At 63.4% G+C, this 57,053-nt stretch carries 53 protein-coding genes and 2 pseudogenes (1 of these 55 running past the window's edge); 22 read left to right on the forward strand and 33 right to left on the reverse strand.

From position 1 onward, the window contains the following. Positions 1–189 precede the first annotated feature (189 nt). The 9 genes from NKG99_RS26825 to NKG99_RS26865 form a co-directional block, all read right to left on the reverse strand. Positions 190–504 (reverse strand): hypothetical protein, encoded by a 315-nt coding sequence (locus tag NKG99_RS26825; protein WP_352872010.1) that lies wholly within the window; start codon positions 502–504, stop codon positions 190–192. A 136-nt stretch (positions 505–640) separates the two neighbouring features. Then, entirely contained in the window at positions 641–1,003 is a 363-nt protein-coding gene (locus NKG99_RS26830; protein ID WP_352872012.1) for a nuclear transport factor 2 family protein, read from the reverse strand. A gap of 83 nt (positions 1,004–1,086) precedes the next feature. Further along, positions 1,087–2,061, reverse strand: coding sequence for an alpha/beta fold hydrolase (locus tag NKG99_RS26835; RefSeq protein ID WP_352872014.1), 975 nt, complete (start codon positions 2,059–2,061; stop codon positions 1,087–1,089). A gap of 111 nt (positions 2,062–2,172) precedes the next feature. After that, entirely contained in the window at positions 2,173–2,484 is a 312-nt protein-coding gene (locus NKG99_RS26840; RefSeq protein ID WP_352872016.1) for a formate dehydrogenase subunit delta, read from the reverse strand. Next, positions 2,474–3,304, reverse strand: a complete 831-nt coding sequence (gene fdhD, locus NKG99_RS26845) for a formate dehydrogenase accessory sulfurtransferase FdhD (RefSeq protein WP_352872017.1) — start codon at positions 3,302–3,304, stop codon at positions 2,474–2,476. Before fdhD ends, NKG99_RS26840 begins: the two co-directional genes overlap by 11 nt. Before the next feature lie 2 nt (positions 3,305–3,306). Then, a complete protein-coding gene (gene fdhF, locus NKG99_RS26850) occupies positions 3,307–6,219 on the reverse strand; it encodes a formate dehydrogenase subunit alpha (protein ID WP_352872018.1) in 2,913 nt (970 codons plus the stop codon). Positions 6,220–6,229: 10 nt separating this feature from the next. Beyond that, positions 6,230–7,786 carry a formate dehydrogenase beta subunit gene (locus NKG99_RS26855; RefSeq protein ID WP_352872019.1) on the reverse strand — a complete coding sequence of 519 codons (1,557 nt, stop codon included), beginning with the start codon at positions 7,784–7,786 and terminating at the stop codon, positions 6,230–6,232. Then, the gene (locus NKG99_RS26860; protein ID WP_502911017.1) at positions 7,783–8,256 is read right to left on the reverse strand and encodes a formate dehydrogenase subunit gamma; all 474 of its coding nucleotides are present in this window, start codon (positions 8,254–8,256) and stop codon (positions 7,783–7,785) included. The genes NKG99_RS26855 and NKG99_RS26860 overlap by 4 nt, the downstream gene beginning before the upstream one ends. Positions 8,257–8,397: 141 nt before the next feature. Then, a complete protein-coding gene (locus NKG99_RS26865) occupies positions 8,398–9,297 on the reverse strand; it encodes a LysR family transcriptional regulator (protein WP_352872069.1) in 900 nt (299 codons plus the stop codon). A gap of 152 nt (positions 9,298–9,449) precedes the next feature. On the opposite strand from NKG99_RS26865, the gene NKG99_RS26870 reads away from it, so the two are divergent. Together NKG99_RS26870 and NKG99_RS26875 are read left to right on the forward strand one after the other, a co-directional pair. After that, a complete protein-coding gene (locus NKG99_RS26870) occupies positions 9,450–10,091 on the forward strand; it encodes a DUF47 family protein (RefSeq protein ID WP_352872022.1) in 642 nt (213 codons plus the stop codon). Positions 10,092–10,094: 3 nt separating this feature from the next. Continuing rightward, positions 10,095–11,099 carry an inorganic phosphate transporter gene (locus tag NKG99_RS26875; protein ID WP_352872070.1) on the forward strand — a complete coding sequence of 335 codons (1,005 nt, stop codon included), beginning with the start codon at positions 10,095–10,097 and terminating at the stop codon, positions 11,097–11,099. A gap of 11 nt (positions 11,100–11,110) precedes the next feature. Here NKG99_RS26875 and NKG99_RS26880 read toward each other — a convergent pair whose 3' ends face one another. Then, positions 11,111–11,488, reverse strand: coding sequence for a VOC family protein (locus NKG99_RS26880; RefSeq protein WP_352872023.1), 378 nt, complete (start codon positions 11,486–11,488; stop codon positions 11,111–11,113). 247 nt (positions 11,489–11,735) lie between these two features. On the opposite strand from NKG99_RS26880, the gene NKG99_RS26885 reads away from it, so the two are divergent. Beyond that, a complete protein-coding gene (locus tag NKG99_RS26885) occupies positions 11,736–12,923 on the forward strand; it encodes an Mrp/NBP35 family ATP-binding protein (protein ID WP_352872024.1) in 1,188 nt (395 codons plus the stop codon). 61 nt (positions 12,924–12,984) lie between these two features. On the opposite strand, the gene NKG99_RS26890 is transcribed toward NKG99_RS26885, so the two are convergent. Further along, the gene (locus NKG99_RS26890; protein WP_352872025.1) at positions 12,985–13,437 is read right to left on the reverse strand and encodes an SRPBCC family protein; all 453 of its coding nucleotides are present in this window, start codon (positions 13,435–13,437) and stop codon (positions 12,985–12,987) included. Positions 13,438–13,584: 147 nt separating this feature from the next. On the opposite strand from NKG99_RS26890, the gene NKG99_RS26895 reads away from it, so the two are divergent. The 4 genes from NKG99_RS26895 to NKG99_RS26910 all read left to right on the forward strand — a co-directional run bounded on the left by NKG99_RS26895 (position 13,585) and on the right by NKG99_RS26910 (position 18,319). Beyond that, on the forward strand, positions 13,585–15,390 hold the full coding sequence (locus tag NKG99_RS26895) for an IlvD/Edd family dehydratase (protein ID WP_352872027.1): 1,806 nt from the start codon (positions 13,585–13,587) through the stop codon (positions 15,388–15,390). A gap of 255 nt (positions 15,391–15,645) precedes the next feature. After that, complete coding sequence (locus NKG99_RS26900) at positions 15,646–16,470, forward strand: chromate resistance protein ChrB domain-containing protein (protein ID WP_352872071.1); 825 nt, start codon at positions 15,646–15,648, stop codon at positions 16,468–16,470. Beyond that, complete coding sequence (chrA, locus tag NKG99_RS26905) at positions 16,467–17,858, forward strand: chromate efflux transporter (protein ID WP_352872028.1); 1,392 nt, start codon at positions 16,467–16,469, stop codon at positions 17,856–17,858. The genes NKG99_RS26900 and chrA overlap by 4 nt, the downstream gene beginning before the upstream one ends. Positions 17,859–17,920: 62 nt before the next feature. Further along, positions 17,921–18,319 carry a hypothetical protein gene (locus NKG99_RS26910; protein ID WP_352872030.1) on the forward strand — a complete coding sequence of 133 codons (399 nt, stop codon included), beginning with the start codon at positions 17,921–17,923 and terminating at the stop codon, positions 18,317–18,319. A 19-nt stretch (positions 18,320–18,338) separates the two neighbouring features. On the opposite strand, the gene NKG99_RS26915 is transcribed toward NKG99_RS26910, so the two are convergent. Then, positions 18,339–19,925: a trimethylamine methyltransferase family protein gene (locus NKG99_RS26915; RefSeq protein WP_352872031.1), complete on the reverse strand. Its 1,587-nt coding sequence runs from the start codon at positions 19,923–19,925 to the stop codon at positions 18,339–18,341. Between the two features lie 187 nt (positions 19,926–20,112). Continuing rightward, complete coding sequence (pdxR, locus tag NKG99_RS26920) at positions 20,113–21,606, reverse strand: MocR-like pyridoxine biosynthesis transcription factor PdxR (RefSeq protein WP_352872033.1); 1,494 nt, start codon at positions 21,604–21,606, stop codon at positions 20,113–20,115. Between the two features lie 275 nt (positions 21,607–21,881). On the opposite strand from pdxR, the gene pgi reads away from it, so the two are divergent. Continuing rightward, complete coding sequence (gene pgi / locus NKG99_RS26925; protein ID WP_352872073.1) at positions 21,882–23,552, forward strand: glucose-6-phosphate isomerase; 1,671 nt, start codon at positions 21,882–21,884, stop codon at positions 23,550–23,552. A 5-nt stretch (positions 23,553–23,557) separates the two neighbouring features. Beyond that, positions 23,558–24,280, forward strand: coding sequence for an HAD family hydrolase (locus NKG99_RS26930; RefSeq protein WP_352872034.1), 723 nt, complete (start codon positions 23,558–23,560; stop codon positions 24,278–24,280). A 141-nt stretch (positions 24,281–24,421) separates the two neighbouring features. Here the strand turns inward: NKG99_RS26930 and NKG99_RS26935 are convergent, their stop codons facing one another. Beyond that, positions 24,422–25,069 carry a TetR/AcrR family transcriptional regulator gene (locus NKG99_RS26935; RefSeq protein WP_352872035.1) on the reverse strand — a complete coding sequence of 216 codons (648 nt, stop codon included), beginning with the start codon at positions 25,067–25,069 and terminating at the stop codon, positions 24,422–24,424. 32 nt (positions 25,070–25,101) lie between these two features. On the opposite strand from NKG99_RS26935, the gene NKG99_RS26940 reads away from it, so the two are divergent. Both NKG99_RS26940 and NKG99_RS26945 read left to right on the forward strand, forming a co-directional pair. Continuing rightward, entirely contained in the window at positions 25,102–25,365 is a 264-nt protein-coding gene (locus NKG99_RS26940) for a hypothetical protein (protein ID WP_352872036.1), read from the forward strand. Beyond that, positions 25,358–26,251, forward strand: a complete 894-nt coding sequence (locus NKG99_RS26945) for an NAD(P)/FAD-dependent oxidoreductase (RefSeq protein ID WP_352872037.1) — start codon at positions 25,358–25,360, stop codon at positions 26,249–26,251. The genes NKG99_RS26940 and NKG99_RS26945 overlap by 8 nt, the downstream gene beginning before the upstream one ends. Before the next feature lie 390 nt (positions 26,252–26,641). Here the strand turns inward: NKG99_RS26945 and NKG99_RS26950 are convergent, their stop codons facing one another. Continuing rightward, positions 26,642–27,385: a class I SAM-dependent methyltransferase gene (locus tag NKG99_RS26950; protein ID WP_352872038.1), complete on the reverse strand. Its 744-nt coding sequence runs from the start codon at positions 27,383–27,385 to the stop codon at positions 26,642–26,644. After that, on the reverse strand, positions 27,382–29,391 hold the full coding sequence (locus NKG99_RS26955) for a long-chain fatty acid--CoA ligase (RefSeq protein WP_352872040.1): 2,010 nt from the start codon (positions 29,389–29,391) through the stop codon (positions 27,382–27,384). Before NKG99_RS26955 ends, NKG99_RS26950 begins: the two co-directional genes overlap by 4 nt. A 467-nt stretch (positions 29,392–29,858) precedes the next feature. Here NKG99_RS26955 and NKG99_RS26960 point away from each other — a divergent pair, with 467 nt between their 5' ends. The 5 genes from NKG99_RS26960 (at position 29,859) to NKG99_RS26980 (ending at position 35,121) form a co-directional block, all read left to right on the forward strand. Further along, positions 29,859–31,451: an ABC transporter substrate-binding protein gene (locus NKG99_RS26960; RefSeq protein WP_352872041.1), complete on the forward strand. Its 1,593-nt coding sequence runs from the start codon at positions 29,859–29,861 to the stop codon at positions 31,449–31,451. A gap of 50 nt (positions 31,452–31,501) precedes the next feature. After that, on the forward strand, positions 31,502–32,509 hold the full coding sequence (locus NKG99_RS26965; RefSeq protein WP_352872042.1) for an ABC transporter permease subunit: 1,008 nt from the start codon (positions 31,502–31,504) through the stop codon (positions 32,507–32,509). 70 nt (positions 32,510–32,579) lie between these two features. Beyond that, complete coding sequence (locus tag NKG99_RS26970; RefSeq protein WP_352629965.1) at positions 32,580–33,434, forward strand: ABC transporter permease subunit; 855 nt, start codon at positions 32,580–32,582, stop codon at positions 33,432–33,434. A gap of 2 nt (positions 33,435–33,436) precedes the next feature. Then, complete coding sequence (locus NKG99_RS26975) at positions 33,437–34,294, forward strand: ABC transporter ATP-binding protein (RefSeq protein ID WP_352872075.1); 858 nt, start codon at positions 33,437–33,439, stop codon at positions 34,292–34,294. After that, positions 34,291–35,121 (forward strand): dipeptide ABC transporter ATP-binding protein, encoded by an 831-nt coding sequence (locus tag NKG99_RS26980; RefSeq protein ID WP_352872043.1) that lies wholly within the window; start codon positions 34,291–34,293, stop codon positions 35,119–35,121. Before NKG99_RS26975 ends, NKG99_RS26980 begins: the two co-directional genes overlap by 4 nt. Before the next feature lie 70 nt (positions 35,122–35,191). On the opposite strand, the gene NKG99_RS26985 is transcribed toward NKG99_RS26980, so the two are convergent. The 4 genes from NKG99_RS26985 to NKG99_RS27000 form a co-directional block, all read right to left on the reverse strand. Then, the gene (locus tag NKG99_RS26985; RefSeq protein WP_352872044.1) at positions 35,192–36,466 is read right to left on the reverse strand and encodes a cysteine desulfurase-like protein; all 1,275 of its coding nucleotides are present in this window, start codon (positions 36,464–36,466) and stop codon (positions 35,192–35,194) included. A 43-nt stretch (positions 36,467–36,509) separates the two neighbouring features. After that, the gene (locus NKG99_RS26990; protein WP_126067529.1) at positions 36,510–37,184 is read right to left on the reverse strand and encodes an amino acid ABC transporter permease; all 675 of its coding nucleotides are present in this window, start codon (positions 37,182–37,184) and stop codon (positions 36,510–36,512) included. Between the two features lie 151 nt (positions 37,185–37,335). Then, entirely contained in the window at positions 37,336–38,133 is a 798-nt protein-coding gene (locus NKG99_RS26995) for an ABC transporter substrate-binding protein (RefSeq protein WP_352872045.1), read from the reverse strand. A gap of 73 nt (positions 38,134–38,206) precedes the next feature. After that, positions 38,207–38,386 (reverse strand): hypothetical protein, encoded by a 180-nt coding sequence (locus NKG99_RS27000; RefSeq protein ID WP_352872046.1) that lies wholly within the window; start codon positions 38,384–38,386, stop codon positions 38,207–38,209. 23 nt (positions 38,387–38,409) lie between these two features. Between NKG99_RS27000 and NKG99_RS27005 the strand changes: the two genes are divergently transcribed. Continuing rightward, a complete protein-coding gene (locus NKG99_RS27005; protein ID WP_352872047.1) occupies positions 38,410–38,691 on the forward strand; it encodes a hypothetical protein in 282 nt (93 codons plus the stop codon). A 49-nt stretch (positions 38,692–38,740) separates the two neighbouring features. Continuing rightward, the gene (locus tag NKG99_RS27010) at positions 38,741–39,832 is read left to right on the forward strand and encodes an LLM class flavin-dependent oxidoreductase (protein WP_352872048.1); all 1,092 of its coding nucleotides are present in this window, start codon (positions 38,741–38,743) and stop codon (positions 39,830–39,832) included. A 163-nt stretch (positions 39,833–39,995) separates the two neighbouring features. Here NKG99_RS27010 and NKG99_RS27015 read toward each other — a convergent pair whose 3' ends face one another. From NKG99_RS27015 to NKG99_RS27075, 13 genes and pseudogenes are all read right to left on the reverse strand, one after another. Beyond that, a complete protein-coding gene (locus tag NKG99_RS27015; protein ID WP_352872049.1) occupies positions 39,996–40,391 on the reverse strand; it encodes a RidA family protein in 396 nt (131 codons plus the stop codon). Between the two features lie 58 nt (positions 40,392–40,449). Further along, a complete protein-coding gene (locus NKG99_RS27020) occupies positions 40,450–41,598 on the reverse strand; it encodes an acyl-CoA dehydrogenase family protein (RefSeq protein WP_352872050.1) in 1,149 nt (382 codons plus the stop codon). A gap of 212 nt (positions 41,599–41,810) precedes the next feature. Next, complete coding sequence (locus NKG99_RS27025) at positions 41,811–42,623, reverse strand: enoyl-CoA hydratase family protein (protein ID WP_352872051.1); 813 nt, start codon at positions 42,621–42,623, stop codon at positions 41,811–41,813. After that, the gene (locus NKG99_RS27030; RefSeq protein ID WP_352661046.1) at positions 42,620–43,090 is read right to left on the reverse strand and encodes a MarR family winged helix-turn-helix transcriptional regulator; all 471 of its coding nucleotides are present in this window, start codon (positions 43,088–43,090) and stop codon (positions 42,620–42,622) included. Before NKG99_RS27030 ends, NKG99_RS27025 begins: the two co-directional genes overlap by 4 nt. After that, the gene (locus NKG99_RS27035; RefSeq protein ID WP_352872052.1) at positions 43,084–43,842 is read right to left on the reverse strand and encodes an SDR family NAD(P)-dependent oxidoreductase; all 759 of its coding nucleotides are present in this window, start codon (positions 43,840–43,842) and stop codon (positions 43,084–43,086) included. Before NKG99_RS27035 ends, NKG99_RS27030 begins: the two co-directional genes overlap by 7 nt. Before the next feature lie 193 nt (positions 43,843–44,035). Beyond that, positions 44,036–46,324 (reverse strand): bifunctional salicylyl-CoA 5-hydroxylase/oxidoreductase, encoded by a 2,289-nt coding sequence (locus NKG99_RS27040; protein ID WP_352872054.1) that lies wholly within the window; start codon positions 46,322–46,324, stop codon positions 44,036–44,038. Positions 46,325–46,420: 96 nt separating this feature from the next. Then, positions 46,421–46,652 (reverse strand): annotated as a pseudogene (locus NKG99_RS27045) (VOC family protein); the annotation flags it as partial. A gap of 43 nt (positions 46,653–46,695) precedes the next feature. Continuing rightward, positions 46,696–47,532 carry an ATP-binding cassette domain-containing protein gene (locus NKG99_RS27050; RefSeq protein WP_352872055.1) on the reverse strand — a complete coding sequence of 279 codons (837 nt, stop codon included), beginning with the start codon at positions 47,530–47,532 and terminating at the stop codon, positions 46,696–46,698. Next, positions 47,525–48,403, reverse strand: coding sequence for an ABC transporter ATP-binding protein (locus tag NKG99_RS27055; protein WP_352872056.1), 879 nt, complete (start codon positions 48,401–48,403; stop codon positions 47,525–47,527). The genes NKG99_RS27050 and NKG99_RS27055 overlap by 8 nt, the downstream gene beginning before the upstream one ends. Then, entirely contained in the window at positions 48,400–49,248 is an 849-nt protein-coding gene (locus NKG99_RS27060) for an ABC transporter permease (RefSeq protein ID WP_352872058.1), read from the reverse strand. Before NKG99_RS27060 ends, NKG99_RS27055 begins: the two co-directional genes overlap by 4 nt. Next, positions 49,241–50,248, reverse strand: coding sequence for an ABC transporter permease (locus NKG99_RS27065; RefSeq protein WP_352872059.1), 1,008 nt, complete (start codon positions 50,246–50,248; stop codon positions 49,241–49,243). The genes NKG99_RS27060 and NKG99_RS27065 overlap by 8 nt, the downstream gene beginning before the upstream one ends. Before the next feature lie 183 nt (positions 50,249–50,431). After that, the gene (locus NKG99_RS27070; protein ID WP_352872060.1) at positions 50,432–51,961 is read right to left on the reverse strand and encodes an ABC transporter substrate-binding protein; all 1,530 of its coding nucleotides are present in this window, start codon (positions 51,959–51,961) and stop codon (positions 50,432–50,434) included. A 108-nt stretch (positions 51,962–52,069) separates the two neighbouring features. Further along, positions 52,070–53,648 (reverse strand): annotated as a pseudogene (locus NKG99_RS27075) (phytoene desaturase family protein). A 120-nt stretch (positions 53,649–53,768) separates the two neighbouring features. Here NKG99_RS27075 and NKG99_RS27080 point away from each other — a divergent pair. The 4 genes from NKG99_RS27080 to NKG99_RS27095 form a co-directional block, all read left to right on the forward strand. Then, complete coding sequence (locus tag NKG99_RS27080; protein WP_352872061.1) at positions 53,769–54,560, forward strand: cyclase family protein; 792 nt, start codon at positions 53,769–53,771, stop codon at positions 54,558–54,560. Positions 54,561–54,710: 150 nt separating this feature from the next. Then, positions 54,711–56,282, forward strand: a complete 1,572-nt coding sequence (locus NKG99_RS27085) for a phytoene desaturase family protein (RefSeq protein ID WP_352872062.1) — start codon at positions 54,711–54,713, stop codon at positions 56,280–56,282. Then, positions 56,282–56,764 carry a MarR family winged helix-turn-helix transcriptional regulator gene (locus NKG99_RS27090; protein ID WP_352872063.1) on the forward strand — a complete coding sequence of 161 codons (483 nt, stop codon included), beginning with the start codon at positions 56,282–56,284 and terminating at the stop codon, positions 56,762–56,764. Before NKG99_RS27085 ends, NKG99_RS27090 begins: the two co-directional genes overlap by 1 nt. A 44-nt stretch (positions 56,765–56,808) precedes the next feature. Next, positions 56,809–57,053: the beginning of a thiamine pyrophosphate-dependent enzyme gene (locus NKG99_RS27095; RefSeq protein WP_352872065.1), read on the forward strand. 1,909 nt of this gene lie beyond the right edge of the window; only the first 245 of its 2,154 coding nucleotides appear in the window; it begins with the start codon at positions 56,809–56,811; the stop codon falls past the right edge of the window.

Genomic DNA, 57,053 nt, shown 5'->3' on the forward strand with positions numbered 1-57,053 from the left:
GACCAAGAGACCGATCCTCCCTCAATCAGATGGCCTTCATATATGAATAGATTTCCCCGGACAGCCCTGCCGTTTACGGGGAGAAGGTGGCACGAAGTGACGGATGAGGGGCGGCGCGACGCTTCCAAAGCTGGCTCTGCCCCTCATCTGCCTGCCGGCATCTTCTCCCCGTAAACGGGGCGAAGACCGCTACTCCACGATTCGGTAGATGTTCCACAGGCTGGTGCCCGACACGACGTAGGGCTCGATCTCCTTGCCCCATTTGGCGTGCGCGTCGATCTTGCTGATCTTGGCGAAGAACGCCTCCAACTGGGCCAGGCTCTCTACCTGGTGGTGCGACTCGACCGTCGCTTCCCGGGCGCCGATCGAACCGGTCATGATCTGGAATTCCAGCTCGGCGAGGCCGACCTGCGACCCGATCTCGCGTTCCCATTTCTTCAACAGGTCGAGCACGGTCTGCTTGTGTCCGAACTTGGCGTCGATCTGCCATCTGGCGCTGAACATTGTCTTCTCCTCCAGGGTTGCGGCCAGAGCATGATCTCGAAAAAGGGAAACCGGTTTTCGGAAAAGATCATGCCCCAGCACGGAAACAGAGCTATCCCGCTTCAATCGGGATGAATGAACAGGCTCTGCGGTTGACCTACTCGTCCCAGGCCTGCACGACGGTCTGCCGTGCAATCAGCCCATTCTTCAGCTCCAGCATCGCGGCGCAGAACACCTTGGTGCCGTCCGGATAGGCGCAGGCCTGGGTGAAGGCCAGGCTGTCGCCGTCGGCGATGGTGGTGTCGACCTTGTGGGTCATCGCCCGGCTGCAGATGTCGTCCCAGAATGTGCTGATCGCCGCGCGTCCACGAATCTCGCGCGGCTTGCTCGGCGGGTTGTTGCGGTCGATCACCCGCACCAGCGCGTCGTCGGCGTAGAAGCTCGACAGCATCCTGCCGTCACGGCTTTCGATCGCCTTCTTGATCGCCGCGCCATTCACCATTTGGGTCTTGGTCAGCATTTCATCCTCCATTGGCCCGTCTTCCGACCGGGCGGTTGATGGTCGAAGTGCTGCCCGGCGCTCATCGCCGGGCAGTGATTTCTTCACTGCGACTTGGCCTTGACGGCCGCGAACACGTCGCCGGTCTGCTTCTTGAAGGTCGTCAGATCGAACTGGCTGCCGTTGAGTATCGTCGACCAGTGGCGCACGATCGCCGCCATAGCCACCGCCTCCACGCGGTCCACCTCGGCCACGGCTCGCCCACCGGTCAGGAACTCCTCGATCAGGTTGGCTACCCGATCGACATCGCCGGTCCAGATCGGATGATCGCGCCCGGGAATCTCGACCAGCCGCGCATTCGGGATCTTTTTGGCCAGGTAGCGGCTGGCGTCAGGATCGACCCGCGCATCGTTGCGGCGATGAATGAGCAGCGTCGGCGCGCTGATCGCCGCCAGCACGCCGCGCACGTCGATCCCGGCGTTCATGCGCGCCAGCGCCGCCGCCGCCGTCGGGCTCGCCGACAATCGTTCGAAGCGTGCCCACCATTGGGCGAAATGCGCGTCGTCGACCCGGCTCGGCGCGAAATTGGGTAAAGTTGCGCCGGTACCCCAGGCTGTCTCCGCCATCTCGATGAAAGCATCGAGGCGTTCGGGCGACATCACCCATTTGTGGAAATGCGCATAGCCGCCATAGAGCGCCAGCGCCCGCGTCCGCTCCGGATACGTGGCGGCGAACAGCATCGCCATCGGCGCGCCTTCGGAGGCGCCGAGCAACGCTGCACGGCCGCTGCCGGCGGCGTCCATCACCGCGCGCACATCGTCCATCCGAGTTTCGAGACTGGGCAGGTGGTGGGCGTCGACTCGATCGGACAGACCGGTGCCGCGCTTGTCGAACAGGATCAGCCGCGAGAACGCCGAAAGCCGCCTCAGGAGCCTGGTATAACCTTCGTCTTCCCAGTGCAGGTCGAGGTTGGAAATGAAGCCCGGCACGAAGACGAGATCGAACGACCCCTGGCCGACCACCTGATAGGCGATCCGCACATCGCCGCTGTGGGCGTATCGGGTCTCGATCGGCCTCACGAGGTTTCCGCCCGGCCTGACGATTTCTGGTCGTCAACCATAGCAGAACAGCGTCGATCGCGGCAGTTTAAACTTTAGCGACAGCGAATATAGGCCGGCAAGACTCGACGGCTACTTTTGCGAGGCGGCGACGTCGGCGGGGAAGGCCTTGAGCCCGAGTTTGAGGTCGGCTTCAGCCGGGGTGATCGGCCGCTTGATCTTGACGGAGGCGGCCACCACCAACTCGTTGAAGTTCTCGGTGCCGGCGTCCAGCATTTGGAACAGTTGCAGCCGCATCCTCGGCTCCCAGAACTTGTTGATGTGCTCTGCGACGCCGGCAATGCCTTCCTCGCGTGGCTTGGAGTGGAAGAAATCGGCGATCTGGTTTGCCATGCGCACCAGCTTCTCGCGGGTGCTCATGATGTGTTCTTCGTCATGCGACATGCTTGGCAACTCCGCAAACCACCCGGCCGGGGTGGGTGAAAATATCAAAATCGTCGCCGCGAACCAGCGCCACCAGCGTCATGCCGGCCTCTTGCGCCGTGCGGATGGCAAGTGCGGTCGGCGCCGAGACGGCGATGATCAAGGCCGAGCCGATCGCCGCCGTCTTCTGCACCATTTCGACCGACACCCGCGACGTCACCACGACAGCACCGGATGCGCCATCGATGCCGGCCCTGGCAAGCGCGCCGGCCAGCTTGTCCAGCGCATTGTGACGGCCGACATCCTCGCGCGCCATGACGATGCCCTTGCCCGGTACATAGAAGCCGGCGGCGTGCACGGCTCCGGTCTCGGTGTGAAGCGGCTGCACTTTCGACAGAAGCTTGACCGAGCGAACGATATCGTCGGCATCAAGTGTAAGTTTCGACGCACCGACTTCGTCGACCGAGCGCATCGCTTCCTCGATCGATTCGATGCCGCAGAGCCCGCAGCCGACCGGGCCGGCCAGTCGTCTGCGCCGCGCCTCGAAGCGCGTGTTGGCGGTGTCCTTCAGCCTGATCTGGATGTCGATACCGGCGCCATGATCCTCGACCTCGATGGCCTCGATCTCCTCCGGCGTAGCAATGATGCCTTCGGTCAGCGAGAAGCCGAGCGCGAAATCCTCGAAATCGGCCGGGCTTGCCATCATCACCGCATGGGTCGTGCCGGCAAAGGAGAACGCCACCGGCGTCTCTTCCGGCACCATGCGGTCGGCAGCCGTCGTCCCGACCGCGCGGCGCGCCAGCCGCGATACCTGCGTCGTGGCTTTGCGACGCGCGCTCAAGACTATTCCGCCGCTTCCAGCTTCGCGATGCGACGGCTGTTGCGTGCCTGCTCGTCATAATCGCGCTGCCATTCCGACGGTCCGTTGGAGGCGCCGACCTGCACCGCCGTCACCTTGTATTCCGGACAATTGGTCGCCCAGTCCGAGAAGTCGGTCGTGATCACGTTGGCCTGCGTGTCCGGATGATGGAACGTCGTGTAGACGACGCCGGGCGACACCCTGTCGGTGATCAGCGCGCGCAGCGTCGTCTCGCCCGAGCGGCTGGTCAGCCGGACCCAGTCGCCGTCACGCAGTCCGCGATTCTCGGCATCGTGCGGGTGAATCTCCAGCCGGTCCTCGCCGTGCCACATGATGTTGTCGGTGCGCCTAGTCTGCGCGCCGACATTGTACTGCGACAGAATGCGGCCGGTGGTGAGCAGCAGCGGGAAGCGTGGCCCCGTCCTCTCGTCCGTCGCCACATATTCGGTGCGGATGAACTTGCCCTTGCCGCGCACGAACCCATCGATATGCATGATCGGGGTGCCGAGCGGCGCCTTCTCGTTGCAGGGCCATTGCACGGATCCGACACGGTCGAGCAATTCGAAGGAGACGCCGGCGAAGCTCGGCGTCGTCATCGCGATCTCGTCCATGATCTCGGAAGGATGCTGATAGTTCCAGTCCAGCCCGATCGCGCGGGCAAGCTCCTGCGTCGCCTCCCAATCGGCGTAGCGCGCCTTCGGCTCCAGAACCTTGCGCACCATGTTGATGCGACGCTCTGCGTTGGTGAAGGTGCCGTCCTTCTCCAGGAAGGTCGAGCCCGGCAGGAAGACATGCGCGTAGTTCGCCGTCTCGTTGAGGAAGAGGTCGTGCACGACGACGCATTCCATCGCGGCGAGGCCGGCTGCGACATGCTTGGTGTCGGGGTCGGACTGAAGAATGTCCTCTCCCTGGATGTAGATACCCTTGAAGCTGCCGTCGACGGCGGCATCCAGCATGTTGGGAATGCGCAGGCCGGGTTCGTCGTCCAGCTTCACCCCCCACAGGGTCTCATAGATGTCGCGCACGGCTTCGCCGGAGATATGGCGATAGCCGGGCAGTTCGTGCGGGAAGGAGCCCATGTCGCAGGAGCCCTGGACATTGTTCTGGCCGCGCAGCGGGTTCACGCCGACGCCTGGCCGGCCGATATTGCCGGTGGCCATGGCGAGGTTGGCGATCGCCATCACCGTGGTTGAGCCCTGACTGTGTTCCGTCACGCCCAGGCCGTAATAGATCGCGCCGTTGCCGCCGGTAGCGTAGAGACGCGCAGCACCACGGATAAGTTCGGGATCGACGCCGGACAGCTTGCCGACGGTTTCGGGGCTGTTTTCCGGCAAGGCGACGAAGGATGCCCAATCCTGGAATTCCGTCCAGTCGCAGCGTTCGCGGATGAAGGCTTCGTCGAACAGGCCTTCGGTGACGATGACATGCGCCAGGGCCGTCAGCACGGCCACATTGGTGCCGGGCTTCAGCGGCAGGTGATAATCCGCTTCGATATGTGCCGACTTGACCATCTCGGTGCGGCGCGGATCGAGCACGATCAGCTTGGCGCCCTGGCGCAGCCGCTTCTTCAGTCGCGAGGCGAATACCGGGTGGGCCGAGGCGGGATTGGCACCGATGACGACGGCGACGTCGGTGTAATCGACGGAGTCGAAATCCTGCGTGCCGGCCGAGGTGCCATATGTCTGGCCGAGCCCGTAGCCCGTTGGCGAATGGCAGACGCGCGCGCAGGTGTCGACATTGTTGTTGCGGAAGCCCTGCCGCACCATCTTCTGGACGAGGTAGGTTTCCTCGTTGGTGCAGCGCGACGAGGTGATGCCGCCGATCGCGGTGCGTCCGTACTGATACTGGATGCGGCGGAATTCCTTTGCCGTATGGGCGATCGCCTCTTCCCAGCTCACTTCGCGCCACGGATCTGTGATCTTTTCGCGGATCATCGGCGACAGGATGCGGTCCTTGTGGGTGGCGTAGCCATAGGCGAAACGGCCCTTCACGCAGGAATGGCCGTGGTTCGCCTTGCCCTCCTTGTAGGGCATCATGCGAATAACCTCGTCGCCCTTCACTTCGGCCTTGAACGAACAGCCGACGCCGCAATAGGCGCAGGTGGTGACAGCCGAGCGTTCCGGCAGGCCCTTGGCAAGCACCGTCTTCTCGCGCAGCGCATCGGTCGGACAAGCCTGCACGCAGGCACCGCAGGACACGCATTCCGAATCGATGAATGCCTCATGCATGCCCGCCGAGACCCTGGATTCGAAACCACGGCCCTCGATGGTCAGCGCGAAGGTACCCTGGACCTCCTCGCAGGCCCGCACGCAGCGCGAGCAGACGATGCATTGCGAGGCGTCATAGGTGAAATAGGGATTGGATTCGTCGCGCGCGATATAATCGACCGCCAGCGAGCCATGGCCGGGCGCCACGCCGTCTTCCGGCTTGACGTGGTTGCGACCCTCGATGCCGTAGCGGTTCTCGGTCAGCCCGATCGACTTCGCCACCGCATCGAATTCGCTGGCGCCGGTTCCGGCCTTTTCGTTCCAGCCGGTCGGATGGTCGGAGACGTAGAGTTCCATGACGCCGCGGCGAATGGCGTCGAGCCGCTCTGTCTGCGTACGCACCACCATGCCCTCGCCGACGGGTGTCGTGCAGGATGCCGGCGTGCCGCCGCGCCCTTCGATCTCGACGAGGCAGACACGGCACGAACCGAAGGAGTCCAGCATGTCGGTGGCGCAAAGCTTCGGGATCTCGACCCCGCCTTCCATCGCGGCACGCATGATCGAGGTGCCTTCCGGGACGGTGATGCTGCGGCCGTCGACATTCAGCGTGACCCGCTTCTGCGCCTTCGATTCCGGGGTTCCATAGTCGATCTCTTCGACGAGGGATGGGAAGTCGGCCTTGATGTTCATCTGCCAGCTCCTATTCAGCAGCCACGCGCACGGGCGCAGGCTTGAAGTCGTCGGGGAAATGGGTGATCGAGCTCATGACAGGGTAGGGCGTGAAGCCGCCCAGTGCGCAGAGCGAACCAAACTTCATCGTGTTGCAGAGGTCGGTGACCAGAGCGAGGTTCTTCTCCGGTTCGATGCCCGCGGCAATTCTGTCGATGGTCTCGACGCCGCGCGTCGAGCCGATGCGGCACGGCGTGCACTTGCCGCAACTTTCGATGGCGCAGAACTCCATGGCGAAGCGCGCTTGTTTCAGCATGTCGGCGGTGTCGTCGAACACCACGATGCCGGCATGGCCGATCAGCCCGTCCTTGGCCGCGAAGGCCTCATAATCGAATGGCGTGTCGAACAGCGCGCGCGGGAAATAGGCGCCGAGAGGTCCGCCGACCTGCACCGCCTTGACCGGGCGCCCGGTGGCCGTGCCGCCGCCGATCTCGTCGACGATCTCGCCCAGCGTCATGCCGAAAGCGGCTTCGAACAGGCCGGCATATTTGACATTGCCCGCGATCTGGATCGGAATCGTGCCGCGCGAGCGGCCCATGCCGAAATCCTTGTAGAAGGTCGCACCCTTGTCCATGATGACAGGCACCGAGGCCAGCGAGATGACGTTGTTGATCACCGTCGGCTTGCCGAACAGCCCCTTGTGAGCCGGCAGCGGTGGTTTTGCCCGAACCATGCCGCGCTTGCCTTCGAGCGAGTCCAGCAGCGCCGTCTCCTCGCCGCAGACATAGGCGCCTGCGCCAACCCGGATCTCCATGTCGAAAGCATAGGCCGAACCCAGCACGCTGGCGCCAAGAACACCGGCCTTGCGGGCGATCTCGACGGCCTTGTTCATCACCGCCACCGCATGCGGATATTCCGAGCGGACATAGACGAAACCCTTGGTCGCGCCCGTGGCAATTCCGGCGATCGTCATGCCTTCGATCAGCACGAAGGGATCCCCCTCCATGATCATGCGGTCGGCGAAGGTGCCCGAGTCGCCTTCGTCGGCGTTGCAGACAATGTATTTGCGGTCGCCTGATGTATCGAGCACCGTCTTCCACTTGATGCCGGTCGGGAAGCCGGCGCCACCGCGCCCGCGCAGTCCGGATTCGGTCACTTGGGCGACAATGGCGGCAGGCGTCAGTCCCAACGCATTCGTCAGTCCATTCAACCCGCCATGTTTCTTGTAGGATTCGAGCGAAAGCGGATCCGTGACGCCGCAACGTGCGAAGGTCAGCCGCGTCTGCTTGGCCAGGAAGGGGATTTTGTCAGGCGCGCCCAGCCAGCGCTTGTGATGGCCGCCGGTGAGGAAGCCGCCGTCGAACAGGCTTTTGACGTCGGACGGCTTGACCGGTCCATAGGCGACGCGGCCGTTGGAGGTCGCCACTTCGACCATCGGTTCGAGGAAATAAGCCCCGCGCGAGCCGTTGCGCACGATCTTGGCTTCGATGCCGCGTTCGGCAAGCTCACTTGCAATCGCCTTGGCGACTTTTTCGGCACCCAGCGCCAGCGCGCCGGAATCGCCGGGAATGTAGATACGCGGGATCATGAGCGCACCTCGGCAACGATCTCGTCGAGCTTTTCGTCATCGAGCCGCCCGATCACCTGGCCATCGAGCATTGCGGCGGGCGAACAGGCGCACAGGCCCAGACAATAGACCGGCTCCAGCGTCACCGAACCATCGCCGGTCGTCTCATGGAAGCCGATGCCAAGCAACTGCTTCAGTTTGGCGGCGATGGCGTCCGAACCCATCGACTGGCAGGATTCCGCCCGGCAGAGCTTCAGCACATGCCGGCCGGCCGGATGGCTGCGATAATCATGGTAGAAGGTGACGACGCCGTGCACCTCGGCCCTGGAGATATTCAGCGCCTCGGCGATGACCGGCAGCGCATCCTTGGGCACATGGCCGAACTCCTCCTGGATGCCGTGAAGGATCGGCAGCAGCGGGCCTTCGAGGCCCTTCAGCTCCTGGATGATCGCGGCCGTGCGCGATGTGATCTCGGTACTTGCAGGCTGCATCGTCACGCAGCGCCCTCCCTGGTCGATAGCTTTTTATCGCTAAGTCGTTACAAAATCAGAGGAAACCCGCTCAATCAATAAAGCTGTTTCGTTACTCGATAGAAAATTTCTATCGAGCTCGGTCATCCAGCATTGTTTAGCCTAGCGGTGGGCGTGGAAATCGTCCGCCAGCGCCATTGCCTCGTCCAACAGCGCCGAGACCAGCGGCGTGTGAGGTTCGCGAGGCGCCGCCACCAGGCCGACCGTGTGGCTGGCGTCCGGTTCGACAATCGGGATGGCGCGGATCGGCTCGGAAAAGCCGAATGTTTCCGCAAGGTTGAGCGGCATGATCGACGACCATTTGCCGGTGCGGATATGCGAAAACAGCACGATCATCGAGTTGGATTCCAGCGTCGGCCGCACCTGCACGCCGGCTTCGGCCAGATGCTGGTCGATGATGCGGCGATTCTGCATATCAGGCGTCAACAGGCACAGAGGCAGGCTTGAGAGCTCCGCCCATGTCACTTTGTCGCGATCGGAATAGGGATTTCCCATCGCGGTGATCAGTTGATAGCGCTCGTCGTAGAGCGGCACGCTGGTGACCCGCCCCAGCGGCTCATTGTCGAGATAGGTGATGCCGGCATCGATGTCGAAATTGCCGAGCAGCGACAGCACCTCGATCGAGGTCCGCGACAGCACCGAGAAGGTGACGCCCGGATGCTTTGCCCGGAACGGCGTCGTCAGCCGCGCCACCATGGCCAACGCCGTCGGGATGGCGGCGATGCGGATGCGGCCCGACAGACCGTAGCGCGCGGCGCGCATCTCCTCGCGCATGGTGCGGGTGTCGCCGACGATGCGGCGCGCCCAGGCCAACACCTGCTTGCCCTCCGGCGTCAGTCCCTGGAAGCGCGAGCCGCGCAAAACCAGCATCACACCGAGCTGGCCCTCCAGCTGCTTGATGCCGGCCGACAGCGTCGGCTGGGTCACGCCGCACAATTCCGCCGCCCGGCCAAAATGCTCCTCCCTGGCCAGCGCGATGAAGAATTCCAGCTTGTCGATCATGCGATCTTTCCGGTCGTTCGGCGCAAGGTCGGGGAAATTGCGTTTCATCGCAAGCGCCATGCGCAATTGGCCTGCATCCACATCTTTAAGCCGGCTACCTGTTCCCCCCGGCTGAATGCGGCGCTATGTGAATGAAACCTGGGAGATCGACCATGCTGGGCTGGTTCCGCAAGCTTTTGCCGCGCGAAGATCGCTTCTTCGAACTGTTCGAACGACATTCCCGCACCGTGGTCGGTGGCGCCGAGGCACTGGAGCAGCTTCTCCAGGGCAAGGACATCGACCGCTGGGGCCAGAAAATCATCGATCTCGAGGACGAGGCCGACCATATCACCGCGGAAGTCCTGCTGGCGGTGCGGCGCTCCTTCATCACGCCTTTCGATCGCGGCGACATAAAGGACCTGATCCAGTCGATGGATGATGCCATCGACATGATGCACAAGACCGTCAAGACGGTGAAGCTGTTCGAAAAAAGGGAATTCGACCCGCTGATGCAGGAAATGGGCGGCATCATCGTCGCCGCCGCCAAGCTGGTGGCCGAGGCGATCCCGCTGCTCAGCAAGGTCGGGGCGCACACGGTGCGCCTCAATGCCATCGCCGAAGAGGTCATGCGCGTCGAAAGCCGGGCCGACGATCTGCACGAGCAAGGGCTGAAGGATCTCTTCAGGAAGCACGGCCGCAGCGACCCGATGGCCTACATGATCGGCAGCGAGATCTATGGCGAGCTGGAAAAGGTGGTCGACCGCTTCGAGGACGTCGCCAACGAGATCAGCGGCATCGTCATTGAGAATGTCTAGGTGATGGAAGCCACCATCGCCTTTCCCGTGCTGGTCGGCCTCGTCGCCGTCGCGCTGTTCTTCGATTTTCTCAACGGCCTGCACGACGCGGCCAACTCCATCGCCACCATCGTCTCCACCCGCGTGCTGAGGCCGCAATATGCGGTGTTGTGGGCGGCCTTCTTCAATTTCATCGCCTTCATGTTCTTCGGCCTCCACGTCGCCGAGACAGTGGGAAAGGGCATCGTCGACGTCAGCATCGTCACCCCGGCTGTGATCTTTGCAGCCCTTGTCGGCGCCATCGTCTGGAACATCGTCACCTGGATCGCCGGCATCCCGTCGAGCAGCTCGCATGCGTTGATCGGCGGTCTGGTCGGCGCCGGTGTGGCAAAGGCAGGCGTCGGTGCCATCGTCTGGACGGGACTCGGCAAGACTGTCGCCGCGATCGTCGTTTCGCCGGCGACCGGCTTTATCCTGGCGCTTGTCCTGATCCTCGCCGTTTCCTGGCTCTTCGTGCGCCAGACGCCATTCGCCGTCGACAGCTCCTTCCGCGTCCTGCAGTTCTTTTCCGCCTCGCTCTATTCGCTCGGGCACGGCGGCAATGACGCCCAGAAGACCATGGGCATCATCGCCGTGCTGCTCTATTCGCAAGGCATGCTCGGCGCGACGTTCTATGTGCCGCTATGGGTCGTCCTCACTTGTCAGTCGGCGCTGGCGCTCGGCACCCTGTTCGGCGGCTGGCGCATCGTCCACACCATGGGCTCCAAGATCACCCGGCTGAACCCGATGCAGGGATTTTGCGCCGAGACCGGTGGCGCGATCACGCTGTTTGCCGCCACCTGGCTCGGGGTTCCCGTTTCGACCACGCACACCATCACCGGTGCCATCATCGGCGTCGGCGCCGCCCGCCGCGTCTCGGCGGTGCGCTGGGGCATTGCCAGCAACATCGTCATTGCCTGGATCGTCACCTTGCCGGCGACCGCTGTGATTTCGGCGCTCACCTATCTGGCGGTTGGGCTGGCGAGGTGACGTGAAGACATCTACCTGTCCACAAGGTTCAGGATGTTGCCGTCTGGATTCTTGAACCAGGCGACTTTCATTCCGGAGCCGACATGGATATCGCCCTCCAGTGTCAAGCCCGGCATCTCATAGTGCTCGAAGCTGACGCCCTTCGACTTCAGCGCCTTGACGACATTGCCGATCTCGTCGCCAACGGTCCACGTCACCGCTGTTGCCTTGTTGGTTCCGGCATATTGGGAATGATAGACGTTGATGGCTGTGTCGCCGCTTTTATACACGATCAGTTCACCGCCCTCATCGTGCACCTGCTCCAGGCCAAGCGTTCCCTCATAGAAAGCCTTGGCTTTCGCGAGATCCTTCACCGCGAGGTTGGCCGTTGCGTTGAAGTTTGCGAGCATGATGATCTCCTTCCCTGGTTGTCGTGCTCACCATGGTCATGCAGATAGGTCGCACCGGCAGATTGGCGACCGTCGACTTTATGGAATGATCGGCCACTTTGGCCGCCGTTTTCCGCGGATGCGTTCGGTCGGCGATCAGACAGGCTTCATCGTTTTTCCGGGCACGCCGAGGCACCTGTTGCTCCACGCCTTGGTTCTGTCCGGAAACTGCATTATCTGAAGCCCTGAACCGTCCAAGGAAAAAATCATGTCCGCCGTCCAGCAGAACGTCACCAAGGAAATCGTCATCGAGCGCCTGAAGACGGTCAACGGGCCGGATTTCACCGGCAACATCGTCGACCTCGGCATGGTTTCGGAGATTTTCATCGCCGACGGGAAGGTCTTCTTCTCGATTACCGTTCCCGCCGCCCGCGCCCAGGAAATGGAGCCGCTGCGTGCCGCGGCGGAACGTGTCGTCAAGGCGATCCCCGGTGTCGCCAGCGCCGTCGTCGCGCTGACGGCCGAAAAGAAGGGCGGCGGCATGGAGGCGCCGGTTCCGTCGCGCCCCGCACCCAGGCCGGCTCCGCCCGCTGCTGCCACGCCGCGTGCTGCGCCGCACGCGCCTGCCTCGCACAGTTCGGGAAAGCGCGGCGTGCCCGGTATCGAGGCAATCATCGCGGTTGCCTCCGGCAAGGGCGGCGTCGGCAAGTCGACCACCGCCGTCAACATCGCGCTTGGCCTCGCCGCCAACGGCCTGCGCGTCGGCGTGCTCGATGCCGACATCTACGGCCCATCCATGCCGCGGCTGCTCAACATCCATGGCAGGCCGCAGACCGTCGACGGCAAGATCCTGAAACCGATGGAGAATTACGGCCTGAAGGTGATGTCGATGGGCTTCCTCGTCGATGAGGAAACGCCGATGATCTGGCGCGGCCCGATGGTGATGTCGGCACTGACGCAGATGCTGCGCGAGGTCGAGTGGGGCCGGCTCGACGTGCTCGTCGTCGACATGCCGCCCGGCACCGGCGACGCGCAGCTGACCATGGCCCAGCAGGTGCCGCTGGCCGGCGCCGTCATCGTCTCGACGCCGCAGGACCTTGCTCTCATCGACGCGCGAAAAGGCCTCAACATGTTCAAGAAGGTCGATGTGCCGTTGCTCGGCATCGTCGAGAACATGAGCTATTTCATCGCTCCCGACACCGGCAAGCGCTATGACATTTTCGGCCATGGCGGCGCCCGCCGCGAGGCCGAGCGCCTCGGCGTCACCTTCCTCGGCGAAGTGCCGCTCGAGATGGGCATACGCGAAAGCTCGGATGCCGGTACGCCGGTGGTCATCTCGAAGCCCGACGGCGCCGAAGCGAAAATCTACCGCGACATTGCTTCGAAGGTTTGGGACCGGGTCAACGAAGAGCGTGGTGCGGCTGCTGCCGCCGTGCCGAGTATTGTGTTCGAGTAGGTTTCCGCTCGGTCGACGCCAACCCTAAACAAGCCCAAGCATTGTTCAGGCAGGCCTCAGCCTAAGCCGCGCCGACCTTCTCGCCGAAGCTGGAAAAAAACTGTCCGGCGAGTTTCTTCGAGGTCGATTCGATCAGCCGGCTGCCGAGCTGGGCGATCTTGCCGCCGACGTCGGCCTTGGCGGCGTATTTCAGCACCGTGGTATCCGGTCCATCTGATGTCAGCGTCACGTCGGCGCCGCCCTTGGCGAAGCCGGCAATGCCGCCCTTGCCCTCGCCCTGGATGGTGTAGGAGTGCGGCGGCTTCAGGTTCTTCAGCGTCACTTCGCCGTTGAACGTCGCCTTGATCGGTCCGATCTTCACCACCACGGTCGCCGCCATTTCGGTCGGCGATTTCATCTCCAGGCTCTGGCAGCCGGGAATGGTCGCCTTCAAGACCTCGGGATCGTTCAGCGCTTCCCACACTTTTTGCAGGGGAGCGGCAATGCGCTCCTCGCCTTCGATCACCAAAGCCATGAAAACCTCCCGGACAAGACTGAATGAAGCCCTAACGCACGGCTGGGTGCGTGTCTATCACACCAAAGTCCGGTTGCGACCGCACGCCCTCTTGCCTGCTCTCGCGCGTTGCCATATCGATTTGTCTTACAAATACGGAGACCACCAATGGCAGGCGCCCCCACCACTAAGAAAAAATTTCGCTCGCAGGAGTGGTTCGACAATCCCGACAATCCGGGCATGACGGCGCTCTATCTCGAGCGCTACCTGAATTACGGACTGACACGCGCCGAACTGATGTCCGGCAAGCCGCTGATCGGCATCGCCCAGACCGGCTCCGATCTTTCGCCCTGCAACCGGCATCATATCGAACTTGCCAAGCGCGTGCGCGAAGGCATCGTCTCGATGGGCGGCATTCCTTTCGAATTTCCCTGCCATCCGATCCAGGAGACCGGCAAGCGCCCGACCGCCGCTCTTGACCGTAACCTTGCCTATCTCGGCCTGGTCGAAGTGCTTTACGGCTATCCGCTCGATGGCGTCGTGCTCACCATCGGTTGCGACAAGACGACGCCGGCCCTGCTGATGGCGGCCGCCACCGTTAACATCCCGGCGATCGCGCTGTCGGTCGGCCCGATGCTCAATGGCTGGCACAAGGGCAAGCGCACCGGCTCCGGCACCATCGTCTGGGAATCGCGCCAGCGGCTATCGGCCGGCGAGATCGGCTATGACGAGTTCATGGATATCGTCGCCTCGTCGGCGCCGTCCACCGGCTATTGCAACACCATGGGCACCGCCACGACGATGAACTCTCTGGCCGAGGCGCTTGGCATGCAATTGCCTGGCTCGGCCGCCATTCCCGCACCGTACCGCGAGCGCGGCCAGATTTCCTATGAGACGGGAAAGCGCATTGTCGAGATGGTGCACGAGGATCTGAAGCCGTCCGACATCATGACGCGCCAGGCCTTCGAGAACGCCATCGTCGTCAACTCGGCCATTGGCGGCTCGACCAATGCACCGATCCATCTCAATGCGATTGCCCGCCATCTCGGCGTGCCGCTCGACAATGACGACTGGCAGAAGGTCGGGCTCAAGATCCCGCTCATCGTCAATCTGCAGCCGACCGGCGAATATCTCGGCGAGGATTATCACCACGCGGGCGGCGTGCCGGCCGTTGTGGCCGAATTGATGAAGGGCGGATTGCTGCCTTTCCCCGAAGCCATCACCGTTAACGGCAAATCGATCGGCGACAACTGCGAAGGGGTGGTCAACGAGAACATCGAAGTTATCCGCACCGTGGCCGAGCCGTTGAAAGCCAATGCCGGCTTCATCAACCTGAGGGGCAATCTGTTCGATTCGGCGATCATGAAGACCAGCGGCATCTCGCCGGAGTTCCGCGAGCGCTATTTGTCCAACCCCAGGGATCCCGAGGCTTTCGAAGGCAACGCCATGGTTTTCGACGGGCCGGAAGACTACCACGCCCGCATCGACGATCCGGCGCAAGGCATCGACGAACACACCATCCTGTTCATGCGCGGCGCTGGCCCGGTCGGCTATCCCGGCGGTGCCGAGGTCGTCAACATGCAGCCGCCGGCATACCTCATCAAGAAGGGCATCCACGCGCTTGCCTGCATCGGTGACGGTCGCCAGTCGGGCACGTCTGGTTCGCCGTCGATCCTCAACGCCTCGCCGGAAGCGGCGATCGGCGGCGGGCTGGCGCTGCTGAAGACGGGCGACCGTGTCCGCGTCGACCTGCGCAAGGGCACGGCCGATATCCTCGTCACGGATGACGAGATCACCCGCCGCCGCGCCGAACTGCAGAACAATGGCGGGTATCACTATCCCAAGCACCAGACGCCCTGGCAGGAGATCCAGCGTGGCATGGTCGCGCAGTTCTCGGAGGGAATGGTGCTGGAGCCGGCGGTGAAATACCAGGACGTCGCGCACACCAGCGGCGTTCCGAGGGATAATCACTGATTATTCCGGGATAATCACCGATTGTTCCAAGGGATAATCATCAATTATTCCTGCCGACAATCACAGGCGCTGCATCGACGACTGGCGGCCTGATCAATCAGGCCGCCAGTTCCGACCAGAAGGTCGAGAACGGTCACCATCCTTGACAAGTCCGCGCGATGTATCCACCATCATGACAAGGGGTGCATCGCGACGACCCCGTGAGGCGTCAGCCCAACGTTCGCGTCCAGGCTTCTCTTCCAGGAGGTGGACGCCATGCCGTCAACAACCGCTATCACTGTACCGCAATTATCCCGTCTGATCGGGCTGCCGGGTGCGCCGGTGATCATCGATGTTCGCATAGACGAAGATTTCGACGCCGATCCGCGCCTGTTGCCCGCTTCGTGCCGGCGCGATTTCAAAACCGTTTCGACCTGGGCGCCCGCGTTCGCCGGCAAGCCGGTGGCCATCGTTTGCCAGAAAGGGCGGAAACTCTCGCAAGGGGTAGCCGCCTGGCTGCGCCATGAGGGAATCACCGCCGAATCCCTTGAAGGCGGCTTTGAAGCCTGGCGCGATGCCGGGGGGCTTCTGGTCCGCACCGACAGATTGCCGCCGCGCGACGAAAAGGGTCGCACTATATGGGTGACGCGGACACGCCCGAAGGTCGACCGCATCGCTTGCCCCTGGCTGATCCGGCGTTTCGTCGATCCTCACGCGATCTTCCTGTTTGTCGAGGCGGCCGAAGTGCCTGATGTGGCCGACCGCTTTCAGGCCGTGCCTTTCGACATCGACAATGTGTTCTGGAGCCATCGCGGCGAACGCTGCACCTTCGACACGATGATCGAGGAGTTCGGACTGGAGTCCGAGGCGCTCGATCGCCTTGCCGTAATCGTGCGCGCGGCGGACACCGCAAGGCTCGATCTGGTGCCCCAGGCCGCCGGCTTTCTGGCTGCCTCGCTTGGCCTGTCGCGTATGTTCCGCGACGACCTGGAGCAACTGGAAGCAGGCATGCTGCTCTACGACGCATTCTTCCGCTGGTGTCGCGACGCCACTGAAGAAACGCACAACTGGCCGGCCGCCGGGACGGGTAAACCGACATGAGCGCTCTTGTACCGGCGGATGCGGCGGGAGACGTGCCGGTTCCGGCTGCGCCGACCTTCACCGAAGCCACGAAGGTCTGGGCGAAGATCGGACTGCTCAGCTTCGGCGGACCGGCCGGGCAGATCGCGCTGATGCACAAGGAACTGGTCGAGGAGCGGCGCTGGATCGGCGAGCAGCGTTTCTTGCATGCGCTGAATTACTGCATGCTGCTGCCTGGGCCGGAAGCCCAGCAACTCGCCATCTACATCGGCTGGCTGCTGCACAGGACGGCCGGTGGCCTTGTCGCCGGCATCCTGTTCGTCGTGCCGGGCGCGCTGGTCATGCTCGTCTTGAGCAGCCTTTACGTGCTCTACGGCGACATGCCGCTCGTCGAAGCGCTGTTTTTCGGGGTGAAGGCGGCGGTGCTCGCCATTGTCATCGAGGCAGTGATCCGGATCGGGCGGCGTGCCCTGAAGAACCGCGTCACGGTGTCGATCGCGGTCGCGGCGTTCATCGCCATCTATGCGTTGAATGTGCCTTTCCCGCTCATCGTCCTGCTCGCCGGCCTGACTGGATGGCTGGGAGACCGCGTTGCTCCCGGCCTGTTTTCCGGCTCCGCCCATGGCAAGGGCGATGTTGGCGACTTCAAGGGAGCGGTCGACCTGATGTTCGAACGCGGCGAACTGGCCCATGTCGAGCCGACCAGATGGCATGCACCGCGCACCGTCGCGATCTGGCTGCCGCTGTGGCTTGGGCCCGTTCTTGTGATCTGGTGGTTCACCGGCTCTGCAAGCGTCTGGACCGAGATAGGGGGGTTCTTCAGCCTGATGGCTGTCGTCACCTTCGGTGGCGCCTATGCGGTCCTCGCCTATGTCGCACAGGCAGCCGTCCAGTCCTTCGGCTGGCTCGCCCCCGGTGAAATGGTCGATGGTCTTGGGCTTGCCGAAACGACGCCAGGTCCGCTCATCCTGGTGTTGCAGTTTGTCGGCTTCATCGCCGCGTTCCGCCACGCCGGGTCGCTGGACCCGTTGCTTGCCGGATCGCTGGGGGCGTTGCTTACCCTGTGGGTAACGTTCACGCCCTGCTTCTTCTGGATATTCCTCGGCGCGCCCTATATCGAGGCCCTGCGCGGCAACAAGGCATTGTCGGCCGCACTGGGCGCGATCACCGCCGCTGTTGTCGGCGTCATCATGAATCTCGCTCTATGGTTTGCCTTGCATGTCATCTTCCACGAAGTCCGCAACATCGGCCTTGGCATGAATGTGCCGGTGCTTTCGTCGATCGACTGGCGCGCGGCACTGCTTTCCGTTGCCGCTATGATCGCCATCCTGAAACTGAAACTCGGAATGCTGCCAACGCTTGCCGCGTCTGCTCTTGCCGGTGTCTTGTTGCTGGCGGCGGGGGGATAATGCCATCCCCTTTTGTAATCCGCTTGCGAACCACCTAATTGGTTGGAAACGGATTGGAACCCATGGCGGGACGACGCTCTTCTCTCGGCTTCCTCGGAATGTTCGGCCGCTCGAGCGACTTGAGGCAGCTCGACGCCGCATTGCGTGGCGCCGACCTGCATCCTGCCCTTGTGCCGGAGGGCGTGAAACTGACCATCGTCAATCTGATGAAGGATCGCTGGCCCGACGAGCCGCCCGGCCAGGCCTATGCGGAAGTGGCGCAACTGTTCAGCTATTGCGTTGCCGGGCCCGAAATCTTCGAAAGCTCCCACGGCTTGCAGCAGCGGCAGGACGTGGAGCGCCGGGTCGAGGCCGCGGTGCAGGCCGGCGACAGCTTCGATGCGCAAATCGTATTGATGGCGCTGCACGCCAAGCTGATCGATGCCGAGGTCGTCGAGCGCTACGGGCTGAGCGCCGAATAACTGTTCCGGCGAGCGTTCCTTACCCGCCCATGCTGCCGCGCGGCAGTTTGATCATTTCGCCAAAGCGGGCGCGCAGCCGGTCGTCGATCTGCTTAGGCACATGGCGCGGAAAGCGCTCGGCAAGCACGCGCTTCTTCTCGATGATCGCCCGCTGCAAGATGTCGGGCCGGCCCTTCTCGTTCCATTCCTTGGGAGAAAAGCGATCGCCGACGGCGGGATAAAAATACTCCGTCTGCATCAGCCGCAGCGTCTGTTCGTTGCCGAGATAGTGGCCCGGACCCTTCAGGCAGACATCGGCGATGGTGTCGATCGACAGCGCTTCGTCGGTCACCTCGATGCCGCGCACACAGCGCAGGCAGTGGCCGAGCATGTCGTTGTCGATGATCAGGCTTTCGAGGCAAAAGCCGAGCAGCGAGGCGTGCATACCAGCCGATTCATAGACGAGATTGAGCCCGGCGAGACCGGCCATCACGTCGGTGATGCCCTTTTCGTAGCCGGACTGGATATCGGGCAATTTCGAATCCGTCATGCCGGCGGCCGAGCCGCCCGGCAAATCGTAGTATTGCGCCATCTGCGCGCAGGCCGCCGTCAGCACCGCCTGCTCGGCCGAACCGCCGGACATGGCGCCGGTGCGCAGATCCGACACGAACGGCCATGTGCCGAAGATCGCCGGATGCCCTGGCTTGATGGCGTTGACATAGACGAGACCAGCCAGCACTTCGGCTACCGCCTGCACCACGGCACCCGCAATCGCCGCCGGCGCCGTGGCGCCTGCCTGACCGGCCGAGAGCAGCAGAATCGGGATGCCGCCCTCGACACAGGCCTCGAGCACGCCGCAGGCGTCCTCGGCGAATTTCATCGGCGGCACGACGAAGCAGTTGGAGTTCGACACGAAAGGCCGGGCGCGGAAGTTTTCCTCGCCGCCGGCAATAGCATAAAGCATCTCCAGCGCCGGCTGCACATTCTCGCGCACCGTAAACGAGGTGCCGACATGCTTCGACGTGCCCATCACGCAGGCATAGAGCGTGTTGAAGTCCATTTCGAGCGGATCGGGAATGTCGCGCGGCACCATCGGGCGCTGGAAGAAATGGATGTTGTCGAGCCCTTCGACGAGGCGGGCGGCGTCATAGATGTCCTGCAGCAGCGACTCTCGATATTCGCGCTTCTCGACATCAACCAGATGCACGGCGGCTCCCGCCGTGCCGTAATGCACGCGCTTGCCCTTGATCAGCATATCGTGCTTGGGGTCCTGCCCGTGCAGGGTGAAATGCCGTGCCGCCTTCTTGATCGTCTCGAGCACGAGCCCGCGCGGGAAGCGGATGCGCCCATCGTCGCCATAGGTGGCGCCGGCCTCGGTCAAGGCTTCGATGCAGGAGGGAATGGCATTGGCGAAACCGACCGTTTCCAGGAGCGTCAGCACCGCTTCGTGGATGCGTTCCTGGTCGTTCTGGGTCAGCGGTCCGTAGCTGCCGCCTTCGAGGCCGGCGCGCACCGGCTTGATGTCGTCGGCCAAGGGCGCTGCCCGCATGGCGCGGCGCGCTTCGCGCCCGCCGGAGCGACGCGAACGTTGATCCGCCGCCGCTTCCTGCTTTTCAAGAACTGACATGGAGACACTCCAACTTTCCGAGAAGCAGGGCGCGGCGGTTGGTCCACCATCGGCTGCTTCTTCCCCTTATGTCTCCGACTATGCCGCCGGCATTGGCCCAGACTATGGGCCAGTCGGTCCGGTTGCATATGCCAGAGCTAATGGAGTCGGAGCCGCGCCTGCGCGGCCCCAGGGGGATGGCGATGGATCAGGCGGCCGCGGGCCTGCGTCCGGCGGCGGTGGCCAGTTCGCGGATGCCCGGCTCGATGTGCTGCAGCGCGATCGATGAGATGCCCAGCCGCATGAAACGCGAAGGCTTGTCAGTGCGATCGAAGAACCGGTCGCCCGGTTCTATGATGACGCTGCGCGAGGCTGCTGCCTCGGCCAGTCCGCGCGCATCGGTGCCACGCGGCCCTTCGAGCCACAGCGATGTGCCGCCGGCCGAATCGGTCGAGCGCCATTCCGGCAGGAAGGCGGAAATCGCATGGACCAGACGCTTGCGGCGCTCGTCGAAGGCCGACGACAGCCGCCGCACAAGCGCCTCGTGATGGCCGAGCGACAGGAAGAGCGCTACGGCGCGCTGGTTGTTGGCCGGCGGATGGCGCAGCATGAAGCGGCGTAGCGCCCTGAGTTCGGAGATCAGGCCAGCCGAAGCAACGATGTAGCCGAGCCGCAGGCCCGGAGCCAGCGTCTTCGACATCGAGCCGACATAGACGACACGGCCTGAGCGATCGAGGCTCTTCAGAGCCTGCTGCGGTGCTTCGTCGAGAAGCTGGCTGTCATAGCCGTCCTCGATGATGATCTGGTTGTAGCGGTTGGCCCGCGCCAGAAGATCCTGCCGCCGTTCCGCCGACAGCGGCACCATGGTCGGGCAATGATGGCTGGGCGTGACGAAGACGAACCCGGAATCATTGGGAATAGAAGCGGTTACGATGCCGGACTGGTCGACCGGCACCGGCTCTATCTCGGCGCCCGCAAGGCGGAAGATCGAGCGTGCGTCGGGGTAGCCGGGATCCTCCATCGCCACCTTGGAGCCCTTGGACATCAGCAGCGTCGCCAGCATGTAGAGTGCGTTCTGGGCGCCCAGCGTGACGATGATCTCGTCGGGATTGGCGAAGATGCCGCGCCGCGGCAGCAGCCGCGCCTGGATCTGCTCGATCAGCAGCGGATCGTCGCGGTCGACCATGTCGGACGCCCAGTTGCGGATTTCGAGCACGGCCAGCGCCATGCGGTTGCACTCGCGCCACTCGGCGGTCGGGAACAGCGCCGGGTCGAACTGGCCGTAGACGAAGGGGTAGGACGACTTGATCCAGTTCTCGTGCTTGGCCGGCGGCGGCATGTCGCTGGCGGCGATCTTGCGGCGTGCCTTCCAGTCGATCTCATTGGCCTGATCGGGCGCCTTCTGGTGTGGCTTGGCAGGCGTTGCCAGCACATCGGGATTGACGAAATGACCACGCCGCTCGCGCGCCACCAGGAAGCCCTGGTCGACCAGCTGCTGGAACGCCAGCACCACGGTTCCGCGCGCCACGCCGAGTTTTTCGGCCAGGATACGGCACGAAGGAAGCGGCATCGAAGCGGCGATCTGGCGGTCGAGAATGGCGGCCACGATGGCTTGGCGGATCTGTGCCTGCAGGGTCTGGCCCGATTCCGCCGAAATCCGGAACAGGCCGGACCATATGGCCGTGTCGTTACGCTGTGGCATGGGAGATGTTCCTCGATGGCCAGCCTTTTTCGCTTGGCTGGACCAGCCGAACGTAACCGTGGCACAAGGGGTTGCGCCAATCAATTTTTCTGATCGTTGGGATTTATGCCAGTGATCCTTCACGCCATTTTGATGCTGCGCTGCACCATCGCGGGGTGACGCGGCGCCTCATCCCGGCGATGACTTCGTGCGTCATCGCTGCGCATTGAAATGGCTGGAATTAGGCTCGATAGATTGTCGCGACGACACGCGCCGGAAACATCCGGTTCGTAATGATGGCTCTTAGGTCTCGGAGTTCGGCAGTGGATCAATCGTCCTTTCAAAAACAGCTCGCCGCGTTGCGCGACCATCGCGCGGCGGCGCCCGCCAGCATGCGCCAGGCCTTCGCCGCCGATCCCAAGCGCTTCGTTACATTCTCCGCCACCGACGGCGACCTTCTGCTCGACTGGTCGAAATGCGCGGTCGACGCGCTCACCATGGACTTGCTGGAAAAGCTCGCCAAGGCGGCCGATCTCGAAGGCCGTCGCGACGCCATGTTCGCCGGCAAGAAGATCAACCTCACCGAGGACCGCGCCGTGCTGCACACGGCACTGCGCAACCTGACCGGCAAGGGCGTCACCGTCGATGGCCAGGACGTCAAGGCGGACGTCATGGCCGTGCTTGACGCCATGAGCGCCTTTGCCGATGCCGTACGCTCGGGCAAGGCGGCCGGCGCCACCGGCAAGAAGATCACCGACATCGTCAACATCGGCATCGGTGGTTCCGATCTCGGCCCGGCCATGGCGACGCTGGCGCTGGCGCCTTATCATGACGGGCCGCGCGCGCATTACGTCTCCAACATCGACGGCGCCCATATCCACGACACGCTGAAGGGCCTGTCCGCCGAAACCACGCTGTTCATCATCGCCTCCAAGACCTTCACCACCGTCGAGACGATGACCAATGCGCAGACGGCGCGCAAATGGGTCCAAGAGGCGCTCGGCAAGGAAGCGGTCGGCAAGCATTTCGCCGCTGTCTCGACCTCGCTCGACTTGGTGGCCAAGTTCGGCATCGCGCCGGATCGTGTCTTCGGCTTCTGGGACTGGGTCGGTGGCCGCTATTCGCTCTGGGGCGCGATCGGCCTGCCGGTGATGATCGCTGTTGGCCCGCGGAATTTTCGCGCCTTCCTCGATGGCGCGCACGAGATGGATGAGCATTTCCGCACCGCGCCCGTGCAGGAGAACCTGCCGACCCTTTTGGGGCTGGTCGGCTGGTGGCATCGGGTGATCTGCGGATATCCGGCGCGCGCCGTCATCCCTTATGATCAGCGCCTATCCAGGCTGCCGGCCTATCTGCAGCAGCTCGATATGGAATCGAACGGCAAGAGCGTCACCCTCGAGGGCACGGCGGCGGCGACGCCGACCGGGCCGCTGGTCTGGGGCGAGCCCGGCACCAACGGCCAGCATGCCTTCTTCCAGCTCCTACACCAGGGCACCGATTTCATCCCGGTCGAGTTCCTCGCGGCGGCGGTCGGTCACGAGCCCGATCTCAAGCATCAGCACGATCTGCTGCTCGCCAACTGCCTGGCCCAGTCGGAAGCGCTGATGAAGGGCCGCACGCTGGACGAGGCCCGCGCCCAGATGCTGGCCAAGGGCATGAAGCCGGCCGAGGTCGACAAGATCGCCCCGCATCGTGTCTTCTCCGGCAACCGACCCTCGGTGACCATTCTCTACCGCAAACTCGACCCGCGCACCTTCGGCCGGCTGATCGCGCTCTACGAGCACCGCGTCTTCGTCGAGGGTACGCTGTTCAACATCAACTCCTTCGACCAATGGGGCGTCGAGCTCGGCAAGGAATTGGCCACCGGCCTTTTGCCTGTCGTGGAGGGCAAGGAAAGCGCCGCTAACCGGGACGCATCGACCGCTGGTCTTGTGGGATTCATCCACCATTTGCGTGGATCGGAGTGAAAAGCTTGGCAGACATCAAGGGTATATTGTTCGACAAGGATGGAACGCTTGTCGACTTCAACGCGACCTGGCTCGGCGTCGCCGATTTCATGGCCATGGATGCGTCGGAAGGCGATCGCTGGAAAGCCGACAGGCTGCTGGCCGCCGCCGGCTTCGATTTCGCCAACAAGCGCTTCAAGCCTGATTCCATCTTTGCGTCGGGCACCAATCTCGACGTCGTCGAATTGTGGTTCCCGCGCCTGTCCAACGAGGACCAGATGCTTGCGGTTGCCCGCTTCAACGAGATCACCTCGGTGCAGGGCTCCGCAATGGCGGTGGCGTTGCCGGGCATCGTCGACACGCTGACGGCATTGCACAGGAAATCCTATCGGCTTGGCGTCGCTACCAATGATTCGACCAGCGGTGCGGAAAAGACCCTGGTCACTCTCGGCGTCGCCCAGCTGTTCGACGCCGCCTATGGCTACGACGCGGTCGCCAACCCGAAGCCAGCACCCGACACGATCCTGGCCTTCAGCGATCTCACCGGGCTGAAGCCGGCGGAAATCGCCATGGTCGGCGATAACAGGCACGACCTCGAAATGGCGCGGGCCGGTGGCTGCGGACTAGCGGTCGGCGTGCTCTCCGGCACCGGCACCCGCGAATCGCTGGCCGGCATCGCCGACGCGATCCTGGATTCGGTTGCCGATTTGCCCGACTTCCTGTCGGCACGGGTCAAGGAAACGACCTGACGGGCAGCGGCCGGGGCAAAATCAACTTGGGCTTTCCCGCCAGCGGCTGAGATGGGGTGGTGAGCCGAACGTCTGCAGTTAGTCGAAACCGACGGTTAGCTGCCGTTTTTCACTTCACCCCGCGACATAAGATGTGCGGGATTAGTATCCTGCGTGGTCGTTGCCACCGTGCGCGGCGATGAACATGGCGACGGCCGACCGGCAATAGGATTCGATTTCGTTGTCGTCCTCTGCTCTCGCCTCATCGAAGCGTGCGATAATCAGGAGATCGGATCCTTTGATAAGCGCGGCAAACAAGCGGGCGGACCGGAGAGGATCGGGCACGTTCAGAACCGCCTTCGCGTGTAACTGACGCAACAGGGCCTCGATTTGGGCGATGACATGGGCGGGGCCGGCTTCGTAATGGAGCTTGCTTAACGACTTTTGATTCGTCTTGTCGGCCATGATCATGGCTTCGACACTGCGGGCGTCCGGGCTCAACAGCGTGCGAAGCAGGGATGATCCCATCGCCATGAGCTGATCTTCGGCCGAACCGTCGACGCCTTCAGAAAGAGCCAGTGGTGCAAACTGATGGCAGTGGGCCGCGATGGCCGCGCTGAACAGCGCCTCCTTGTTCTCGAAGTGCCGATAGATGCTGAGCTTGGATATCTTCGCCCGTTGGGCGACCTTGTCCAATGTCGTCGCTTGAAAACCCAATTCCACAAAGAGTTCGCACGCGGCGTCGACTATCGTTTGGCCAAGCGCCTCGTTGGCGGGCCGGCCGCGCCGGGCCTGGCTGTTTTCGGTCACGATAATTCCAGTCCTTGACAGTATCCTAATTCTTGAATTACGATACCATGCAGTTTCATAAATATGCAAGCCAAAGAGTGGATTTTACCCTGTCCTCCAAATCAAGCTTCCCTGGGCCGCCCGGCGATATCGAATGCGGCATCGTCCGGCCGGTCAACACGGTGATCGGCGACTTTCTCGTCGATGCCGAAGCCTTGCTCGCTGCCCGTCTCGAGCGCGTATCGCTGGACGCTATTTCGCGCCAGGCCCAGCCCACCCCCCTCCAACCACAACACGGAGCCCATCACCATGGATGACGTCATCATCATCGGCGGCAGCTTTGCCGGTCTCGCCGCCGCCCTGCAACTCGGCCGTGCCCGCCGCAAGGTCACCGTTCTCGATACCGGCCTGCCGCGCAACCGCTTCGCTGGCCACTCGCATGGCCTGCTCGGCCACGATCACAAGCCGCCGCTGGACATCCTGGCCGAGGCGCGGCAGCAGCTGGCGCGTTATCCCACGGTCAAGCTGGTCAATGCCCGGGCCGAAAGCGTCTCCGGCGCCATCGACGATTTCTCCGTCCTCGCTGGCGATGGCGACCGCCTTGCGGCGCGCCGCCTGATCCTTAGCTATGGCGTCGCCGACCAGATGCCTGATGTTCCGGGCTTTGCCGAAGGTTGGGGCACGTCCATCGTGCCCTGCCCCTATTGCGACGGCTTTGAAGTCGCCGGCCAGCATTGGGGCCTCATCTGGTCCGGCCCGCAGTCGCACAATCAGGTCAGGCTGTTCCACGATTGGACCGACAGGTTGACCCTCTTCGCCGATGGTCACGACATTTCACCCGATATCCGGGCCGATTTGGCGCGCCGCAACATACCTGTCGTCGATGGCCGGATCACCGAGATCGCCCATCGCGGGGGCCATAATGCCACCGTCAAGCTCGATACCGGCCCCAATGTCTCGGTTGACATCTTGTTCGCGCATCCGCGCAACAAGCCGTCCGCAAGCCTGCATGAATCACTGGGCCTCGCCACGGTCAATACACCCCTCGGCATCGCCCTCAAGGTCGATGAGCGCCGCGAAACCAGCATGCCCGGCATCTACGCCGCCGGCGACCTCGCAAACCCCCTCATGGCCTCGGTCACTACGGCAACATCGCACGGCGCGACGGCGGGTATCTCCGCTCAGCAGTCGATGCTGGTTTGAGAGCATAGATTCCTACTCCGGTTACCGCGGGCCATCACGGAAAACCTCCTTTTGGGGGGCGCCTACGCCAGCAGATCAGCGGTGGTGCGATAGAGGCCCGTGGCAAGAAGATCGTCGGCGCAACCGCATCTGTTAGACTTGGCATGGCGCGTGAGGACGACCGTGACGTAGGCGACGTTATTGAGCGGGCGACGGCGCGCTCTGCTCGCGGAGAGCTGCTTCGAGCGACTTGAGCGGATACATCTGTATGGCGAAAAGTACAGTGGCGAATTCGGGGACGCTGAGCTTAGAAGTTAGCGCCGTCACGACCGCTTTCTGAACGTGCCTTTGATTGGATGATCGTCTGCGTTGAGGTCGAACTCGGTCATTCCGAGTGACTGGGTTTTGATCTCAGCGACAGCGGTCATCCGCTTCAAAGGAAAACACACCGCTCGGCTTCAGCGCGCTGTCTTTCGTCTGGCCGAAATCCGGCACCTTGTATTCGGCGAGCAGGTGCAGCCGTGATCGTGGCAAATAGGCGCGGCCGGGGTCGCCGACTAGGACCTCGATGCCGGCATTCAGGCAGCGTTCGAGAAAAGGCATGACTCGATCGGCGACGTCCTGTCCATAGAAGACATCGCCGGCAAGCACGAGGTCGACCATGGGTGGCGAACCCCTGGTGACATCGTCTCCGATCACGGTGATGGCGACGCCGTTGGCCGCCGCGTTGAGGGCGAGCGCAGCAACACCGTTGCGGTCGATCTCCGCGGCGATAACTTCGCGCGCGCCAGCCTTGGCGGCGGCAATGCCGACAAGGCCGGAACCCGCGCCGAGGTCGAGCACGCGGCGACCGGCCACCATTTGCGGGTGGTCCAATATGTGGCGCGCAAGCACCGCGCCGCCGGCCCAGGCATAGGCCCAGTAGGGCGGCCGCGGCTCGGGTCCATCGTCGTCCGCCTCGATCGTGTCGTCATCGGCGTCGGAGCTTTGGTGCGGATCGGTAAGCCGCCTCAGGCCGCTGGCCGGATGCGGCGTATAGAGCCGGATCTCGGGGAGCGATGGCACCGGGGCGAGGCGCATGTTCGCCCTGATGAACTCTGCCGGGTCTGGACTGCAGGGTGCATCCACGGCCTCAGGGCCGTCGGCTATCGTCATTCGCGCAACGCTCGCCGCAGGATCTTGCCGACCGGTGTCTTCGGCAGCTCGGTCCTGAACTCGATATATTTGGGCCGCTTGTAGCCGGTCAGGTTCTCGCGGCAATAGGCGGTGATTGCCTCGGCGGTCAGCGCCGGGTCCTTCTTGACCACAAACAGTTTCGGCACCTCGCCCGAATGCTCGTCCGGCACGCCGATCGCGGCCACTTCGAGCACGCCCGGATGCATCGCCACGACTTCCTCGAGCTCGTTCGGATAGACGTTGAAGCCCGAGACCAGGATCATGTCCTTCTTGCGGTCGACGATCTTGGTGTAGCCGCGCTCGTCCATGAAGCCCATGTCGCCGGATTTGAAGTAGCCGTCCTTGGTCATCACCTTGGCGGTCTCATCGGGCCGGTTCCAGTAGCCCGCCATCACCTGCGGCCCGCGGATGCAGATTTCGCCGACCTCGCCGAGCGGCAAGTTGTTGCCGTCATCGTCGCGGATGGCGATCTCGGTCGAGGGCAACGGCAGGCCGATCGTGCCGGTGAAGTCGCCGGAGGTGAACTTGTTGGCCGTGGCCACCGGCGAGGTTTCCGAAAGGCCGTAGCCTTCGGTGACCGAACAACCGGTCAGCGTTCTCCAGCGTTCCGCGACGCCCTTCTGCACCGCCATGCCGCCGCCCAGCGTCAGGATCAGCGGCTTGAAGTCGAGCTTGCGGAAATCCTCATTGTTGAGTAGTGCGTTGAACAGCGTGTTGAGGCCCGGAAAGATGTGCACGGGGTACTTCTGCAACTCCTTGACGAAGCCGGGAATGTCGCGCGGGTTGGGAATGAGCACATTGCGGGCGCCTTGCTGCATGCCCATCAGCGCGTTCACCGTCAGTGCGAAGATATGGTAGAGCGGCAGCGCGCAGATGAAGTTGGGGTGCGCGGGTTTCGGCTTGATCGTATAGGCGTCCTCCATCCATTGCGCGTTCTGCGCGACGTTGGCGAGCACATTGCTGTGCAGCAGCGTGGCTCCCTTCGAGACGCCCGTCGTGCCGCCCGTATATTGCAGGAACGCGACATCGTCGGCTGCCACCCTGGCCGGCTTAAAACCCATACCGGCGCCGGCCTTCATTGCGGCATTGAACTTGACATGGCCGGGCAGCGACCATGCCGGGACCATCTTCTTCACGCGGCGAACGACGAAATTGACGATGGTGCCTTTCAGGCCGCCGAGCAAGTCGCCCATCGAAGCGACCACGACATGCTTGACCGCCGTCCTGGCGATCACCGCCTGCAAGGTGTTGGCGAAGTTCTCCAGGATGACGATGGCTTGCGCACCGGAGTCCTTGAGCTGATGTTCTAGCTCGCGCGGCGTATAGAGCGGATTGATGTTCACCACGACATAACCGGCGCGCAAGACGGCCATCATCGCCACCGGATATTGCAGCACGTTCGGCATCATCAGCGCGACGCGCGCGCCCTTCTGAAGGCCTTTCGATTGCAGATAGGCGCCGAAGTCCGCCGACAGCCGCTCGACATCGGTGTAGCTGATGGACTTGTCCATGCAGGTGAAGGCGGGCTGGGCCGAAAACTGCTTGCAGGCAGCGACGAGGAAATCGCCGATCGAGTTGTATGGCAGGGCGCCGATTTCGGCCGGGACGTTTTTCGGATAGCTCTTGAGCCACGGCTTTTCCGGCAGGCCGGCGGCAAGCGCCGTCAGTGCATTCGGCAATCGCTTGGCGGCGGCAGGCTTCGCTGCCGGCGGGGCCTTGGCTGCAGCAGCCTTCGCCACCGGCTTGGCAGCTGCCGGCGTTGCCGCCGACACTGTCTTTCCGGCAACAGTCTTGTTCAAGGCCTTCTTGGTCGAGGCTTTGGCTGCCGGCTTTGTGCTTGCCTTCGCCGGCACGGTGGCTGCCTTCGGCTTGGCCGCGGCGGCTTTGGCAGCGGGTGTTTTCGGCTTGGCCCTGCCGCCGGCTGCTTTTGGAGCCGCCTTGGCTGCCGCTTTTGCCGGCGCCGGTGTCCTTGATGCTTTTGCCACCCGTTCCTCCCTCGACAATTCTTGTTCGTCCGCGCCGCGCTCGCCCCTGAATTGACAGAGACGTCCTCCGCTGCCGCCGCTATGCACCTATGTATTGCCTCTATGTATTGCCTCCATTGGCGACCGTGCAAGTCTTGCCCCTGCGGCAAGGCTGGAAAGATTTGCCGTCGAAAATCTTTCCTGCCGCCGACACTCCCAACCGCTGTCCCGCCGCACTCTCGGCCGCTCGGAGGCGCGCGCGGCATCGATTATCGTCAGATCGGTGATCAATAAAAAAATGCGATCGTTAATAATCCCGTGAATGGAAGAAACTGCTAATTTTTTCTGTCATTTAGTAAAATCGCGGATTTTTTTCCTGCTTCCCAAGGGGTAAGCAAACGGGGTGTTCCAAAGCCGGAAAAACGGTGCTTATATGCGCGCTTCGCGAGCCTGATAGAGGGGCTTGGAAGAACATCAGGGAGTGCTCAATGAAGAAGAAACTGACTTTTGCAGCCGCGTTGCTGGCTGCAAGCGTCCTGGGCGGCGTGGCCAACGCGAAAACTCTGGTCTATTGCGCGGAAGCTTCGCCGGAGGGTTTCGACCCGGCGCCGTATACCGCCGGCCAGACCTTCGACGCGTCGTCGCGCACCGTCTTCAACCGCCTTGTCGAGTTCGATCACGGCAAGACAACGACCTCGCCGGGCCTGGCTGAAAGCTGGACGATCTCCGACGATGGCAAGGAATATGTCTTCAAGCTGCGCAAGGGCGTCAAGTTCGCCGCCACCGACTATTTCACCCCAACGCGCGACTTCAACGCCGACGACGTGGTGTTCTCTTTCGAACGTCAGGTCGACAAGAACGGCCCGTGGTTCCAGTACATCCCGGGTATTGCCTATCAGTATTACAATGACCAGTTCGGCGACAACATCACCAAGGTCGAGAAGGTCGATGACCTGACGGTGAAGTTCACCCTCAAGGAACCGGCAATCACCTTCATTCCGACGCTGGGCATGGACTTCGCCTCGATCGTCTCCAAGGAATATGCCGACAAGCTGCAGGCGGACAAGACGCCCGAGCTGTTCAACCAGAAGCCGATCGGCACCGGCCCGTTCATCTTCGTCGATTACCAGACCGACGCGGCCATCCGCTACAAGGCCAACCCGGACTATTGGGGCGGCAAGCAGAAGATCGACGATCTTGTCTTCGCCATCACCACCGACCCGGCGGTGCGCGCGCAGAAGCTGAAGGCCGGCGAATGCAACATCATGTCATACCCGGCACCGGCCGACATCGCCGGCCTGCAGGCTGAACCGAGCCTGAAGGTCGACGAGCAGGAAGGCCTCAATGTTGGCGCGCTGATGTACAACACCCAGCAGAAGCCGTTCGACGACGTGCGCGTCCGCAAGGCGCTCAACATGGCCATCAACAAGAAGGCCATCATCGACGCCGTCTTCCAGGGTGCCGGCCAGGTGGCGATCAATCCGATCCCGCCGACCATGTGGTCGTACAACAAGGAAGTGAAGGACGATCCGTACGATCCGGAAGCGTCCAAGAAGCTGCTCGAAGAGGCCGGCGTCAAGGACCTCAAGATGAACGTCTGGGCCATGCCGGTGTCGCGCCCTTACATGCCGAACGCGCGCCGCACCGCTGAATTGATCCAGTCGGACTTCGCCAAGGTCGGCGTCACCGTCAACATCGTCAGCTACGATTGGGGTGAATACCTCAAGCGCGCTTCCGCGGTCGATCACGACGGCGCCGTCATCGTCGGCTGGACCGGCGACAATGGCGATCCGGACAACTTCCTCGGCGTGCTCCTGAGCTGCGCTTCCGTCGGTTCGAACAACCGCGCGGAATGGTGCAACAAGGACTTCGACGCGCTCATCAACAAGGCCAAGACCGTTTCGGATCAGGCCGAGCGCACCAAGCTCTACGAAAAGGCACAGGTCATCTTCAAGGAACAGGCACCCTGGGCGACGCTCGCTCACTCCAAGGTGTTCATGCCGATGCAGAAGACCGTCACCGGCTTCGCGATGGATCCGCTCGGTATCCATCGCTTCGACGGCGTCGATATCGCCGAATAAGGTTGCGAAACGGGGGCGTCACCGCTTGGTGGCGCCTCCACTCGCCCGCCATGCTGCGTTATATCCTCGGCAAGATCGCCCTCATCATCCCGACCTTCATTGGGATAACCATCCTCGCCTTTGGCTTCGTGCGCATCCTGCCCGGTGATCCGGTGCTGGTGCTTGCGGGCGAACGCGGCCTGTCGCCCGAACGCCACACGGCGCTGATGCACCAATTCGGCTTCGATCTGCCGATATGGCAACAATACCTGACCTATTTGACCAACATCCTGAGCGGCGATTTCGGCACCTCGTTTTCCACCAAGACGCCGGTGCTCAAGGATTTCCTGGTGCGCTTCCCGGCAACGGTCGAGCTCGCCATTTTCGCGATGATCTTTGCCGTAGTCCTGGGGGTCGCCGCCGGCATCTTCGCCGCCATCCGCCGTGGATCCTGGTTCGATCAGCTGACCATGGGCACCGCGCTGGCAGGCTATTCCATGCCGATCTTCTGGTGGGGTCTGCTGCTGATCATCGTGTTTTCCGGCACGCTGCACTGGACGCCGGTTTCCGGCCGCATCGATCTTCTCTATTTCTTCAAGCCGGTGACCGGCTTCATGACCATCGACTCGCTGATCTCGGGGCAGAAGGGCGCCTTCCGTTCGGCGCTGTCGCACCTCATCCTTCCCACCGTCGTGCTCGGCACCATTCCGCTGGCCGTCATCGCCAGGCAGACGCGGTCGGCGATGCTTGAAGTGCTCGGCGAGGACTATGTACGCACCGCGCGCGCCAAGGGCCTGGCACCGCGCCGCGTCATCGGGCTGCATGCCTTCCGCAACGCGCTGATTCCGGTCGTCACCACCATCGGCCTGCAGGTCGGCACGCTTTTGACCGGCGCCATCCTGACCGAGAGCATCTTCTCCTGGCCCGGCATCGGCAAATGGATGATCGACGCCATTTCCAAGCGCGACTATTTCACCGTGCAGGGCGGGTTGCTTTTGATCGCGTTGATCGTCATGTCGGTGAACCTCATCGTCGACGTGCTCTACGCCGTCATCAACCCACGCATCCGGGCCAACTGACATGAGCAACGAAGGCCCAGCCACCATTGAAGCCGTGACCGTCGTCAAGCAGCAGGACGCAAGGCTGCAGATGTTCGGCGAGTTCTGGCACTACTTCTCCGTCAACAAGGGCGCGGTGATCGGGCTCTTCGTCTTTGCACTGCTGATCCTGATCGCCATCTTCGCGCCGCTGCTGGCGCCGCATTCGCCCGACGATCAGTTCCGCGACTTCTTCCTGACGCCGCCGGCCTGGCAGGAGGGCGGCAACGCACAGTTCCTGCTCGGCACCGACGCCGTCGGTCGCGATATGCTGTCGCGGCTGATCTACGGCTCGCGCTTCTCGCTCGCCATCGGCTTCGTCGTCGTCACTTCAGCGCTGATCTCGGGCGTGATCCTCGGCCTGCTAGCCGGCTACTGCCGCGGCTGGGTCGACACGTTGATCATGCGCATCATGGACATTATCCTGGCCTTCCCGTCGCTGCTCTTGGCCCTGGTACTGGTCGCGGTCCTCGGCCCCGGCCTTGTCAACGCCATGATCGCCATCGCCTTTGTGCTGCAGCCGCATTTCGCCCGGCTCACCCGCGCCGCCGTGATGGCCGAGAAGACTCGCGAATACGTCATCTCGGCCAAGGTCGCCGGCGCCAGTCATCTGAGGCTGATGCTGGTCACCATCCTGCCCAACTGCATCGCGCCGCTGATCGTGCAGGCGACGCTGTCCTTCTCCAACGCCATTCTTGAGGCGGCCGCCCTTGGCTTCCTCGGCATGGGCGCGCAGCCTCCGACGCCGGAATGGGGCACCATGCTGGCCGAAGCCCGCGAGTTCATCCTGCGCGCCTGGTGGGTGGTGACCTTCCCGGGCCTCGCCATCCTGATCACCGTCTTCGCCATCAACCTTATCGGCGACGGCCTGCGCGACGCGCTCGACCCCAAGCTGAAGAGGTCGTGAGCGTGCCTCTGCTCGAGATCAAGAACCTTACTGTTTCCTTCGATACGGCGGCCGGACCGTTCATGGCCGTGCAAGGCATCGATCTCGCGATCGAGCCGCGCGAAGTGCTGGCGATCGTCGGCGAGTCCGGCTCCGGCAAGTCGGTGGCGATGCTGGCGGTAATGGGCCTGTTGCCCGACACGGCAACGGTCAAGGCCGACCGCATGGCCTTCGACGGCGTCGATCTTTTGGAGCTCAGCCCGTCCGAACGCCGCAAGATCGTCGGCAAGGACATTTCGATGATCTTCCAGGAGCCGATCGCCAGCCTCAACCCATGCTTCACGGTCGGCTTCCAGATCGAGGAGGTGCTGCGCTTCCACATGGGCATGGATCGCGCCCAGCGCCGGGCGCGTGCCATCGAACTGATGAAGCTGGTCGGCATCGCCGACCCGGAGGAGCGACTGAGCTCGTTCCCGCACCAGATGTCGGGCGGCCAGTGCCAGCGCGTCATGATCGCCATCGCCATTGCCTGCAATCCGAAACTCCTGATCGCCGACGAGCCGACCACCGCGCTCGACGTGACCATCCAGAAACAGATCCTCGATCTGCTGGTTTCGCTGCAGGCCAAATACGGCATGGGCCTGATCATGATCACCCACAATATGGGCGTGGTCGCCGAGACCGCCGACCGCGTTATCGTCCAGTACAAGGGCCGCAAGATGGAAGAGGCCGACGTGCTGTCGCTGTTCGAGTCGCCGAAGAGCAATTACACGCGGGCCTTGCTGTCGGCCTTGCCGGAGAACGCCGTCGGCGACCGGTTGCCGACCGTGTCCGACATGATGTTCGAGCCGGCGCCGTCGGCTGCGGGAGCCGCCTCATGAGCATCACCGTTCTCGAAGGCAAGAACATCGTTCGCGACTACCACATCGGTGGTGGCCTGTTCACCGGGCCGCGCACGGTCCATGCGGTCAAGGGCGTCTCCTTCAAGGTGGACAAGGGCAAGACGCTGGCCATCGTCGGCGAAAGCGGCTGCGGCAAGTCAACGCTTGCCCGCATCATCACGCTGATCGATCCGGCGACGGCGGGCGAACTGTTCATCGACGGCAACAAGGTCGACATCGCCAGGAACGCATTGACGAAGGAGATGCGCCGCAAGGTGCAGATCGTCTTCCAGAATCCGTACGGATCGCTCAATCCGCGCCAGAAGATCGGTGACGTGCTGGGCGAGCCGCTGCTGATCAACACCGACAAGCCGGCCGCCGAGCGTCGCGACCTGGCGATGAAGATGCTGAAGAAGGTCGGCCTCGGACACGAGCACTACAATCGTTATCCGCACATGTTCTCCGGCGGCCAGCGCCAGCGCATCGCCATTGCCCGCGCGCTGATGCTCAACCCGAGCCTGCTGGTGCTGGACGAGCCGGTCTCCGCGCTCGACCTTTCGGTGCAGGCGCAGGTGCTCAATCTGCTCGCCGACCTTCAGGACGAATTCCAGCTGACCTATGTCTTCATCAGCCACGACCTGTCCGTGGTGCGTTACATCGCCGACGATGTGATGGTGATGTATTTCGGCGAAGCGGTCGAATACGGATCGCGCGACGAGGTCTTCGCCGACCCCAAGCACAGCTATACCCGGACGCTATTCGCGGCCACGCCGCGCGCCGACGTCGCATCGATCAAGGCGAGGTTGGCGAAGAAGAAGGCGGCTTGACGTCTCTTCGTCGTCCCAGGGCCTTCGCCGCGTCGCTTCGCTTCAGGATGACGACGCTGGAGTGGCCGCCTCACGACAGCTTGGCGATGATGGTGCGCAGCGCTTCGCCGAAGCGGTGGATCTCATCGACCGTGTTGTAGTGGACCAGCGAGGCGCGGATGGCGCCGCTGTCCATCGAGAGATTGAGGCGCTTCATCAGTCGCGGCGCGTACATGTGGCCGTCGCGGATGCCGATCTGCATCTCGGCCATTTCCTCGACGATCCGCTGCGGCGACAGTTTGCCGATGTTGAAGCAGAAGGTCGGCACCCGTTCCACAATGCGGGCCTCGTCGGCAACGCCATAGATGGTCGCGCCGCAACCTTTCAGCACAGCAAGCATCTCGCGCGCCAGCACCAGCTCGTAGTCGCGGATGGCGCTCATGCCGGCAACGATGTTGTCGCGCCGCGAGCGGTTGTTGGAGGGCGCAAGATTGCGGCCGATCAGTTCCAGATACTGCACGGCCGCATCCATGCCGGAGACGTTCTCGTAGATGAACGTGCCCGCCTCGACCTTGTAGGGCGGCTCGTCGGGGATGAAATCCTCGCGGAAGGTCGGCAGCCGCTTCAGCGTTTCGAAACGGCCCCACAGGAAGCCCATATGCGGCGAGAAATTCTTGTAGCCGGAGCAGACGAGATAGTCGCAGTCCCAGGCCTGCACGTCGATCAGCCCGTGCGGCCCGTAATGCACGCAGTCGAGGAACACCTCGGCACCGGCCGCGTGCGCGATCCTGGCCACCTCGGCGACATCGACGATCGAGCCGATCGAGTGCGCGGTCACCGTGCACGCGACCAGACGGGTGCGGTCGGAAACGAGCGGGCGCAGATCGTCGACATGCAGATTGCCGTCCTCGCGCATCCGCCACCATTTGAATTTCGCGCCAGCGGACTCCAGCGCCAGCCATGTCGCGATGTTGGCGTCGTGGTCCATGTCGGTGATGACGATCTCGTCGCGCTCTTGAAGCATCTGGCCGATGCCGAGGCTGACCAGGCGGATGAACGAAGTGGCGTTCATGCCGAAGCAGATTTCCGCTGGGCTGTAAGCGTTGATCAGCAGCGCGACGCTTGTCCGGGCATCTGCGACCGACTGGTCGACGGTGACGCTGCGGCCATAGCGGCCGCCGCGCTGCACATTGTGCGAAACCAGATGGTTGGTCACCGCGTCGAGTACGCTCTGCGGGATCTGGGCGCCTGCGGCATTATCCAAGAAGATGAAATCGCCGGCCCGTTGCAAGGCGGGGAACATGGCGCGGATGGTGTGGACGGGAAACGCGGTTGCGCTCGCATTGTCGGTCTGGTGCTTGTTCACGGGTAGGCTCCTGCGAAGGACTTGGAGGGATCGGTTGGCGAGGTCAGCGCTTCTTTTCGGTCTTGAAGCGCTCTTCAAGCAGGCTGACGAGGCGGACCATCGGCCAGAGGAAGATGAGATAGACAAGCGCCGCGCCGATCAGCGGCGAGGGGTTGGCATAGAGCGACTGCGCGTTGGTCGCTTCCTTGAGCAGTTCCGGCAGCGCCACGGTGGAGGCGAGCGAGGTGTCCTTGAACATCGAGACGCAGTTGCTGGTCATCGGCGGGATGACGACGCGGATCGCCTGCGGCAGCACCACCTTGCGCAAGGTCAGCAGGAACGGCAGGCCAAGCGCCTGCGACGCCTCGAACTGGCCACGCGGAATGCTTTCGATGCCGGAACGGAACACTTCCGCCGAATAGGCCGACATGATGAAGGCGAAGGCAGTCACCGCCGATGCCCAGGACGACAGGCGGATGCCGAGGAAGGGCAGCGCGTAGTAGATCAGGATCAGCACGACCAGCACCGGCAGGGCGCGGAAGATGTCGGTGTAGCCGACCGCGAGCCAGCGCAGCGGCTTCGGCGCATAGAGTCGCACCAGGCTGATCACCAGGCCGATGGGGATGCCGATGCCGATGCTCAGAATGCCGAGCAGCAGCGTGTTCAGGAAGCCGCGCAGCAGCGCCGGCAGGCTGGACATGATGACATCGGGGTTGAAGAAGGTGTCGAGCAGCGACATAGGAGCGTTCCCGAACCCCAGAGCAAAGAATGCTCGCGTTAAAATCAATTGACCTCACCGACGGCGGGGTGTCTGCGGCGGAAGCCGGCGCCAGGGCGTGAAATGAATCGTGCCGGCCTGGAAAGCCGGCACGATGTCAATGCATTGCCGCTCAGGCCTTCGGCAGCGGCATTTCCTTCATGGTCGAAGAGTCGGCGGGCGCGTCGCTGCCGAACCACTTCTTGTGGATCGCGGCCAGCGTGCCGTCCTTCTTCATCGCGGTCAGCGCGTCGTTCAGCTTGTCGAGCAGCGGGTGGTCCTTGGTCAGCATCAGGCCGTATTGTTCGCCGGTCTTGATGCGTTCCTTGACGATCAGGTCCTTCATCTTGGTGAAGGAATATTCCATGCCCGGAATGTCGCTGACGGCGGCGTCGACGCGTCCGGCGCTGAGGTCGAGCAGCAGGTTCTGCTGCGTGTCATAACCCTTCACGTCGCTGAAGCCGTCGGCTTCCTGATGCGCCTTGACCCAGGTCTCGCCGGTCGAGCCGGACAGCACGCCGACGATCTTGCCCTTGAGGTCGGCTTCGGCCTTGATCGCGCTGTCGGTCTTGGTGGCGATGCCCATGTCGGAATCATAGTATGGCTGGGTGAACGACTGCGACTTCAGCCGCTCCGCCGTGATGGTGATCGACGAGATGGCGACATCGATGCGCTTCGACGTGGTGGCGGCGAACAGCGCCTGGAAGCCGAGATCGGTGATGTCGGTGGTCATGCCGACGCGCTTGGCCGCTTCGTTGACGATGTCGACTTCAAAGCCCTCGAAGGTGCCGCTCTCGTTCTTGTATTCGAACGGCGGATTGGTCGGGTAGGCGCCGACATTCAGCACATCGGCGGCATAGGCGGTGGCGGGGCCGGCGGCGATGCCGATTGCGGCGGCGAGAAGAAGCAATTTGCGGCGAGTGAAGCTCATCTGTGTTCCCTCTGTTGTTGATCGGGCGGGTTGCTCCCGCACGGTTTTTTGCCGCCCCGCTTCAGGCAGGGCGTCAATTCATGGCAGCGACCATGCGGTCGAGCGCGGTCGCTATCTGGTCACGTTCACGGCAGACGCACATCCGGAGGAAGGCCGTGGCGATGTTCTCGGTGTGCAGGTCGCGGATCTGGGCGCGCGCACCATCGAAGGCATAGCGCGCGCTAGACGATGACTGGGGCACTATGAACGACAAGGACTGAAACCCCTCCCACCACGATGGACTGGCAAGCAAGCCCCTCCGGCACGGCAATCGCCATCGATTTTGGAATGCTTATCCAAAGTGCCGCGGTTTTCAAGGCGAAAGTTTTAAGCTTAAAAAGTTTGACCGGATTGTTGCCCGGCCGATACGCCCTTGGCCGTGCTTGTGTCGCGCAAGTTCGGCTACGCGTCGTAGAAAGAACCTTCGGCCGCACCAGCCTCGAGAACCCATCTCCCTTTTTCGTCCTGCCCAAATCCATATCCGCAAACCATCGCAAGGCGAAGCTATTTCATGCTTGAAATATTTTTGCGGGGCCGTAGCGTGCGATCTTCGCCGGGAGGTCGCGACATGAACAAACCACATCCCTTGCACGGCCCGAACAGACTGAAGCTCGGCGTTTTTTCGACCAATGCCGACGGCGGCCTTGCCATCACCGATGTGCCGGAACGCTGGACGGCGAGTTGGCAGGACAATCTGGCGGCGGCGCGGATTGCCGACCGTGCCGGGCTGGAGTTCATGCTGCCGATCGCGCGCTGGCGCGGCTTCGGCGGCCGCAACAAGGTGCGCGAATGGTCGTTCGAGACCTTCACCTGGGCGGCGGCCCTTGCCATGGCCACCGATCGGATCGGCCTGTTTATGACCGTGCACGTGCCGCTGGTGCATCCGCTCTATGCCGCCAAGGCGCTGGCGACGGTCGACCATATCAGCCAGGGCCGCGCCGGCTTGAACATCGTCTGCGGCTGGAACCCGAAGGAATTCGGCATGTTCGGTACGCCCCTGGTCGAGAAGGGCTACGACCAAGCGGCCGAATGGATCGAGATCCTCGAAAAGCTTTATGCCTCGGCCGAGCCGCTCGACTATGAAGGCACCTATTATCGCCTCAAGGAAGCCGTCAGCCGGCCGGCCAGTCTGCAGGTTCCGCGCCCGGTGACGATGAACGCCGCTTTCGGCGGACCGGGCCGGGATTTCGCCGCCGCCCGATGCGACTATCTCTTCACGACCTTTTCCGAGATGAGCGATGCCGGCAAGCATGTCGCCGATATCAGCGAGCGGGCCGACAAGGCGGGCCGGGATGTCGGCGTCTACACCGTGGCGCATGTCGTCTGCCGCCCGACGATGGAAGAGGCGCAGGCCTACTATACGCGCTACGCGGTTGAGATGGCCGACCATGCTGCGGTCGATGCCCATATGGCGAGCAAGAAGGAATTCTCGCAATCGCACGACCCGCATGCCTATGACCGTTACCGGCAGCGTTTCGCCGGCGGCGCCGGCACCTACCCGCTGATTGGAACCCCCGAGACGATCGCCGCCGACATGGCCGCCATTGCCGGGCACGGCTATCAAGGCATCGCGCTGTCCTTCGTCAATTACACGCAGGAGCTGCCCTATTTGTGCGATAACGTGCTGCCGATATTGAGACAGGCGGGCCTGCGCGAATAGTGGTGGTGCTCAGGGATCAGCTACCCTGTGGCAGCCAGGATTTCATCGTCAGCTTCGATGATTATCGCGAACATTCGGATTTAGCCGAAGCCTTCCCAACGTCGTCATCCCAGGGACGGAGCTTCGCTCCTGCGCCGCCCGTGGATGACGAAGTGATGAGCGTTTACTCCGGGATAACGGCGGTCGCCTGAATCTCCACCTTGGCGCGGTCCTCGACCAGTGCCATTACCTGCATGGCGGCCATCGCCGGAAAGTGCCGGCCGATCACCTCGCGATAGGCCTCGCCGATCCCCCTGAGATTGGCGAGGTATTCGGCCTTGTCGGTGAAATACCAGGTCATTGAGGTGATGTGCCGCGGCACCGCGCCGGCTTCCGCCAGCACCGCCACGATGTTCTGAAGCGTCTGCTTCACCTGGCCGACAAAGTCGTCGGTCTCGAACTGGCATTGGCCGTTCCAGCCGACCTGTCCGCCAACGAAGACGAGCCGCCCGCGCGCCGCGACGCCATTGGCGTAGCCGACGGGTTTTGCCCAGCCTTCCGGCTGCAGAATCGTGTGCATTCAAAACCTCCCGGTACCCAAAAACCAAGTCTCGAAATCGCTCGTCAATTTCCTACCGTCAGGCCGCGCCCATCACCTGCCGCGCAATCACCACTTTCTGCACGTCGGAGGCACCCTCATAGATGCGCAGCGCGCGGATCTCGCGATACAGGCTTTCGACGATATGGCCTTTGCGGACACCGTCGCCGCCATGCAGCTGCACTGCCCTGTCGATGACGCTTTGGGCGTGGTCCGTCGCGTATAGTTTCGCCATGGCCGCCTCGCGCGTCACCCGCGCGGCCCCCATGTCCTTGGTCCAGGCGGCGCGATAGACCAAAAGGGCTGCCGCATCGACGTCGAGCGCCATGTCGGCGATATGGCCCTGCACCATCTGCAGTTCGGCCATCGGGGCGCCGAACAGTTTGCGTTCGCCCACGCGCTTGATGCTTTCATCCAGCGCACGTCGGGCAAAGCCGAGTGCCGCCGCACCGACGGTCGAGCGGAACACGTCGAGCACCGACATGGCGATGCGGAAGCCGTCGCCTGGTCTGCCGATCAGCGCCGAGGCGGGCAGGCGAACCTGGTCGAAAGACAGCCGCGCCAGCGGATGCGGCGCGATCACTTCCAGCCGCTCGGCAATGCCAAGACCCTTGACGTCGCCCGGCACGAGGAAGGCGGAGAGCCCCTTGGCGCCCGGCGCCTCGCCGGTGCGGGCAAAGACGACATAGAGATCGGCGATGCCGCCATTGGAGATCCAGGTCTTTTCGCCGGAGAGAACATAGCTTTCGCCGTCACGGGTCGCCGTCATTTCCGTATTGGCGACGTCCGACCCAGAGCGCGGCTCCGACAGGGCAAAGGCTGAGATCGCCTTGCCGGCGCGCGTCTTTGCCAGCCACTGCTGCTGCTGCGGCGTGCCGAACAGGCTGAGCGCGCCGGTGCCGAGCCCTTGCATGGCAAAGGCGAAATCGGCCAGCCCGTCATGGCGGGCGAGCGTCTCGCGGGTGACGCACAAAGTGCGGACGTCGAGTGGTCCCGGATTGTCGGTGTCGAGAGCCGTAGGCCTCAGCCAGCCGTCCTGGCCAAGCTTAGTGACCAGCTCGCGGCAGGCGGCATCTACATCATGGTGATCGACCGGCAGGTTTTTTGAGCACCATGTCTCGAGACGTTCGGCCAGTTCGCGATGGCGGTCCTCGAAGAATGGCCAGGAGAGGAAGGAACGGTCAGGCATTGGCGCGCCCTCGGTTTTCGTCGCGCTCCGTCGCACCCCCCTCTGCCCTGCCGGGCATCTCCCCCGCAAGGGGGAGATTGGCAGCCTCGTCGACGGCTTCGACCTAACAATGTTGGAGATTGGCGAAAACAAAACGTGCAACCGATCTCCCCCCTTGTGGGGGAGATGTCCGGCAGGACAGAGGGGGGTGCCTGGGCGCAAACCTACCGTCATCAATCCCCCTCGAACACCGGCTTTTCCTTGGCCACGAACGCCTTGTAGGCGCGCTCGAAATCGCGGGTCTGCATGCAGATCGCTTGCGCCTGTGCTTCCGCCTCGATCGCCTGGTCGAGGCCCATCGACCATTCCTGGTTGAGCTGCGTCTTGGTGATGCCATGGGCGAAGGTCGGGCCGGAGACGATGCGCGCCGCCATGTCGAGCGCGTCGGCCTCGAGCGCCGCGGCATCGACCAGCCTGTTGTAGAAGCCCCAACGTTCGCCTTCCGCCGCCGTCATGGTGCGGCCGGTGTAGAGCAGTTCGGCGGCGCGGCCCTGGCCGATGATGCGCGGCAGGATCGCGCAGGCGCCCATGTCGCAGCCGGCAAGGCCGACGCGGGTGAACAGGAACGCGGTCTTGGCTTCCGGCGTGGCGATGCGGATATCGGAACTCATTGCAATGATGGCGCCGGCGCCAACCGCGACGCCATCGACCGCCGCAATGATCGGCTTGCCGCAATTCAGCATCGCCTTGACGAAATCGCCGGTCATGCGGGTGAAGGCAAGAAGCTGCTTCATGTCCATCTTGACCAGCGGGCCGATGATGTCATGGACATCGCCGCCGGAGCAGAAATTGCCGCCATTGGAGAGGAACACCACTGCGTCGACGTCGTCGGCATAGACGAGGTCGCGGAACGTGTCGCGCAACTCCGCATAGCTGTCGAAGGTCAGCGGGTTCTTGCGTTCAGGCCGGTCGAGCCGGACCTTTGCGATCCTGCCCTCGACCTCCCAGATGAAATGCTTCGGCTTGCGCCCGGCCATTTCGGTCATTCGCGTCCCTCCCAATTGCTGCGGAACGAGGTCAGCATACCGGTCAGCCGGCGCGCGTCGTCCTCGCTGACCTTGCCCAGCAATTCGCCGATCCAGCCTTCATGCGCCGCGGCGATGGTGGCAAAGGCCTGCGTGCCTTCCTCGGTCAGCCGCACCATCGACGTGCGGCGGTCGCCATTGCGCCTCGCGCGTGCCACCAGCCCTTCCGAAACCAGCCGGTCGACAATGCCCGTGACGTTGCCGTTGGAGACCAGCAGGAAGCGCGACAGGTCGCTCATCAGCATGCCTTCCGGCACCCGATAAAGGGCCGCCATCACATCGAAGCGCGGCAGCGTCGTGTTGAATTCCTTCTTCAGGCGCTCGCGCAGCTCGGCCTCGATCGTGCGCGAGGCACGCAGCAGCCTGATCCACAGACGCAAGCGGTCCTTGCCGGGTCCCGACGGCGCGGGCAGGGGGCCGGCTACCATGTTTCGCCTCCTGAGATGGAAATTGCCTGTCCGGTGATCGATTGGGCGGCGTCGCCACACAGCCACAGCACGGCGGCGGCGACCTCTCGCGGCTGGATGAAGCGGCCCTGGGGGTTGGTCGAGGCGAGGCTCGACCGCGCCTGCTCGGCCGAGCGGCCGGTCTTTTCGATGATGCGTTGGATGGACTCCTCCAGCATCTCGGTTTCCACAAAACCCGGGCACACGGCATTGACGGTGACGCCGGATTTCGCAGTCTCCGCCGCCAGCGCCCGCATCAGGCCGACGACGCCATGCTTGGCCGCGACGTAAGCCGCGACATACGGATAGCCCTTGAGTCCGGCCGTCGAGGCGATGAAAACGATGCGGCCCGCCTTGCGCGCGGCCATCCCGGCCAGCGCCGGCTTCACCGTCAGGAAGGCGCCGGTCAGATTGACGTCGAGCGTCCGCTGCCAGTCGGCAAGCGTTGTCTTGTGCGCCGGCGTGCTGCCGGCCATGCCGGCATTGGCGACGACGATGTCGAAGGGCCCTCGTGCGGCTTGCGCTGTCTCGTAAAGCGACGCCATTGCCGCCTCATCGGTGACATCGGCGGCAGTGCCGAAAATGCGGTCGCTTTCGCCGGCCACCTTGGCGAGTTCCGCCTCGCGCCGGCCACAGATGGTCACGTCGATGCCGGCACTCGCCAGCGCTAGCGCGATGGCCCGGCCGACACCGGAGCCGCCGCCAGTGACCAGCGCATGCTTGCCCGCGATCATGTGCCAATCCTCGAAACTTGGCGCCAAGTACCCCCACCCCTAACCCTCCCCACAAGGGGGAGGGAGAAGGCAGCACCTATCGATCGCAAACTTATGCGGTTTCCGCTGGGTCGAACGCAACATAGTCCCCCTTCCCCTTGTGGGGAGGGGCCAGGGGTGGGGGTACAGCGTCGACGTAGCAAGCGAAAAGCACTCATACTTTTAGCCCCGCGGCAGCATCACGCTCGGCCAGCCGGTAGAGCTGGTCGCGTCCGGGCAGATAGGGATCCGGCCATTTGACGCCACGGTCGCCGAGCGTGACCGCGGCATGCAGCGTCCAGTAGGGGTCGGCGAGATGCGGCCGTGCCAGCGCCACCAGATCGGCGCGGCCGGCCATCAGGATCGAGTTGACGTGGTCCGGCTCGTAGATGTTGCCGACCGCCATCGTCGCCATGCCGACCTCGTTGCGGATACGGTCGGAAAACGGCGTCTGGAACATGCGGCCATAGACCGGCTTCGCCAGTGCCGAAGTCTGGCCGGCCGAGACGTCGCAGATGTCGACGCCGGCCTCATGCAGCAGCCGCGCGATCTCGACCGCGTCGGCGGGCGTCACGCCTTCGATGCCAAGCCAGTCATTGGCGGAGATGCGCATCGAGATCGGTTTTTCCGCCGGCCAGGCGGCGCGTACCGCACGGAAGATTTCCAGGGGATAGCGCATGCGGTTTTCCAGCGAACCACCGTATTTATCCGCGCGCCGATTGGTGACCGGCGTGATGAAGGACGACAGGAGATAGCCGTGCGCGGCGTGGATTTCGAGCATATCGAAGCCGCAGCGATTGGCCATCTCGGCCGAAGCCACGAATTCGTCGCGCACGCGGTCCATGTCGGCGCGGTCCATCGCCTTCGGCACCTGATTCTGCGGCGACCACGCCACGGCCGATGCCGCGATCACCGGCCAGTTTCCGGAGGTCAACGGCACGTCGGTGCCCTCCCAGCCGAGCCGAGTCGAACCCTTGGCGCCGGAATGGCCGATCTGGGCGCAGATCTTGGCTTCGGTCTCGATGTGGACGAAATCGACCAGCCGCTTCCACGCCACCTCATGTTCGGGCGCATAGAAGCCGGGACAGCCGGGCGTGATGCGCCCTTCCGGGCTGACGCAGGTCATCTCGATATAGATGAGGCCAGCACCGCCCTTGGCCCGCTCGGCGTAGTGGGCGAAATGCCAGTCGGTCGGGCAGCCGTCGACGGCCTTGTACTGCGCCATTGGCGAGACGACGACGCGGTTTTGCAGCTTCAGATCGCGTAGCTTGAAAGGCGCGAACATCGGCGCGCGGCGCATGCCGCCGGCCCCCGCCTGGCGCTGGAACCATTCTTCCGCGCCGCCCAGCCATTCGGCATCGCGCAGCCGCAAATTCTCGTGGCTGATGCGCTGCGAGCGGGTCAAAAGCGAATAGTTGAACTGCACCGGATCGAGGCCGAGATAACGTTCAACCTCCTCGAACCATTCCAGCGAATTGCGCGCCGCCGATTGCAGCTTCAGCACCTCGGTGCGGCGGGCATCCTCGTATTTGCGGAAGGCGGCGTCGAGGTCGGGTTCGGTTTCGACATATTCGGCCAGCGCCACGGCGCTCTCCAGCGCCAGCTTGGTGCCGGAGCCGATCGAGAAGTGCGCTGACGCCGCCGCATCGCCCATCAGTGCGAGATTCTTGTAGGACCAGCGCTCGCACAGCACGCGTGGGAAATTGATCCAGGCCGAGCCCCTGATATGGTTGGCGTTGGTCATCAGCGCGTGGCCGCCGAGATGCTTCGCAAAGATACGCTCGCAGGTGCCGATCGATTCCTGCTGCGACATCGCACCGAAGCCGAAGGCAGCCCAGGTCTGTTCGCTGCACTCGACGATGAACGTCGCGGTGTCGCTGTCGAATTGGTAGGCGTGCGCCCACACCCAGCCATGCTCGGTCTTTTCGAAGATGAAGGTGAAGGCGTCGTCGAATTTCTGTTGCGTGCCCAGCCAGACGAACTTGCATTTGCGGGTGTCGATGTCGGGCTTGAAGATGTCGACGAAGCTGTTGCGCGCCCTGGAATTCAACCCGTCGGCGGCGACCACCAGATCATGCGTTTCCATGTAAGGTCGGGGATCGGCAATGTCGGTCTCGAACATGAGCTTGACGCCGAGTTCTCGCGCTCGGCGCTGCAACAGGATGAGCAGCCGCTTGCGGCCGATGCCGCAGAAACCGTGCCCGGTCGAAACCGTACGCACGCCGTCATGGATGACGGCGATGTCATCCCAATAGGCGAAATGCTTCTTGATCCAGACGGCGCTGACCGGATCGTTCTTCGACAAATTGTCGAGCGTCTCGGCCGACAGCACGACGCCCCAGCCGAACGTGTCGTCGGCGCGGTTGCGCTCGAACACCGTCACCTCGTGCGCGGCGTCCCTGAGTTTCATCGAAATGGCAAAGTAGAGGCCGGCTGGTCCACCGCCGAGAACCGCAACCTTCATGTCTGCGATCTCCTCTTCGCTTCCTGGCTTCAGTATCGCGCTGGCGGCAAATTATTTCAAGCTTAAAGTTTCATATCGAAATGATTCAACGTTGCAGTCGTCGGCGAACGGGCCGAACGACATCGCCTTCTTGCAGCCGACCACCCCGGTGAAGAAGTCGACCGCCTGCTTCATGTCAGGAACCGTGATGCCGGTGTGATCATGCCCGCGCATGCCGGGATCGAGCTGGCGGCGGCCATGCCGGCGCTGCCGAGGACAAAGGCCGCGAGTGTTGTGTTTCGAAGTATCGTCTTCATCTCAGTCCTCTCCATTGGCGGGACCAAGTCATTGCGGTCGCACGTCCAAAGCCCGCTTTCGGCGTGCGGTTGCATTCATGTCGAGACCTTTGCGACGGCAGGGATGTCCAGCCAACCCGGATCGATCTCTGGCAGCGGAATGGCTGCGATGAGATCGCGCGTGTAGGCCTGCCGTGGATCGTCGAACAAGGCGTCGGTGGCGCTGGCTTCGACGATCACGCCTTCGCGCATGACGATCACTTGCTGGCACAGCCGCCGAATGACCGACAGATCGTGGCTGATGAAGGCGACGGTCAGGCCCATCTCGGCGGCAAGCTTCTCCAGCAGGGTCAGGATTTGCGCCTGCGTCGACACGTCGAGGCCGGAGACGATCTCGTCGGCCAGTACGAATTTCGGTGACAGCGCCAACGCACGCGCAATGCCGACGCGCTGGCGCTGTCCGCCCGACAGTTCGTGGCGGTAGCGGGTGGCGAAGCTCTGCGGCAGGCCGACGCGCTGCAGGGCCTCGGCAACGCGGCTCTTCAGATTATCGCGAAGCCCATTCAGCTTCAAAGGCGCGGCGATGATGCTGGCAATGGTGCGGCGCGGGTTGAGCGACGACATCGGATCCTGGAAGATCATCTGCATATCGCGGCGCAGCGGCCTGAGCTCCGCCTCAGGCAGATGGGTGATATCGCGGCCGTCGAAGCTGATGCTGCCGGCGCTGGGCTCCAGCAGGCGCACCAGCGCGCGGCCGAGTGTCGATTTTCCCGATCCGGATTCGCCGACGATGCCGGTCACCGATCCCCGGGGCAGATCGAAATCGAGGCCTTTTAGGATCTCGGCCAAGGGCGCGCGGCCGATCAGTGGCTTACGCGTCATGTCGGGCAGGGCGACCTTCAGCCCGCGCACGGAAAACAGCGGCTCAACCATGCGGCCGCCGCCAGGCCTGGTCGGCGGCCGTGATCTCCGCGGCCAGTCCGGCCAGTACCGCCTCGTCCACTGGCTTCAGCGAAGCGAACGGGTCGGTGTAGCGCGGCGTGGCGGCCATCAGCGCTCGCGTATAGGGGTGCTGCGGGGCGGCGAAGAGGGCAGCCGTTTCGGCCTCCTCGACCACCTTGCCGGCATAGAGCACCGACACTCTCTGGCTGATCTTGGCGACGACGCCGAGATCATGGGTGACGAACAGGATCGCCGTGCCGTGCTCGCGCTGCAACTGCGCTATCAGGCGCAGGATCTGTTTCTGCACGGTGACGTCGAGCGCCGTGGTCGGCTCGTCGGCAACGATGAGCCGCGGCTCGGCGGCGAAGGCGGCGGCGATCAGCACGCGCTGGCGCATGCCGCCGGAAAGCTCGTGCGGATAGCTTTTCAGCACGCGGTCGGGGTCGCGGATCTGCACCTCGTCCAGCAGTTGGCGAATGCGGGTATCGGCCCTCTCGCCACTCCAGCCGAGAATGCGCACCAACCGGTCGGTCATCTGCGAGCCGATACGCCGCGACGGATTGAGCGCGGTCAGCGGGTCCTGCGGGATCAGCGCCGTGCGCGCACCGATCAGCGTGCGCCGCGCCTTGGGCTGGAGCTTGCCGAGATCTTCGCCCTCGAGCAGCATGTCGCCTTCGACAATGCGCACGCTCGACGGCAGCACGCCGAGCACCGCCTTGCCGATCATCGTCTTGCCGGCGCCGCTCTCGCCGACCAGCGCACGGACCTCGCCGGGCTGGACGGAAAGCGACACCGAGCGCAGCACGCGCTGGCCGTTCGGCAGCACGGCGCTCAGATCCCTGATCTCGAGACAGGCGCTCATCGCAGCACCGGGTCGAAGCGCGTCTTCAGCGCCTCGCCGAACTGGCTGAAAGACAGCACCGTCAGGATCAGCGTGACCAGCGGGAACACCAGCACCCACCACGCCTGATGGATCGACAGCCGGCCCTCGGCGATGATGCCGCCCCAGGTCGGGTCGTCGGTCGAGATCGACAGATTGACGAAGGACAGGATCGCCTCGACGATGACGGCGATGCCCATTTCCAGCGACAGCAGCGCGACGATCGACGGCACCACATTGGGCAGCACTTCGCGCAGCATGATGCCGATGCGGCCATAGCCGGCGATGCGGGCATTCTCGACATAGTCCATGCGCGACTGGCCCATGGTTTCGGCACGGATCACCCGGCAGAAACGCGTCCAGTCGATGATGGCGATGGCGAGGATGACCGAGCTCAGGCCGGTGCCGAGCACGGCCACCAGAAGGATGGCGAACAGCACCGGCGGAAACGCCATCCAGACATCGACGATGCGCGAGATGATGCGGTCTGCCCAGCCGCCGAAATAACCCGCGATCAGCCCAAGCGTCGAGCCGACCAGGCACGCCGCGATGGCGGCGGCAAAAGCGACGATGAAGGCGATGCGGCCGCCGAAGATCAGGCGGGAGAACAGGTCGCGGCCGAGGCTGTCGGTGCCGAGCCAATAGCCGGGCTCGGCGCCATCAATCCAGAACGGCGGCAACCGCTCCAGCATCAGATCCTGCGCCAGCGGATCCTGCGGCGCCACCAGCGGCGCGAAGATCGCGGCCAGCAGCGCCAGCAGCAGCCAGCCGCCGGCAAGCCACAAGCGCGGCGACACGCTACGCCTTCGAGCACGGCCCTCATCCATGGCGCAGCCTCGGATTGAGCAGGGCATACATCATGTCGACGGCGAGGTTGATCAGCACGAACAGCAGCGCGAAGACCAGCACGATGCCCTGGATCAGCGGCAGGTCGCGGTTGATGACGGCGTCGATCGCCATATTGCCGAGGCCTTCATACGAAAACAGCCGTTCGACGATGACCGTGCCGCCGATGAGGAAAGTGAACTGCACGCCGACCAGCGTCAGCGTTGGCAAGGCGGCGTTCTTCAGCGCCTCGCGCAGGATGACCTGCGTTTCCGAAAACCCCTTCACCCGCGCCAGCACGACATAATCGAGGTCGAGCACTTCCTTCAGCGACTGTTTCAGCAGTTGCGAGATGATCGCCGCCAGCGGTAGCGCCAAAGCCACGGCCGGCATCAGCATGTGCTTCAAGAGATCCCAGGTGAGGTCGAGGCGCAGGCGCAATAGGCTCTCGAACAGATAGAACTGGGTGACGAACGGCAGGTCGAGTTGCGGCGATACCCGGCCGGAAATGTCGAAGATCGGCACCAGCACGCCGAACAGCAGGATCAGCACCAGGCCCCACAGGAAATCGGGAATGGAGAGTGCCGCGCCGCTGGCGATGTCGATGCCTGCCTCGACCGCCGTGCCGCGTTCGCGGGCGCCGATGATCGCCGTCGTGCCGCCGAGTGCCACCGCCATCACAAGCGCGACGATGGCGAGCTCCAGCGTCGCCGGCAGCCGGTTGAAGACAAGGCCGAGTACGTCTTGCCGCAGCGAGATCGAGGTGCCGAAATCGCCCCTGACGACGCCGGACAGCCAGATGAAGAACTGCTGCACGATGGTCTTGTCGAGCCCGTAAAGCGCACGCAGCCGGGCAATGTCGGCATCCGTGGCGCCGGGCGGCAGCATCATGGCGATCGGATCGCCGGGAGCGACGCGGATCACGACAAAGACGACGACGGCCACGCCGAACAGCGTGATCAGCATCGTCAGAAGACGGATCAGGAATCTTTGCAAAAGCATTCTGGCATAGGCCCAATGCGTTTCAGCGACTGATGGAACGAACAGTCCCCTCATCCGGCCGTCGACGGCTGAGTAAGTCTCTTCTCCCCAGCGGGGAGAAGGTGGCCCGAAGGGCCGGATGAGGGGGCCTGCGCAAGTTGGGCGAAGGCACGCCGTCTCGTGACAGCGTGCCATTTGCCTGTCTCAGGCCGGGGTCATCAGGGCCGGCAGCAGCGCTCCGGACACATGCTGCACAACATTGACGCCCTTGGCATGCACGATCGGCTGCGCGTACTGGATAAGCGGCAGCACATAGGCCTGCTCGGCGATGTATTTGTCGACAGCCTTCCAGCCGGCGATGCGCTTGGCCTCGTCCTTTTCGCCCCACAGCGGGTTGATCATGTCGATCAGGTCCTGGCTGTCCCACACCGAATGCGGGCTTGGGCCGTACATGGCAAAGCCGGTCGAGGTGGTCGGATCGCCGATGGCGTTGCCCCAGTTGTAGAAGGCGGCCGGAGCCAGCTTGTCGGCGGCGCGCAGCTCGTAGTGCTTGGCGATCTCGTAGACCTCGATCGTCGCCTCGATGCCGACCTTGCGCCACATGCCGACGATCGCCTGGATCATCTCATAGTCCTTGGGCTTGAAGCCCTTGGTCGTCTGGATGGTGAACTTGACCGGCTTTTCCGGCGAATAGCCGGAGGCAGCGAGCAGTTCCTTGGCCTTCTCGGGATTGTGCTCGACCTTGATCGACGCATCGTAGGCCGCGTATTCCGGCGTCTCCAGCGTGTCGATCGGCTGGCCATAGCCGCGCAGCAGGCGGTCGACCAGCAGCTTCTTGTCGATCGACATGACGGCTGCCTGGCGGACGTTCTTGTCCAGCATCGCCTCGATGTCGTTGAAGAAGATCATGCCGATATCGGACACGTTCTTGCACGAGCCGGCAAGCCCGTCCTTGGCGATCAGCCGGTCATATTCCTCATAGGGAATTTCGAGCGTCACCTGCGAGGAGCCGGACTCGATCTCGGCGACGCGGCTCGCCGCGTCAGTGACGAACTTGATCGTCACGTTCGCGAAGGCGGGCTTGCCGCCCCAATAGTTCGGGTTGGCCTTCAGCCGCAGGAAGGCGTTGCGCTCGAATTTTTCGACCATGTAGGGGCCAGTGCCGATCGGCGCCTTCTCGAAGCCTTCGGCGCCCACCTTCTCGTAATAGGCCTTCGGCATGATGTAGCCGGTCAAAAACGACATCCATTTGAAATACACCGGGTCGAACTGCACGACGTCGCCGGTGATCTTGTTGCCGTCGATCTTGAAGTTGTTGACGTTCTTCCAGACGAACTGGATCGGGTTGCCGGTCTTCTCGTCACCCGCCCGCTGCAACGACCAGACCACGTCTTCCGCCGTGAAAGGCGAGCCGTCGTGCCATGTCACGCCTTCGCGCACCGTCATCATGATCTTTGTGCGGTCTTCGTTCCAGCCCCATTCGGTGAGCAGGCCCGGCGCGAAGGACAGGTCGGGCTTTTGCGGGATGAACTGGTCGAACACCGACTGGTAGAGTCCCTGGATCGTCGGGTTGACCGCCGAAGGTCCGGTGGTCGGATCCCAGGACGGCAGGTTGACGTTGTAGGCGATGGTCAGTTCGCCTGCGGCCGCCTTGGCGATCCGCGGCAGACCGACAGCGGCTACCCCGAGTGCCGCGGCACTGTATCCCAGCAATTCACGTCTGTTGATTGTCATGGTCGTTCCCCTTGTTGGTTTATTGTCCTTGCGCGGCATCGTCAGTTCATTGTTCAGGCTCTTGGGCAGCAGCGCCTTGCCCTTTTTCGCCTGTGTGAATCTTCGGCTCTACCTCCCGCCAAGCTGTTGCGCGAGCATGTATCCGGAAGCCGCGCCGGTGCCGGCACCTGGCCATGTCGCGGCGCCGGTGAGATGGAGATTGCCGATCGGCGTGTTCCAGCCGGCGTAGCCGCGCGCCGGGCGAAACAAAAAATTCTGTGCCAGATGATGGCTGCCGCAGACCTGGTCGCCGCCGACGAGGTTCGGGTTCTCGCGCTCGAGATCGATGGGGGAGAAGACGGCGCGGCCGAGGATCTTGTTTCGCAAGCCGGGCGCGTAGGCCTCGATGATGTCGAGGACACGGTCGGCGTAGACCTCCTTGACCTTGTCCCAATGCGCGGGCGCGATCTTGCCGACGGCATCGCCTGTGATTTCGGCGGGCAGCATGCGCACCTGCACCCACAGCGCATGCTTGCCTTCAGGCGCCCGCGACGGGTCGATCGCGGTCGGCTGGCCGACGACCGACCAGAACCGGCTCGTCCGGCAGCATCCCCGCCATCGCCTGCTGGTAGGTGCGCGACATGGCGTCGAGCGACGGCGACAGATGCACATAGGCGAACTGCCGCAACTCGGCTCCGGCGCGCCAGTCGGGCAGATCGTCGAGCGCCAGGTGGATCATCATCGTGCCCGGCGCATGGCGGAATTTCCGCATCGCCGTGTCGAAGCCGGCGTCACCCGAACCGTCGGGCAGCAGCTTGCCGGTCAGTGCCTTGGGCGCGACGCCGGCGATGACCGCCCTGGTGGCGGTATGCGTCTCACCGGAAGCAAGCCTCACACCGGTTGCCTTGCGGGCGGAAATAGTGATCTCGGCCACCTCGGCGCCAGTGACGATCTTGCCGCCGGCGGACGTCACCATGCCCGACAATGCGCGGATGATGGTGTCGGCGCCGCCCTTGCCCAGCACCATGCCAAAGCTCTGGTTGGCCATCGATTCCAGATAGGGGAAGACGGCACCCCCGGCGATGTCGGGGGCGAAGTCGAGATGCATGCCCCAGGTGGCGAGCGTCGCCCTGATATGGGGCGACTCGAAAGTCTCCTCCAGCCACGCGCGTGGCGAAGACAACAGCAGCCGTCCCGTATCGAGCGCCCCCGACATGCCCTTCTTGCGCCACAGGTTCCATGCCGTGCCGGCCAGCGCGCGGGCGCTCATCGGCGAACCGAGCAACCTGAACAGATGCTCGGCTTCCGCCGGAAAGGCGGCAACCAGTCCGCGCCATGTCGCGGCATCGGCAGCGGAGAAGGCGGCCATGCGCGCCGTGGTCTTTTCCAGATCGTTGCTGACGCCGAACCAGCGTCCGTCCGGAAAGGCGCTGGCGAAACAATCGGCGACCGGCGCGAACTCCAGCCCCTGCGCTTTCAATTCATTTGCATATTTCCGGTGGAAGGCCGAGCCGGCGAACAGGCTTAGATTCATCGCGCCGAAATCGTGGCGGAAGCCGGGAAGGGTGAATTCGCGCGTCTGGACGGCGCCGCCGATTGTTGCACTGCGTTCGAAAATCCCGGTTTTCCAGCCTTTGAGCGCCAGATGCGCGGCGCATGCCAGACTGTTGTGGCCCGCCCCGACAAAGATGGCGTCGAATTCGCTCACGCCCCGGTCCCATTTTCCTTTATGCTTAAAGATAATTGCAGATGCATATGTTTTCGTCTAGTAGGATATTAAGGGCCGAGACGAGCCTTGATCATCAGATGAAAGAGGGAACAGAGAACGATGGACACCCAAAAACTCCTCGGCGAAGTCGCCGGCCAGCTTCTTTCAGGCGCCATCAAGGTGGTCGACCTGACGGCGCCGCTCGGACCGGATACGCCATTGATCAAACTGCCGCCGGAACTCGCCGTCGACACGCCCAAGGTCGAGATCCACTCGATCTCCCGCTATGACAAGAACGGCCCGTGGTGGGCATGGAACTGGCTGAAGCTTGGCGAGCATTCGGGCACGCATTTCGATGCGCCGCAGCATTGGATCAGTGGCAAGGATTATGCCGACGGCGCCACTGACACCATTCCGGCCCAGAATTTCGTCGGCCCGGTCAATGTCATCGACTGTTCGAAGGAAGCCGCCGCCGACCCTGATTTCCTGCTCACCGTCGACCACATCAAGGCGTGGGAAGCCAGGCATGGCGCCATCAATGCCGGCGAATGGGTGGTGATGCGCACCGATTGGTACAAGCGCAACGGTTCCGAAGCCGAGTTCCTCAACGCCGACGAGACCGGCCCGCATACGCCCGGCCCGACAGCCGAAGCCATCCAGTTCCTGATCAGCAAGGACATCAAGGGCTGGGGCAGCGAGACGATCGGCACGGATGCCGGCAAGGCCGGCGGCATGGAGCCGCCATTCCCGGCGCACACGCTGATGCACAAGGCCAACCGCTACGGCCTCGCCAGCCTCTGCAATCTCGACCAGCTGCCGCCGAAGGGCGCCATCCTGATCGCCGCGCCGCTCAGGATCGAACACGGCACCGGCAGCCCGATCCGCGCGCTGGCGCTGGTGTCGAAGCAATAGGGCGAGGTGGGGTCTTCGGGAGAAGATCATGCGCAAAGGCGAAACCGGGTTGATGATGTGGCAACCGTGCAGTGGTGGCGCTCCACGGCGCGAAGGAATGCAACGCTGCGCGTTTAAACCTCGCTTCCCGCCCACGGGGAGCAATCGTTAATGAAGGCCCCCGATCACATCATCGTCGGCAGCGGCATCAACGCGCTGGTCTGCGCGGCGATGCTTGGCGGCAAGGGTGCCAAGGTGCTCGTGCTGGAGCGCAATGACCGCATTGGCGGTTGCATGCGTAGCGAGGAGATCACCGCGCCCGGCTTCATCCATGACGTGATGGCGACGACCTTCGTCCTGTTCATCACCTCGCCGGCCTTTGCGGCGCTCGGCGCCGACCTTGCCCGGCACGGGCTGGAATTCTGCCATACCGGCACGCCGACCGGCGTGCTGCGGCCGGACGGCAGCCATGCGGTGCTCACCACCGACCGTGCCGCCAATGTCGCCGCGTTCAACGCGATCGCGGCGGGCGATGGCGACCGGCACGCGGAGGATGTCGGCGGCATCGAGCGCAATGCCGGCCTGTTGTTCGGCCTGCTCGGCGGCAGCCTGTGGTCTTATCCCATGGCGAAGCTGTTGGCCGGTGATGCCTGGCGGCGTGGCCCTCGCGGCCTTGCCGCCTTTCTCGGCGAGGCACTTGTGCCGGCGCGGAACTGGCTGGAAAGCACCTATCGGTCCGAGACCATCCGGGCTCTGTGGGCACCTTGGGTGCTGCATGCCGGGCTTGGTCCCGAAGATGCGTTCTCTGGCCAGATCGCCAGGGTGATCGCCTTCGCGTTGGAGGCGGCGGGCGCGCCAATCGTCAAGGGCGGAGCGCGGAACCTGCTTTTAGCCTTCGAGGCATTCATCACCGAGCGCGGCGGCGTCATCTCCACCGAAGCGGACGTTGCTTCCATCATCCTGACCGGGGGCCGCGCCACCGGCGTGCGGCTGGCCTCGGGCGAAATGGTCCATGCGAAGAAGAGCGTCATATGCTCGGTCACGCCGACGCAGCTCTATGGCCGGCTGCTCGGCGCGGATGCTCCCCAGGCCGATGTCGAGGCGACGCAGAAATATCGCTACGGCAAAGGCAATTTCCAGATCCACTACGCCCTGGACAAACCGCCCGCATGGCGCGGCGAAGGCCTCGACAAGGTGGCGTTGCTGCACCTGACGCCGGGACTGGATGGCGTGTCGAAGGCCTGCAACGAGGCGGCGCGCGGCATGCTGCCGGAAAAGCCGACCATCTGTGTCGGCCAGCCGCATGCGCTCGATCCGTCGCGCTGTCCGCCGGGCAAGGCTATCCTGTGGCTGCAACTGCCCGAGGCCCCTCGCCACATCAAGGGCGACGCCGCCGGCAAGCTGCCGGCACCCGCCGATGGGCAGTGGACCGACGCGCTGCGCGAGGCCTATGCCGATCGCGCGGAAGCCATCCTCGCCAGTCATATCGAAGGTTTCAAGGACAGCGTCATCGCCCGCCGGGCCTATTCGCCGTCCGACCTCGAAGCGATGAACATAAATCTGGTCGGCGGCGATCCCTATGGCGGCTCCTCGATCATCGACCAGTCATTCCTGTGGCGGCCGTTCAAGACCAGCCGCAATCATCAGACCGGCATCAAGGGTCTCTACCATATCGGCGCCTCGACCCATCCGGGCGCCGGCCTTGGCGGCGGCTCCGGCTTTCTCCTGGCGGGGAGGCTGTGATGGAAGAGAAGGTTGCCGAAAAGCGCCAGCGCATTTCAACCTTGGGGCAGATCGGCCTGCAGCAATTCGCCCCCTATCTGATGAACCGCATCATGGGCCGCTACAACGCCACCTTGCGCGACGATTTCCGCAAGCAGGGGCTGACCATCCCGCAGGTGCGCACGCTCGCCGTGCTGTCGGTGACCGACGGCATCACCGTCAACGACCTCTCGGTCTACACCGTCATCGAGCAGTCGACCTTGAGCCGGACGCTCGACTCGCTTGAGGGCCAGGGTCTTGTGCGGCGTGAGCAGGGCGTCACCGACAGCCGCATCCGCCATGTGTTCCTGACCGATGAGGGCCGCGCTGAGTTCACGCGCGCCTGGCCGGCCATGCATGACGCGTTCGAGGCAATGTTCGACGACGTCGACGATGCCGAATACGCGGCGCTGATCGCGACGCTGCAGAAGATGCTGAAGAACATTCGCAAGCACGACATCTAGACCTACGCGCCGCCAGCCCTGGGCGGTAACGGAAGGAAGAGAAAATGGCCGAACGGTCTTTTGCCAAGGAAGTCGAGAAGCTTCGGCTCGGTGCCGGCGAGGAATTTGCCGGCGAAGGCATCCTCGCCATCACCAAGGCGCTGCTGCAATGCGGCGTCGGCTATGTCGGCGGCTACCAGGGCGCGCCGATCAGCCATCTGATGGATGTGCTGGCCGACGCGCAGGACATTCTGGGCGAGCTCGGCGTGCATTTCGAGGCGAGTGCCTCGGAAGCCACCGCCACCGCCAT

Origin of the sequence: Mesorhizobium sp. M1409 (assembly GCF_040317535.1) — a bacterium.
Classification (GTDB): domain Bacteria; phylum Pseudomonadota; class Alphaproteobacteria; order Rhizobiales; family Rhizobiaceae; genus Mesorhizobium.

Bases quoted from the DNA above. Each gene is read 5' to 3' on its own strand.
- NKG99_RS26825 (WP_352872010.1), bottom strand. From the start codon at position 504: ATGTTCAGCGCCAGATGGCAGATCGACGCCAAGTTCGGACACAAGCAG.
- NKG99_RS26830 (WP_352872012.1), bottom strand. From the start codon at position 1,003: ATGCTGACCAAGACCCAAATGGTGAATGGCGCGGCGATCAAGAAGGCG.
- NKG99_RS26840 (WP_352872016.1), bottom strand. From the start codon at position 2,484: ATGTCGCATGACGAAGAACACATCATGAGCACCCGCGAGAAGCTGGTG.
- fdhF (WP_352872018.1), bottom strand. From the start codon at position 6,219: ATGAACATCAAGGCCGACTTCCCATCCCTCGTCGAAGAGATCGACTAT.
- NKG99_RS26855 (WP_352872019.1), bottom strand. From the start codon at position 7,786: ATGATCCCGCGTATCTACATTCCCGGCGATTCCGGCGCGCTGGCGCTG.
- NKG99_RS26860 (WP_502911017.1), bottom strand. From the start codon at position 8,256: ATGCAGCCTGCAAGTACCGAGATCACATCGCGCACGGCCGCGATCATC.
- NKG99_RS26865 (WP_352872069.1), bottom strand. From the start codon at position 9,297: ATGATCGACAAGCTGGAATTCTTCATCGCGCTGGCCAGGGAGGAGCAT.
- NKG99_RS26870 (WP_352872022.1), top strand. From the start codon at position 9,450: ATGCTGGGCTGGTTCCGCAAGCTTTTGCCGCGCGAAGATCGCTTCTTC.
- NKG99_RS26875 (WP_352872070.1), top strand. From the start codon at position 10,095: ATGGAAGCCACCATCGCCTTTCCCGTGCTGGTCGGCCTCGTCGCCGTC.
- NKG99_RS26880 (WP_352872023.1), bottom strand. From the start codon at position 11,488: ATGCTCGCAAACTTCAACGCAACGGCCAACCTCGCGGTGAAGGATCTC.
- NKG99_RS26885 (WP_352872024.1), top strand. From the start codon at position 11,736: ATGTCCGCCGTCCAGCAGAACGTCACCAAGGAAATCGTCATCGAGCGC.
- NKG99_RS26890 (WP_352872025.1), bottom strand. From the start codon at position 13,437: ATGGCTTTGGTGATCGAAGGCGAGGAGCGCATTGCCGCTCCCCTGCAA.
- NKG99_RS26895 (WP_352872027.1), top strand. From the start codon at position 13,585: ATGGCAGGCGCCCCCACCACTAAGAAAAAATTTCGCTCGCAGGAGTGG.
- NKG99_RS26900 (WP_352872071.1), top strand. From the start codon at position 15,646: ATGCCGTCAACAACCGCTATCACTGTACCGCAATTATCCCGTCTGATC.
- chrA (WP_352872028.1), top strand. From the start codon at position 16,467: ATGAGCGCTCTTGTACCGGCGGATGCGGCGGGAGACGTGCCGGTTCCG.
- NKG99_RS26910 (WP_352872030.1), top strand. From the start codon at position 17,921: ATGGCGGGACGACGCTCTTCTCTCGGCTTCCTCGGAATGTTCGGCCGC.
- NKG99_RS26915 (WP_352872031.1), bottom strand. From the start codon at position 19,925: ATGTCAGTTCTTGAAAAGCAGGAAGCGGCGGCGGATCAACGTTCGCGT.
- pdxR (WP_352872033.1), bottom strand. From the start codon at position 21,606: ATGCCACAGCGTAACGACACGGCCATATGGTCCGGCCTGTTCCGGATT.
- pgi (WP_352872073.1), top strand. From the start codon at position 21,882: ATGGCTCTTAGGTCTCGGAGTTCGGCAGTGGATCAATCGTCCTTTCAA.
- NKG99_RS26945 (WP_352872037.1), top strand. From the start codon at position 25,358: ATGGATGACGTCATCATCATCGGCGGCAGCTTTGCCGGTCTCGCCGCC.
- NKG99_RS26950 (WP_352872038.1), bottom strand. From the start codon at position 27,385: ATGACGATAGCCGACGGCCCTGAGGCCGTGGATGCACCCTGCAGTCCA.
- NKG99_RS26960 (WP_352872041.1), top strand. From the start codon at position 29,859: ATGAAGAAGAAACTGACTTTTGCAGCCGCGTTGCTGGCTGCAAGCGTC.
- NKG99_RS26965 (WP_352872042.1), top strand. From the start codon at position 31,502: ATGCTGCGTTATATCCTCGGCAAGATCGCCCTCATCATCCCGACCTTC.
- NKG99_RS26970 (WP_352629965.1), top strand. From the start codon at position 32,580: ATGTTCGGCGAGTTCTGGCACTACTTCTCCGTCAACAAGGGCGCGGTG.
- NKG99_RS26980 (WP_352872043.1), top strand. From the start codon at position 34,291: ATGAGCATCACCGTTCTCGAAGGCAAGAACATCGTTCGCGACTACCAC.
- NKG99_RS26990 (WP_126067529.1), bottom strand. From the start codon at position 37,184: ATGTCGCTGCTCGACACCTTCTTCAACCCCGATGTCATCATGTCCAGC.
- NKG99_RS26995 (WP_352872045.1), bottom strand. From the start codon at position 38,133: ATGAGCTTCACTCGCCGCAAATTGCTTCTTCTCGCCGCCGCAATCGGC.
- NKG99_RS27005 (WP_352872047.1), top strand. From the start codon at position 38,410: ATGGACTGGCAAGCAAGCCCCTCCGGCACGGCAATCGCCATCGATTTT.
- NKG99_RS27010 (WP_352872048.1), top strand. From the start codon at position 38,741: ATGAACAAACCACATCCCTTGCACGGCCCGAACAGACTGAAGCTCGGC.
- NKG99_RS27015 (WP_352872049.1), bottom strand. From the start codon at position 40,391: ATGCACACGATTCTGCAGCCGGAAGGCTGGGCAAAACCCGTCGGCTAC.
- NKG99_RS27020 (WP_352872050.1), bottom strand. From the start codon at position 41,598: ATGCCTGACCGTTCCTTCCTCTCCTGGCCATTCTTCGAGGACCGCCAT.
- NKG99_RS27025 (WP_352872051.1), bottom strand. From the start codon at position 42,623: ATGACCGAAATGGCCGGGCGCAAGCCGAAGCATTTCATCTGGGAGGTC.
- NKG99_RS27030 (WP_352661046.1), bottom strand. From the start codon at position 43,090: ATGGTAGCCGGCCCCCTGCCCGCGCCGTCGGGACCCGGCAAGGACCGC.
- NKG99_RS27035 (WP_352872052.1), bottom strand. From the start codon at position 43,842: ATGATCGCGGGCAAGCATGCGCTGGTCACTGGCGGCGGCTCCGGTGTC.
- NKG99_RS27040 (WP_352872054.1), bottom strand. From the start codon at position 46,324: ATGAAGGTTGCGGTTCTCGGCGGTGGACCAGCCGGCCTCTACTTTGCC.
- NKG99_RS27050 (WP_352872055.1), bottom strand. From the start codon at position 47,532: ATGGTTGAGCCGCTGTTTTCCGTGCGCGGGCTGAAGGTCGCCCTGCCC.
- NKG99_RS27055 (WP_352872056.1), bottom strand. From the start codon at position 48,403: ATGAGCGCCTGTCTCGAGATCAGGGATCTGAGCGCCGTGCTGCCGAAC.
- NKG99_RS27060 (WP_352872058.1), bottom strand. From the start codon at position 49,248: ATGGATGAGGGCCGTGCTCGAAGGCGTAGCGTGTCGCCGCGCTTGTGG.
- NKG99_RS27065 (WP_352872059.1), bottom strand. From the start codon at position 50,248: ATGCTTTTGCAAAGATTCCTGATCCGTCTTCTGACGATGCTGATCACG.
- NKG99_RS27070 (WP_352872060.1), bottom strand. From the start codon at position 51,961: ATGACAATCAACAGACGTGAATTGCTGGGATACAGTGCCGCGGCACTC.
- NKG99_RS27080 (WP_352872061.1), top strand. From the start codon at position 53,769: ATGGACACCCAAAAACTCCTCGGCGAAGTCGCCGGCCAGCTTCTTTCA.
- NKG99_RS27085 (WP_352872062.1), top strand. From the start codon at position 54,711: ATGAAGGCCCCCGATCACATCATCGTCGGCAGCGGCATCAACGCGCTG.
- NKG99_RS27090 (WP_352872063.1), top strand. From the start codon at position 56,282: ATGGAAGAGAAGGTTGCCGAAAAGCGCCAGCGCATTTCAACCTTGGGG.